Genomic DNA, 56,489 nt, shown 5'->3' on the forward strand with positions numbered 1-56,489 from the left:
GCCCCGGAGCCCAGAACACGGTCTATTCGATAACGACCGACTGATGAAGGGATGGACACCCCCGTATCATGCCCAACAACGGGGCGTGTGTGTGAGGGCGAGGCGGCATGGCGTTCAACGAAGAGACCGAGGAACTAGCGGTCAAGGCATCCCAAGGAGACCAGACCGCCCTGAACGGGCTGCTCCGGAAGATCGAGCCTGACGTGCTGCGGCATGCCTCGAGGTTCCTGCCCTGCCGGCAGGACGCCGAGGAGGCCTGCCAGGACGCGCTGCTCCAGGTGGCCCGCAACATCCACCGGTTCGAGGGACGGTCCCGGTTCAGCACCTGGCTGCACGTGGTCGTGGCCAACTCGTCCCGGTCGACCTACCGGTCGCTCAAGCGCCGCTCGGTCGAGCAGGCGGGGGAGCTGCCCCAGCAGCGCCCCGACCCGCGCCGGACCAGCGTGATCGCCGGATCCCGGGTGGACATCCTGGACGCGATGGAGGATCTCGAGGCGCGTAAGCCGGATCTCATCCAGGCGCTCGTGCTCAGGGACGTCTCGCAGCTGGAGTACTCCGAGATCGCGGATCAGCTCGGCCTGCCGCTGGGCACGGTCAAGTCCCGGATCCACGAGGCGCGCAAGCAGGTCCGGCAGACCCTCGGCGAGTCCTACTCCTGACCCCTTCCGGGGAATCCCCGGATTTTCCGGACTGCGGCAGCGGCCGGCGCACGCGCCGGTCAGGACTCGGTCATGGATCGGCAAGCCTGCGGGTAGTTCCAGGGCGCCGCACGGCCCTACCGCTGACCATCGTCGGCATGGCTGCAAACAGTGACCGTCCGATCTTCGTGGTGGGATGCCCGCGTTCGGGCACGACGATGCTGCAGCTCATGCTGCACTCCCACCCGAGGATCGCGATCCCCCCGGAGACCCGCTTCGTGGTGACCGCGTACCAGCGACGGCGTGAGTTCGGCGATCTGGAGCGCCCGGCCAACCGGCGGGCGCTTGCCCGGTGGATCGTCGGCCGCCCGCAGACGAAGTTCCTCGACCTCGGCCTCGATCCGGAGTCGATCACCGAGGAGATCATGGCGGGGCCCCCGTCGCTCGGCTCGGCGCTCGGCACCGTCTTCCAGGCGTACGCCCGCCGGTTCGGCAAGCAGCGCTGGGGGGACAAGCGCCCCACCTACATCCAGCATCTGTCCGGCCTGCTGCGGCTGTTCCCGGACGCCCAGGTGGTGCACCTGATCCGGGACGGCAGGGACTGCGTCGCCTCGCTCAAGGAGGTGTCCTGGTACAAACGCGACGTCTTCCACGCCGCCGCGACCTGGTCACAGGCGATCGACCTGGGGCGCCGGGCGGAGGCGCGGCTCGGCCCGGACTCCTACTACCAGCTTCAGTACGAGCACCTGGTGGACGACCCCGAGGGCGAGCTGCGCGGGCTGTGCGCGTTCCTGGAAGAGGACTACGACCCCCGGATGACCCAGCCCCACCGGCTCGCCGGCACCGTCGTACCGGCCCAGAAGCGGTGGCACCACAACACCAGGACCGTCGTCAACTCCGGCCGGGTCGGCTCGTGGAGCGCCCGGCTGGAGCCCTGGGAGATCTCGCTCACCGAGTCCGTGATGGGCGGGCGGCTCCGCGAACACGGCTATCAGCTGACCGGTGCCGCGCGCCCGCCGGCCGCGCATCTGGCCACGTACGCCCGCGTCGCGGCCGACCGCCGCCTGGTGGCGGCCAAACGGGCGCTGCGCGACCGGTGGGACCGGCTGCACGAGCCCAACCCGGTCGCGCTAGTCCAGCGCGGCGAGCTGGTCCGCGAACCACTGCTGCGGCGGTAGCGCGGTGGCGGTCCGCGCGAGCCGCTCGCAGCGGGCCGCCCGCTCGTCCGGCGGCATCAGCAGTGCCTGGTGCAGCGTCTCGGCGGTCTGCGACACGTCGAACGGGTTGACCATCAGCGCGTCCTCGTCCAGTTCCGCGGCGGCACCCGCCTCGCGGGACAGGACCAGGGCGCACCCGCGCTCCGACAGCACCGGCCCCTCCTTCGCGACCAGGTTCATACCGTCCCGGATGGGGTTGACCAGCAGGACGTCGGCCATTCCGTAGGCGGCCAGCGAGCGGGGATAGTCGTCGTTGACCTGCAGGAGCAGCGGCTGCCAGCCCGGCGTGGAGAACTCGTCGTTGATCTCGGCGGCGATGCGGCGGACCGCGGCGGTGTACTCGCGGTACTCCGGGAGGTCGTGGCGGGACGGGTAGGCGAACGCGAGGTGCACCACACGCCCGTGCCATTCCGGATGCTTGACCAGCAGCTCCCAGTAGGCGGCCAGACCGCGCACGATGTTCTTGGACAGCTCGGTCCGGTCGATCCGCACGATGAGCTGCCGGTCGCCGACCTGCTCGCGCAGCGCCCGGGCACGGTCGGCCACGTCCGGCTCCGCGGCCCTGGCCCGCAGTTCCGCGCCGTCGACGCCCAGGCCGTGCACCGCGACCCGGGTCACCCTGCCCTGGTAGGTCACCGTGCCCGCGAGCCGGTCGACCTTGGCGGGCAGGAAGGCCTCGCAGCAGTCCAGGAACGCCTGTGCCCAGCGCTCGGCGAGGAAGCCCGCGTGGTCGGCGCCGAGGATGCCCTCGAGCACCTGCACCCCCATGTCGTCGGGCAGCAGCCGGTAGTACTCCGGTGGCGCCCACGGCGTGTGCGAGAAGTGCGTGATCTTCAGGTCCGGCCGCCGCTCCCGGAGCATCCGCGGGGCCAGCGACAGGTGGTAGTCCTGGATCGCCACCTTGGCCTCCGGCGCCGCGTCCCGGCCGAGCGTGTCCGCGAAGGCCGCGTTGTAGGCCTCGTACGACTGCCAGTCGCGGCGCGAGCGGGCATCGAAGAGCGGCGCGTTGGGCGTGTCGTAGAGCAGGTGGTGGACGAACCACAGGGTCGAGTTGGCGACCGCGTTGTAGGCGCGCTGGAAGGTCGCCGACGGGATGTCCAGCATCCGGACAGAGGCCCCGCCGGTGTCGTGGCCGGCCAGGTCCAGCCGGCCGTCGGGCGCCTGCCGTACGGCCGTCCGGTCCGCCTCCGAGAGCGCCGCGCACACCCATACGACGTCGGTTTCACCGGCCACCGACGCCAGTCCGGACACCAGCCCGCCGCCGCCGCGGCGCATCGTCAGCGCACCGTCGTCGGACAGTGAGAAAGACACCGGACCGCGGTTGGACGCGACAAGAACCTGCGTGTCACTCATGCCCGGAAGTGTGACATGACCGCTCACGGCCACTCTTGTACGGGTGGGCAGTAAGTCGTGCCGGCGATTTCAAACCTGGCTGAGCGGCCTTGTTCATAGATCACCGGTTCAGTCGGCCCAGCCGGGGTAACCGGCTCCGCATGAGCAGAGCGGAAGAGACAACCAAGACGGTCGTGATCGCGGGTATCGCGAATCTGCTCATCGCGATCATCAAGTTGGTCGCAGGGCTGATCGCCGGGTCGAGCGCGATGCTCGCCGAGGCCGCGCACTCGGTGGCCGACACCCTCAACCAGGGATTCCTGTTCACATCGCTGCGGCGCAGTGAGAAGCCCGCCGACCGGCGCCATCCGTTCGGCTACGGCAACGAGCGGTTCTTCTGGTCGTTGCTGGCGGCCTTCGGGATCTTCGTGGCCGGAGCCGGGTTCTCGGTGTTCGAGGGCATCCTGGCGATCGTCGGCGGCAGCGGCCACGGCGACATCCGGCTGGCGTACGCCGTGCTCGCCGTCTCCTTCCTCCTGGACGGGAGCGCCTGGCTGCGGGCCTTCGGCCAGGCCCGCCGGGAGACCCGCGAGAACGGACGGCAACTGATCGACCATGTCCGGCGCAGCCCGGACATCACCTTCAAGGCGGCGCTCTTCGAGGACACCGCGGCGATGATCGGTCTGGCGCTGGCCGCCGCGGGCCTCACGCTCAAAGAGATCACCGGGTCGTCGGTGTGGGACGGGGTGGCCTCGATCCTGATCGGCGTGCTGCTCATCGTGGTCGCCTATGTGCTGGGCCGGGACAGCAAGGCCCTGCTGATCGGCCGGGCGGTCGACCCCGACGCCCAGGCGGAGATCCGCCAGGAGATCCTGTCCGCGGAAGGCGTCGACCGTATCGAGGAACTGCTCACCATGCACCTGGGCCCCGACCAGATCCTGGTGGCGGCGAAGGTCAACTTCTCCGACGACATCAGCGCCGACCAGGCCGAGGACATCGCCGGTGAGATCGACTCCAGGCTGTGCGAGCGGCTCCCCATCATCCGCCACGTCTTCCTCGACCCCACCCAGCAGGAGACCCCGTCGGACACCCCACAGCCGGCCGGTTGACCGTCTCAAGGGCTGGGACCGGTCCATCAGGCGAGCGGTCAGATGATGTAAAGTCACTCACGCGGTTCAATACATCTTGATATCGCGCACCCGAGGGGCAGCCCTCACACAACTTCATATTGCTCATCCAGAGGGGTGGAGGGATCGGCCCTGCGAAGCCCCGGCAACCATCTCGGTTCTGCGTTTGTTGAGCGCGCCTCCGGCAGCGGCCGGGGCCCGGCGAGACCGACCGAGACAGGTGCCAAATCCGACCTGTGACCAAGGTGGCACAGGGCAGATGAGGAGAGAAGGCCTCGCGAACATGGCAATCACGCCTGCCACTACATCCCTCGGTCCGGCGACGGCTCTCACCTGCCGCGAGTGCGGCGAGTCGTACGATCTCGGCCCGCGCTACGCCTGTGAGCAGTGTTTCGGCCCGCTGGAGATCTCGTACGACTTCGGCGGCATCACCCGTGCGGACATCGAAGCCGGCCCCGGCAACATCTGGCGCTACAAGGGCCTGCTGCCCGTGCCGGGCAACGTGGCGGAGACGCCCAACATGGAGCCCGGCTGGACCCGGCTGGTCCGGGCCGACCAGCTCGCCTCCGAGCTGGGGATCCGCACCCTGTGGGTGAAGGACGACAGCGGAAACCCGACCCACTCGTTCAAGGACCGCGTGGTCGCGGTGGCGCTGGCCGCCGCGCGCGAGCTCGGTTTCAAGGTCCTGGCCTGTCCTTCGACCGGCAACCTGGCCAACGCCGTCGCGGCGGCGGCGGCCCGGGCCGGCATCCGGTCCGCGGTCTTCGTGCCCTCCAACCTCGAGACCCAGAAGATCATCACCACGGCGGTCTACGGCGGCCTGTTCGTGACCGTGGACGGCAACTACGACGACGTCAACCGGCTGGCCAGCGAGATCGCCGGTGAGCGGGACGACTGGGCCTTCGTCAACGTCAACGTGCGGCCCTACTACGCGGAGGGCTCCAAGACCCTCGGTTACGAGATCGCCGAGCAGCTCGGCTGGCGGTTGCCCGACCAGATCGTCATCCCGGTGGCGTCCGGCTCCCAGCTCACCAAGATCGACAAAGCGTTCCAGGAGTTCATCAAGCTCGGCCTGGTCGAGGACAAGCCGTACAAGATCTTCGGAGCCCAGGCCGAGGGCTGCAACCCGGTCGCCGCCGCCTTCAAGGGCGGTCACGACGTCGTACGGCCGGTCAAACCCGACACGATCGCCAAGTCGCTCGCGATCGGCAACCCGGCCGACGGGCCGTACGTGCTGGACGCCGTACGCCGGACCGGTGGCGCGGTCGAGGACGTCACCGACGCCGAGGTCGTCGAGGGCATCCAGTTGCTCGCGCGGACCGAGGGCATCTTCGGGGAGACCGCGGGCGGCGTGACCGTCGCGACGCTGCGCAAGCTGGTCCGGAGCGGCCTGCTCGACCCCGAGGCGGAGACCGTCATCATCAACTCCGGTGACGGGCTGAAGACCCTGGACGCGGTGGCCCCGGTGGCCCGGCCGTCCGCCAACATCGCTGCTTCGTACGAAGCGTTCCGAAAGGCAGGCCTGGCGTGAGTGTCTCAGTGCGGATCCCCACCATCCTGCGGACCTTCACCGGGGGTGAGTCCGAGGTCAAGGCCGAGGGCGCCACGCTGCGTGAGGTCGTCGCCGCCCTCGACGCCGATCACCCCGGGATCGCGGGCCGCATTCTCGACGACAATGGCAAGATCCGGCGGTTCGTGAACGTCTACGTGGGCGATGAGGATGTGCGCTTCGCCGACGGACTGGACACCGCGACCCCCGAAGGCGTACAGATCTCGATCATTCCCGCGGTCGCCGGCGGCTGACCGGCCGCAACGAGCGGAAACGCCCCGAACCTTGCCGGGTTCGGGGCGTTTCTGTGTACTTTGGCCCATCCAATGCGCCTAGTGAGACCAATAAGGGGGTTTTGGTGCAATAAAGGGTATTGCCTGTCGCATGGGAATCGCGGAGGACGTGGTGGAGGCCGTGCGGGGCCATCCGGCGGTGCGCGATGTGCACCTGACCGGATCCCGTGCGCGAGGTGACGAGACCGAACTGTCGGACTGGGACTATCAAGTCATCGCGGATGATTTCGGGTGGATCGCCCGAGATCTGGCGAATCTGATGGCGCAGTTCGATCCACTTGCCGCGCAGTGGGACCGGCTGCGCGATCACGAGTGCTATCTGCTCCTACTCGACGGCCCCGTCAAGATCGATCTGATCTTCGCGGACGTGCCGCGCAGCTGGTATCCCCCGTGGCGGGTGGGGCCGGACACCCTGCGGGGCGTCGACGCGCACTTCTGGGACTGGATGCTCTGGCTGGCGGGCAAGCGGAGGCGCGGGAAGCACGACCTGGTGCGAGTGGAACTGCACAAGATGTACGAGCATCTGCTCGCCCCGATGGGGGTCGCGGTGGTTCCGGTGACGCTCGGGGAAGCGGTCGAACGCTACCGCAAGGCCAGGCTGCACCTGGAGAAACGTTATGGACAGCACCTTCCGCGACGGCTGGAGGAAGCGGTCGCCCCCATCGTGACGGCACCATTCGGTGACCATTACCGGCCGTTTGATCGCGCGCAATGAGGGGTGTTGTCTGGCTGGTCCAGGTGGGTATGGTCTACCCCGATCGTCGCAGGTACGCCCGTGATCGATCACCGGTGACCGCGGTGGAAGAGCGGCTCCGGGCACAGATACCGCGGCCTCATGGCCGGGGTTCCAGCACGGCAGGATTGGTGAAAAATGGCTCAGGGGACCGTCAAATGGTTCAACGCTGACAAGGGCTACGGCTTCGTCGAGGTTGACGGCGGTAGAGACGTATTCGTGCACTACTCGGCCATCCAGGGTGATGGCTACCGCAGCCTCGACCAGGGACAGCGTGTCGAGTTCGAGATCACGCAGAGTGATCGCGGTCCGCAGGCGGACGGCGTGCGACCGCTCTGACCCCGGCCTTCGTGGCCCGCGGTTCGGTGTGGCGTGCCGGATTTGCCACACTTTGTAGATGGTGAACAACCAGTGGCGACGGCTGGTCCAGCTTCGGGTACTCGACAAGCGTCAGATCCTCGCTTCCGATGTGACCCGGGACCCCACTCTGGTGGACGGTTTCCCGCATCCGTACATCTTTCTCGCGGTGGGCCGTCGGCTGCGCCTGCAGCAGTTGTTCGCGGCCGTCGAGACCCTGGAGTCCAGGGGCTGGACGGCGGTGAGCTGGCATCTGGTCGCGGAGACGCGTGGTGTCGTCATGCGCCACCGTCCCCCGGTACCACCGGAGCCGGCACGCCCACCCACCGCACCGCACGCCGACGAAGCCGACCCGTCCGACATCACCGACGCCCAACCCAACGAGGATCAGCCCACCGACGACAACGCCACCGGCGCCCAGCCCACCGGCGACGACGCCGGCGCCCAGCCCACCGGCGGCCAGGACGCGACTGGCGCCGACACCCGCCCATCTCCGTGATCATGCAATCAACCGACGGTTGATTGCATGATCACGGAGATGAAGGAGTGTGCCGGGTCCCCTGGGGTCTCGGTGGTGCGGAGACCCCAGGGGATGCCGGGGAAGGTCAGTAGTAGAGCGGGTCGAAACGGATGGGGAAGGCGTTGCGGGCCGTGGCGAAGTCCTGGAAGTACATGATGTTCTGACTCACGCCGTGGCCGCTGATGGTCCCCTTGGCGACCACGCCCTCTCCCTGGAGGGTGAAGACCGGACCGCCGCTGTCACCCGGCTGGACCGCGCGCGACCCGTCCACCTGATGGGCCTCGATGAGGTCGTCGTAGCACTCCCACCGCTGGTAGGGGTCGAGGTCGCAGTACCAGGCGGTGAAGTCCTTCTGCAGCAACCCGCATCGCACGCCGGTGTAGGAACCCGACGAGCAGAACTGCTCGTTCGGGTACACCCAGTCCCACGCCACGACCGGCTTCTTGTAGTAACTGTCGACGGGGCCGTCCCAGATGTAGCCCTGGGCGTTCGAGGAGATCAGCATCAGGTCGTAGCCGACGTTCTCGTACTGCACCTGGCCCACCACGTCGTTGCTGACGCCGTCGACGAACCAGTTCCCGGGGGCGCCGCAGTGGCCGGCGGTCAGTATGTACTTGTAGCCGTCGTAGCCCAGAACGCCGAAGCCCCCGGTACAGCCGATGTAGCCCAGGTTGTAGTTGCGGATGCGGCCGCCGCCGTTCCACTGCTCGTGGTCGTCCAGGCGTCCGGTCCGCGTGATGTGGTCGGCCTGCTCGAACTGATGGGCCACCGCGAGCTTCGGCATGATGTTCGCGGCGCCGAGGAAGCTGCGCCGGCTCTCGTCGACGCCCACGCGCAGGCCGCTGCCGTCGTAGGGGATCCGTACCGAGCGGACGCCGGCCGATCGGTTGGCCTTGGCGGCCCTGCGCACCTGCTCGGCGGCCGCGTCCAGTTCCTTGAACGAGTACTCGGCCGCCACGACCTTCACCGGGACGGTCTTGCGCGCCTCGGTGACCGCCGCCTGGATCGGCGCGGGCAGCGCGCCCTTCCAGTACAGCTCCACCTCGCCCTTGCCGAAGGCGACGCTCATGTAACCGGCGGGATCTGTGTTCTCGACCGCCTGACGGATGATGTGGGCGCCCTTGCGCAGCGGTTGCTGCGCGGCGCTGACACCCTTGTCGAGCTGGTCGGACGTGACCGGCTGCGGCTCGGCCGCCGCCGGTGCGCTCAGCAGTGCGGGCAGCAGCAGGGCGGCGCCCAGGGCTGCGAGGATCGGGCGGGATCTGCTGGACTGGGACATCGTGCCTCCGGAGGGGGAAACCGGTGAACACTTGCGCCCGCGAGATTCCGTCAGGGGAATAGCCCAGGTATGTCCGTTCGATGACGAGAGTCGCAACAACCGCTGTCGTTCTCATGATCACGCAGCGCGGATCCGCGCCTGTACCGCGTGTGGCCATGGCGACCGGCTTCGGCGGCGAGGATGCGCAGCTTCAGAGTCGCGCGGCGACCTACCGCGAGCGGTGGTGGACCGGCGCCTGCCGGTCGATCTCGCGCCCCAGAACCATGACCATGTCATTGAAGCCATCGGTGCCGTGCTTCTGCGTGAGGGTGGGGAAGAGACCCTTGCGGCCGGCTTCCCGGAGCATCCAGGTCAGGTCGGTGTGGGAGGCCTGACGTCCGGTGGACAGCTCGTCATAGGTAGAGGACGCGACTCGCAGCAGGTCAGGATGGGCAGCCGACTCTGTGAGAATCATGCGCGTCGCGTCTTTGAGATCCATGCCTCGATTCTAGGTCGGCGTAGGCCGTGGAGTGGGATCTCGGATCGGGTCAGCTCGTCTCATAGTGTGCCTCTCGGTTGTCGCCCAGTTGGTACCCTCCGGCGCCCTGTTGCTCCAGCTCACGCCACGACTACTTCGGTGTGAGTGCCGGAAGCGCGGAAGGTCCGCCCGGGCGACCCGGGCGGACCTTCTTTCATGGGCGCGAGACGCTTCCAGCCGGTCCATCGAAGGATCTACGGAGACTCGTCTGGGGATTGGATGCCCGCTTTGTTTAGCTGTGGTGGTGGTGGTGCTGGTGATGGTGTTGGTGGCCGTTCGAGTCGATGTCGATGTCGCTGTCGCTGGCGCTGCCGCTGTTGCTGTTGGAATGTGAGGAAGAGTTCGGGCCTATACCCGCCGAGGGACACACGGTGCGAGTCACCCTTACTGTTGGCTGCGCTGTCACCGTGCGAGTCACCGTGTGAGTCACCGTCGCCGCAGCACTCGTTGGAGGGAAGGCCTGGCATGTGGGCGCGGTGATGATGTTGGACAGGAGAGTGACAGCCCCGCCACGTGCCAGCGCTCGACCCACGATCGTTGCGCCCGTGTTCACCGAGATCGAGGTGAGGGCGAGGATATTTCCCTGGAAGCTGGTGGTCGTTCCCAGACTTGCCGAGCTGCCGACCTGCCAGAAGACGTTGCACGCCTGCGCGCCCCCGGCGAGGAGTACCGAGCTACCGGCCGCGGTGTTGAGGGTCGCGGCCATCTTGAAGATGAAGACCGCGTTCGGGTCACCATGCGCGTCGAGGGTCAGCGGGCCGGTGATCTGGAAGGTGCCATCTGCGGAGTCGTAGACCCCTGGCCCCCTAGTGGTTCCGCCGAGCTCCGTGGCCACGGTGAGGGCGGGACCCCGCGCAGCCGCATCGTTGTACGCGGTGGTCAGATCGGCTTGGGCTTGCCCGGCAGGGCTGGCAGCACCTGTAAACACACTCCCGATCACTGTGGCGCCCCCGGGACCGAATCCGGTCACCGCGCTGCCCGGGCTTACCCCCACATTCCCCGTGATGACGCTCGGTCCACTGTTGGTAACGGTCGTCGCTGCCAAGACCGCGAAGTTGGCGGCACTACCGAGATTTATCGGGAGCTGTGCCCTATGTGCTTTGGACTGTGTGACAGCGAAGACGGTCACGCAGGAGATGAGCGCAAGACCCATCGCGAGACCTACCGCGAGAACGGAATATCCAGCCGATCTGCGGAAGCCTTTGCTAATATTAGCTGGCATTTGTCGGATCTTTCATCTATAGGAGATTCTGCCTATTTGACTGACATCTTTCAGATTCGATACGGCCACATACGACCACGTAGGGCAACAACGCCTCATCGAGCAAGCCACCGGCCGATCGCATACCCTGCGAACGCGTCGGCGCTTGGCGAATCCGCCGACCTCCCCGCCCGACCGGCACATCATAGGAAGTTATCAGTAATTCCAGATGCGTATCCCTGCCCATCATTAATAGATATTCCAACGAGTATTAATGACTGATCAAATTAAACTCGATGCTTGTCCCGTCACATTTGGCAGGTTCGGTCAACAGGCACCTAAAAGAAGACCTTTCCGTGGACTACTCAGAGAACGGCATGCACGTGTCACGCCATACGGCTGCGGCAGCGTGGTTGGCTGAAGGTATGGGCATCAGGACGCTGGCCGGCTGGCTCGGCCGTGAAGATCGGGCGCTTCCTACGCCGCACATGCGAGTTGGACGGTTCCGGACTTGTGTGGTGTCCCGCGCGAGTCGGGCACCGGCCAGCGGCAGCATCGGACGTTCCGGCCCGGCCGCCGTCTTGTGGTCTTTCGGAGTCGCTGCGGTCCCGATCCTCGTCCGGGCCAGCCGACCGGCTGCTTGCCTGTCCTGGCGCGGAACGTCCGTGGGAGCGCCGGGCAGGCACCGAGTCGGCGGCCCGTGCGGCCCGGTTCTCGGGCTGCCTTGCAGGAAGACGCCTTCGCGTGTCTGTACCTTGCGGGTATCCGCCCGTCAGAGGCGGTCGCACTGACACAGGCGGACTGCGCGCTTCCGGCAAACGGCTGGGGAAAGCTCCTCCTCGCCGAGTCGAGTCCCGCGGCCGGCCGTCAGTGGCCGGACGACGGGCAGTATCACGAGGTGCGTGGTCTGAAGCATCGCGCGAAGGGAGTGACGCGCCCCATCCCGGCCGCCCCCGAGCTGCTCGCCATGCTCCGGGCGCACATCGCGGAGTTCGGCGTGGCCGAGGACGGCCGGCTGTTCCGTAACCAGCGCGGGGCAACCGGCTCGCTCCGGTGACCTACGAAGCCGTCTGGAAGCGGCGCGGGCACAGTGTTGACGGTGACGAGGAGATCATGAACCGGCGCATAGCTGCAGCGCTGAGAACTCCCCATGCCCCTGCCACGGAACGCGCGGAACGGATCGGCCGACCTGCGTCCCAACCCCAGACGGTTGTTCCGTGGCTGTTCCGTGAATACCGGCGTACGGCGGCGCACCGTCGATCACGGCTGCGTACGTCGCAGCCCTCCTCGGACGGAGTTGACGCAGCTCAGACCGGATCAGGCCAGGTTGATGGGGTAACCCCTGCCAGGGATGTACGGCGCTTGCACTCGGCAGGGTGGAGTGACAAAGAGGAGTAGTCAGGGCGCGCTGACCTGCATACGGACGGTCCCGGGCACTGTTGCCGGGGCCGTCCGTTCCGTGCCTGTGCCGTGAGGTCGGGCAGTACCGCGTCACGGATGGCCGGTTGCCTGCGGAGGTCCGTCGTGGCGGGTAGATTTAGCGGCATGACCGCTGAGCCTCTAGAGCCTGCCGGGTCACGAGATCCAGGGGAAGATCCGGCCGCGATCTTCGATGCGCTGCCCCCGTCGCGCCGTGTTCAGTTCCGGGACGAGTACGACCGGGCACTCGACGCCGCGCACGATCTTGCTCGCTTCAAGCAGGTTCAGGCCCTGCTGCGGCAGTGGCGCCTTCGTGCGATGGCCTATAGCAGGCCGGGCTACGAGGAGGCGGTTCAGGACGCCCTTCATGGGCGCACGGATGGTTCCCCAGGCTACATCCCACCGGAGTGGGAAGGTCGTTTGTGACCTACAAGTTCGACGGCTTCCGCGGGCGGGCGCTGTACGAGCTGAACGGGCTGCCCGATGAGGTGCGGGACGGGCCGTTTCTCGAACGTGTCCTCCAACTCCTGGAAGCACCCTGGGGTGCCGTCCGAGAACGCCCTGACGCGTCGTCGGCGTTGCGGCACGCATTCTTCGGCGACCAGGGCCAGGGCATCATGACGCTCATCGTCGACGACCAGGCCGAGACCCTTCAGATCATCGACATTCTCTGGGCAGGCTGACGGACCTCTGCGGAATGCCTCGCGTTGCTCCCTGTCGTGGCGCTGGAGAGTGGCCAGAGGAGCGCGAAAAGCCGGGGCTGAGGTACGAAGTCCTGGCTTGTCGATCGCCCCAACCCGTGAGATGAGTACCCGGCTGGCGATCGTCGCGGCCTGTGCTGGGTGATGGGCGGCGGCGCTGACCCGGTGATCGGCCGTCAGGTCCGCACGATCGGGGGCCGGCGCTGACCCGGCCGTCCGGGCACGGCGCGTAGGGACCGGCGCCCACGCCGCACGCCCGTAGCGGCGGGACCGGACGGCCGAGGCGGCGGGCGCGAAGCGCCGCCGCCCTTGATCTACAACGGCCTAATTCGGCAATGCACTGGGGCCATTAGGCGGCTGACGTCACTGTCGGATCAGACGGGTCGTGAATCCGGCCTGGATCAATCGCTTATAGGCGGCCTCGACGTAGGCGGGCATCTCTTGGGAGATGGCGAATCCCTGATCGGGGTAGATCATGATGCGCTGGGTGTCTCCAACGAGCATGTTGATCACGCGGTCTGCATCGCCAATGTCGGCTACGTACTCGTCCAGCGGAAGCGGTCGGGAGGCACAGATGATCTCGATCTCGGGCCATAGCTTCTTGGCGGTGGCGTAGGCGCGGCGCTGCTGGTAGGGCCGGGAGATCAGAACGGCCGAGCTGATGCCGATGCCGTGGTCGGCGAGGAGTTTGCGGGTGAATTCGATGTTCTGTCCGGTGTTGGTGGCATTGGGCTCGATCAGGATCGCTTCGGCGGGTACGCCGAGCCTGATTGCGTGTTCGGCGTAGTGGACGGCTTCGCCTCGGGGGAAGCGGTTAATGGTGGTCGGGGCGTTGGCGCCGGTGAACACGATTCGTGGGAACCAGCCTTGCTGGTAAAGCTCGGCGGTGTAAGTGGCTACTCCGAGGTCGTGGCTGCCGAGTCCGATGCCGACGTCGGCGGCCCGGATCGTGTGGTGCATGTCGTGGTAGTCCCAGAGGATCTCGACGTCGGGTCGGACGGCGGCGGGCAGCTCGGCGCGTGCGGGCATGGACGGCCTTCCTCGCTCAGTCGGGGATCTTGAAGGTGTAGGACCAGGAGAACCGGGAGGCGGCGTGGATGCCTCGGGCGAACTCCACGATGCGGCCGTCTCGGGTGTAGGTGCGGCGCTGCAGGACCATGACGGGCTCTCCGGCCGGCAGCTGAAGCTGCTCGATCTCCTCCGGGGTGGGCATCCGGGAGTGGAAAGTCTCGGTCATGGTGTCGGGCTCCAGCCCTTGCATCGTGAGTACCGCGAATCCGCCACCTCGGGTAGCCGGCCCTGGGGTGGGGTCGACGATCGGTGTGCCTTCGACGTCTTCGGGGCGGTAGTAGCTGGCGAGTGTGTGGGTGGGCACGTCGCCGTCTTTGACCAGGCGAGCGCGCTCGTAGACCGGTGCGCCTTCGGGGATGCCGTACGCCTCGGCTATCTCTGTGTCGGCTGGGATCTTGCGGACGGTCTGCGTCTGGTCGGTGGGCTTCCACTCGCGGCCGGATGCTTCGCGGTCGGCGGCGAACGCGACCAGGCCGAACTTCCATTTGCTCTTGGCGTAGCGCTCGATGCCGAGACGCTTCATCGGCGGGCGCTGGCGGACAACGGTTCCGCGACGGCGCACCGGAGTGACCAGTCCCTCGGCTTCGAGCAGACGTACGGCTTGGCGGACGGTCTTGATGTTGACATCGTGCTCGGCAGCGATCTCGTTCTGTTTGGGCAGGGTGCTGCCTGGTGGGTACTCGCCCCGTTGGATGCCGTCCCGAAGAACGTCGGCCAGTTCCCGGTAGCCGATGCGCATGTCGCCTCCTGCCGCACGTCCGGTTAACGGTAGCGGTACCCGCTCTCGCACCGGGTCGCCTTAATAGAACCAGCTCTATTGACACTCCACAGCATAGGCGGTTCTATAGAGCTACCTCTAATCGGTGCTGTTGTAGAGGTTGCGAGTGACGACGATGCCCATGGCAGGGGAGTAAGGGTGCCCGACTCCGAGAACGAGAATCCGTGTCCGTCATGCGGTGGGCGGGGCCGGAAGTTCGTGCTTCCCCGTCGAGCCCTGCTCGTGGTGCCGGTCGGCGATGCCGCCGAGCAGGAGAGGTGTGGGAGGACTGCCGTTGTGCGTGGGCACTGGGCGGACCGCGGCCTAACGAATCGGGACCGCTGGGGCGGGGTGCCCAGGTGACGGCTGCCTCAAGGCTCGCGTGGCGCCTGCCTTGACCGTGATGGTCCGTGGGCTTGCTGAAGGTGCTTTGACCGAAGAGCGATCATTTTCTGCGCCGAGGATGGTTGATGGTGACAGCGACGATGGCCGATTACTAGCTGGAGCGGACGATGCTCGCCTCGCGGGCTGTGGTGGGGGTGGCGCGGGATCTGGTGGAGCAGACGGCCCGTGAATGGGGGCTGCCGCATCTGTCGGAGGATCTGCGGTTGGTCACTGACGAGCTGGTGACGAATGCGGTGGCGGTCAGTCCGTGGGATGGGCGGGTCAAGGTCCGGATCGGGCGTTACAGCGGTGGCGGTGTGATGGTCTCGGTGTGGGACCAGTCGCCCAAGCAACCCGAGTCTCAGCGGGTCGAGTTGACCTTGGAGATGCTCGACGCCCTGCCTGAGGATCACGAGTTCGGGGGGTGGGGCCTGTCGATCGTGGAGCGGCTGTCGGAGTCCTGTGGTGTGACGTGGGTGGAGCCGTTCGGTAAGTGGGTGTGGGCGCGGTTCCGGTGAACGGCGGCGGCGCTTCGTGGCTGGAAGGGTGCGGGTTGGCTACCGCCGGCGGCGGCCGTATGGCGTGCGCTGGGTAGGCGAGAACCCGCCGGAGAAATCCGAGTACTTCACCACCCGGGCGCTTGCGGACCGCTTCCGGTCGGATCTCATGCAGGCGGCTCGGCGCGGTGAAGCGTTCGACACGGTGACCGGGCTGCCGGAGTCCATGCTCAAGAAGGAACAGGGCGGGACCTGTACGAACACGCACGGGCCTACGTGGCGGTCACGTGGCCGGGAAGTCCGGGCAAGACGCGAGCAACCGTCGCTGATTGTCTGGCCGTGGTCACTGCGGCTCTGGTCTCCGACACCGGAGGCGCGCCTGATCCGCGTGTGCTCCGGCGGGCGTTGTCCGCATGGGCCTTCAACATGATTCGCACTGACCCCCCGGATGAGATCAGGGCGGTGCTGGCCTGGATAGAGAGGGCTTCGCTCTCCATGGGGGAAGTGGGGGAGTCCGAGGCTCTTCGCAAGGCGCTGGACGCCATAGGGCGGCGTCTGGACGGTAATACGGCCAAGGCCAACATGCCTGCCTCTACGTCGCCGGCCTGCGCACTTCGGAGGCGGTCGGGTTGCGGCTCGACATGTGCGTACTGCCCCTGTCGGGGTGGGGCAAGATCCTGCTTTCCGGGTCAAGTACCGCCTCGGGAAAGCACTGGACGGATGACGGCAAGCTCCACCAGGACCGGGCGCTCAAGCATCGTGCGGCCGGCGTCATCCGGAAGATTCCCATCCCCCCGGAGTTGGTCGCCATCCTGCGAGCGCACATCGGGGCCTTCGGGGTCGCGGCTGATGGTCGCTTGTTCAGCAGCGCGCGGGGGAACAAGCTCGCCCCTGCTTCGTACGAAAGTGTGTGGAAGCGGGTACGGACTCGTACCCTTCCGGTTCATCTGCTCGGCTCGCCGCTGGCCGGGACACCATACGACCTCCGGCACGCCTGCCTGTCCCTCTGGCTCAACAGCGGCACTCCGGCCACCGACGTGGCGGAACGAGCCGGGCACTCCGTCGCCATGCTGCTGAGCACGTACGCGCACTGCATCGAGGGCCAGGAGGAAGAGGCCAACAGGCGGATCCAAGCCGCTCTGGAACCCGCCTCGAACCAAGATCGCGGTACACGCGGTACAGCCCCGGCCAACCGGCACCGACACGGGCGGCTTGTACCGCGCCTGTACCGCGACCACCGACAGACGGCGGGTCGTGGTGGGTCACAACCGCACATGCCTCAGCCCTCCTCGGACGGAGTTGACGCAGCTCAGACCGGATCAGGCCAGGTTGATGGGGTAACCCCTGCCAGGGATGTACGGCGCTTGCACTCGGCAGGGTAGAGTGCTAAAAAATGGTTGGCACTCTACTGTGGAGAGTGACAGCTTCACAGTCTGGATCGGGGCGATGAGGCCTCGCCTCCGGCGGCGGAATGGAACCGTCGGGGAGGCCGTCCGTCGCGGGCGTCGACTCGGTCCTTCATGGCCACCCTGTTCCGGGAGGACTGGAGCTTATGGCTGCAAAGATGATCGCATTCAACGAAGAGGCCCGTCGTGGTCTCGAGCGTGGAATGAACCAGCTTGCGGACGCCGTCAAGGTGACGCTTGGCCCCAAGGGCCGCAACGTCGTGCTGGAGAAGAAGTGGGGCGCACCCACGATCACCAACGACGGTGTATCGATCGCGAAGGAGATCGAGCTCGAGGACCCGTGGGAGAAGATCGGGGCTGAGCTGGTCAAGGAGGTCGCGAAGAAGACCGACGATGTCGCCGGTGACGGCACGACGACCGCGACGGTGCTGGCGCAGGCGCTGGTGCGCGAGGGTCTGCGTAACGTCGCGGCGGGTGCGAACCCGATGTCGCTGAAGAAGGGCATCGAGGCCGCGGTCGAGCGCGTCAGCGAGGAGCTGTCGAAGCTCGCCAAGGACGTGGAGACCAAGGAGCAGATCGCTTCGACGGCCTCCATCTCCGCGGGCGACCCGCAGATCGGCGCGATGATCGCCGAGGCGATGGACAAGGTCGGCAAGGAAGGTGTCATCACCGTCGAGGAGAGCAACACCTTCGGGCTCGAGCTCGAGCTCACCGAGGGTATGCGCTTCGACAAGGGCTACATCTCGCCGTACTTCGTCACCGACCCGGAGCGGATGGAGGCGGCCATCGATGACCCCTACATCCTGATCGTCGCCGGCAAGGTCTCCTCCAACAAGGACCTTCTTCCGGTCCTGGAGCAGGTCATGCAGGCCGGCAAGCAGCTGCTGATCATCGCTGAGGACGTCGAGGGCGAGGCCCTGGCCACCCTGGTCGTCAACAAGATCCGTGGCATCTTCAAGTCGGCGGCCGTCAAGGCCCCCGGCTTCGGTGACCGCCGCAAGGCCATGCTCGGCGACATCGCCACCCTCACCGGTGGCCAGGTCATCACCGAGGAGGTCGGTCTCAAGCTGGACAGCGTCACGCTGGACATGCTGGGCCGGGCCCGCAAGGTCGTCATCTCCAAGGACGAGACCACCATCGTCGAGGGTGCGGGCGACCCCAACGAGATCGCGGGGCGGGTCAACCAGATCCGTAACGAGATCGAGAACACCGACTCGGACTACGACCGCGAGAAGCTGCAGGAGCGGCTGGCCAAGCTGGCCGGCGGTGTGGCGGTCATCAAGGCCGGTGCGGCGACCGAGGTCGAGCTCAAGGAGCGCAAGCACCGCATCGAGGACGCCGTTCGCAACGCGAAGGCGGCCGTCGAGGAGGGCATCGTCCCCGGTGGTGGCGTGGCGCTGATCCAGGCGTCGGTCGGAGCGTTCGCGAAGATCGAGCTGAACGGCGACGAGGCCACCGGTGCCGCCATCGTCAAGAAGGCGCTGGAGGAGCCGCTGAAGCAGATCGCGATCAACGCCGGTCTCGAAGGCGGCGTCGTGGTGGAGAAGGTCCGCGGGCTTCCCGCCGGTGAGGGCCTCAACGCCGCGACCGGCGAGTACGTCAACATGTTCGAGGCGGGCATCCTGGACCCGGCCAAGGTCACCCGGTCGGCGCTGCAGAACGCGGCCTCGATCGCGGCGCTGTTCCTGACCACCGAAGCGGTCATCGCCGAGAAGCCGGAGAAGAACCCGGCCCCGGCCATGCCCGGTGGCGACGGCGGCATGGACTTCTAAGTCCAGTTCGCACGACCCCGTTCGGCACGAGGGGCGGTCCCCGGTTGGGGCCGCCCCTCGTGCCGTACGGCGGATCGCCGGAGAACACCGGGAGGCGCATGGCCGTCCGGCCATGCCCATCTCGATGACTTCGCACCTGGGATCGGCCGGGCGAGTACTGTACAGAAAGTAATCAACGCCATACTCCCGGCCATGTGGAGCAGAAGGCCCGGGAGCCTTTCCTCGCCGCCTCTGGGACCGGCGGGATCACCCGATCGGGATCCACGTCGGTGGGCACGGGCGTCGCCCCGTGATCCACAGCTAGGAAGCGTCATGGCGTTACAGCTCTCCTCGCAAGTCCAGAAGGACCACGTCGTCATCCAGGTCGGCGGGGAGATCGACGTCGCCACGGCTCCGGAGCTCGGCGACTTCCTCAGGATCGTCACGACCCAGGACCATCCGCATCTGGTGCTCGACTTCACCGAGGTGACCCTGCTCTGCGCCGCCGGGCTCACCGCTCTGCTGATCGCCCAGCGGGAGGCCCGCCGGTTGGAGGGCTCCCTGCTGGTGGTGGCCGCACACGGCATCGTGGCCAAGGTGTTCCGCGTCACCGGGCTGGAGGACTGCTTCACCCTCTGCCCGGCGGTGACCGAGGCCCTCACGCTGCCGCTGCCGGCACCGGCAGTGGAGCCGTAGCCCGCGACCGGGTGCCCGTTCAGGCCAGCGCGGCCGGGAGGGCGCCGGTGTGCAGGACGGTGAGCGAGGTGACCGCCCGGGTGAGCACCACGTACAGCCGGGCCTGCCCGCGAGGCTCCGCCGCCACGATCGCCGCGGGCTCGGCGACCACCACATGGTCGTACTCCAGGCCCTTGGCCAGCGCGGCCGGGATCACCAGCAGCCGGTCCGCCCCATCGGACTCCGGGCCGAGCACCCCGTGGTCGAGTCCGGCGTGCGCCAGCGCCTGGGCGAACGCGGGGACGGCCGCGTCGGCGACGATGAGCCCGATCGACCCTGGCCGTTCCAGCGCCTCCCGGCAGGCCTGCACCGCGGCCTCCTCGATCCGGTGTACGGCGCGTACGTGCAGAGCGCCCGAGCCGGTACGGAGTGAACGCGGCGCACCGAGGCCCGGGGCGATCGACGGCAGCAGCCGGGCCGCGTAGTCCAGCACCTCACGGGGGACCCGGAAACCCAGCGTGAGCTCGGTGACCGCGCCCTCCTGGCCGAGATGCCGGAGCACCTCCTCCCAGGAGCGCGCCGACCATGGCGTGGTGCCCTGGGCGAGATCCCCGAGCACGGTCGCCGACCCGGTGGAACAGCGGCGTCCCAGCGCCCGCAACTGCATCGCGGACAGGTCCTGTGCCTCGTCCACCACCAGGTGCCCGAGCGAAGGAGTCCGGTCCACCAGGTCCGTCAGCTCGTCCAGCAGCGCCAGGTCGGCCGCGCTCCACTTCGCCGACCGGTGCGATCGGCCCGGCGTGCGCCGTGACAGCAGCGCCTGCTCCTCGCCGGACAGCACGCCCTTCGCGGCGTCCGCGAGATACCCGCCGTCGGTGAGCAGCCGGAACAGCACCTGTGCCGGAGTGACCTTCGGCCAGATCTGGTCCACGAGCCGCTTGACCGGTGCCGACCGCGCGACCGCGTCCTGCACCCGGTCGTCAGGAGCCTCCCCGCGCTGCTCCATCCGGACCAGCACCAGGTGGGCGAGCCGCTGGGCGAACGCCGCGCGTCCCGAGCCGTACCGGGTGGTGCCGCGCAGCGAGGCCGCCACCTCCCGCACCTCGTGATCGGGGACGCGGTACCGGCTCGCGCCCTTGACGAACAGCAGCCCCTCCTCGGGTTTGCGCACCTGCAGCCACAGCGCCTTGCGCAGCACCGCCGCCATCCGCGCGTCGCCCTTGAGCGTGGCCACCTCCGCGTCGTCGTCGGCGGTGGGCGAGCCGAGCAGATCGGCGACCGTGGCCTGGGAGACCCGGACCTCGCCGAGCGCGGGCAGCACCGAGGAGATGTACGACAGGAAGGCCCGGTTGGGGCCGACGATCAGCACGCCCGACCGGCTCAGCCGCTCGCGGTGGGTGAACAGCAGGTAGGCGGCGCGGTGCAGGCCCACCGCGGTCTTGCCGGTGCCGGGGGCGCCCTGGACGCAGACGGTCCGCCGCAGGTCCGCGCGGACCAGCTCGTCCTGGTCGGGCTGGATGGTGGCGACGATGTCGCGCATCGGGCCGGTGCGCGGCCGCTCGATCTCCTCGGTCAGGATCCGCGACGGGCCGAGCTCCCGGCCGTCCATCGGCTCGTCCTCGAACGCCGTCAGCTCGCCGCCGTGGTAACCGAACCGCCGCCGCAGGGCCAGGCCCATCGGGTCCTTGGGGCCGGCCTGGTAGAACGCCCGGGACACCGGGGCCCGCCAGTCGATCACCAGTGGCAGGCCCTCGTCGTCGTGGACGTGCCGGCGTCCCACGTACAGGGTCCCGGGCAGGTCCCGCGGCTGGTCGTCATGGTCGAGCCGCCCGAAGAACAGCGGCGTGTCAGGGTGGTCGGCCAGCGCGATGACCCGCTGGCCGAGCTGGAACGAGAGGACCTGCTGGGACACCCAGTCGGCGGCCATGTTGTCGGACTGGGCCTCCGCCCGCTCCCGCATCCGGCGGAGCGCGGCACGGGCTTCGGCGAGGTAGGCGCGTTCGGCGGTCAGGATGTCGGCGGTCGGGGTCAGGGTGTCGGCGTCGGCGTTCCTGTCAGGCTCGGCGGGCACGCGAAAGCACTCCGTGGCTGGAGGTGGATGAGGGCGAAACTACGAGCTTACTACGGCCCGTGATTTCAGCACCGATGATTACCCGGAGTTCCTGCGCGGCCTACTCGGCGGCGGAGCAGAAACCGTGCTGGACGGCGAGGTCGAGGGCCAGCTGGGAGGCGGGCGCGAGCAGGTCACGCCGGCCCGGGCCGACCAGCACGTACTCATCGACCTCGGCCTGGGGCGACAGCCGGCCGGTGTAGGCGGCGGTGAAGCAGGCCATCCGCACCTGGACCCCCTCGCCCTGGTCGTGCGCGGGGGCCCGCACCACCCCGAGGCGGCGGAAGGAGGCGCGCTCGAGGTCGACGCCGAGCTCCTCCCGCACCTCGCGGGACAGGGCCGCCCAGTCCTGCTCACCCGGCTCGCGCTTGCCGCCGGGCAGGTAGAGCAGGTCGCGGCCGCGGGCGCGTACCGTCAGCATGCGGCCGTCGATGGCGTGCACCCACGCCACCACGTCGAGCATCAGATCTCGTTCCCGGTGAGCACGTCGTCGGCGTCCACGATCCGGTAGGCGTAGCCCTGCTCGGCGAGGAACCGCTGCCGGTGGGCGGCGTAGTCCTGGTCGATGGTGTCGCGGGCCACCACGGCGTAGAACCGGGCGCCCTTGCCGGAGGCCTTGGGCCGCAGCACCCGGCCGAGACGCTGGGCCTCCTCCTGCCGGGAGCCGAACGCGCCGGACACCTGGATCGCCACGGAGGCCTCGGGCAGGTCGATGGAGAAGTTGGCCACCTTGGACACGACCAGCACGGAGATCTCACCGGTGCGGAAGGCCTGGAACAGCCGTTCCCGCTCCTTGATCCGTGTCTCGCCCTTGATCACCGGAGCGTCGAGACGCTCACCCAGCTCGTCGAGCTGGTCGATGTACTGCCCGATGACCAGGGTCTGCTCGCCCTTGTGCCGTTCCACCAGGGACTCGATGATCCCGGTCTTGGTCTCGGTCGTGGCGCAGAAGCGGTAACGCTCCTCCGGCTCCGCGGTCGCGTAGGCCAGCCGCTCGGAGTCGGTCAGCGTGACCCGCACCTCGACGCAGTCGGCCGGGGCGATCCAGCCCTGCGTCTCCATGTCCTTCCACGGGGCGTCGTAGCGCTTCGGCCCGATCAGGGAGAAGACGTCGCCCTCGCGGCCGTCCTCACGCACGAGCGTGGCGGTCAGGCCCAGCCGGCGGCGTGCCTGCAGGTCGGCGGTCATCCGGAAGATCGGCGCGGGCAGCAGGTGCACCTCGTCGTAGAGGACCAGGCCCCAGTCGCGAGCGTCGAACACCTCCAGGTGCGAGTAGACGCCCTTCCTGCGGGTCGTCATGATCTGGTACGTCGCGATGGTGACCGGCCGGATCTCCTTCTTGGAGCCGCTGTACTCGCCGATCTCGTCCTCGGTCAGTGACGTCCGCTTGAGGAGTTCCTGCTTCCACTGGTGCGCCGAGACGGTGTTGGTCACCAGGATCAGCGTGGTCGCCCCGGCCTGCGCCATCGCGGCGGCCCCGACGATGGTCTTGCCGGCGCCGCAGGGCAGCACCACGACCCCCGAGCCGCCGTGCCGGAAGGCGTCGGCGGCCTCCCGCTGGTAGGACCGCAGCTCCCAGCCGTCCTCCTCCAGGGAGATCGGGTGCGCCTCCCCGTCGACGTACCCGGCCAGGTCCTCGGCGGGCCAGCCCAGCTTGAGCAGGGACTGCTTGAGGCTGCCGCGCTCGCTCGCGTGCACCACCACGGTGTCGTCGGCGACCCGGGCGCCGAGCAGCGGGGCGATCTTGCGGGCGCGCAGCACCTCCTCGAGCACCGCCCGGTCGGTGGAGACCAGGATCAGGCCGTGCACGGGGTGCTTCTCCAGCCGCAGCCGGCCGTACCGCGCCATGGTGTCGGCCACGTCGACCAGCAGGGCGTGCGGCACCGGATACCGGGCGTACTTGATCAGCGCGTCGATGACCTGCTCGGCGTCGTGCCCGGCGGCCCGGGCGTTCCACAGCGCCAGCGGCGTCACCCGGTAGGTGTGGACGTGCTCCGGAGCCCGCTCGAGCTCGGCGAACGGCGCTATCTCCCGGCGGCAGTCGGCGGCGAGATCATGATCGACCTCGAGGAGCAAGGTCTTGTCGGACTGGACGATGAGCGGGCCGTCGGCCACAGGTTGCCCTTCAGGGTCGGAAGGTGGACACCCAGTGTGCAACAGCGGGGAGCGGCCCGCGTGTTCCCCGCCGACATCGCCCCCGATCGGCGGCCGGAACCATGGCGAGATCAGTAATAGGTCGGATTGGACTGGCCCAGCACGTAGAAGACGGCCAGCAGCCCGATCGACAGCACGATGGACAGCACGAAGCAGACCCAGCTCCACAGCGCGAGCTGCCGCGCCGACTCGGGGTTGCTCGGGGAGCGGTTCAGCGCCATGCCGCCCAGGACCACTCCCGGAATGGAGGCGACCGCCCCGAGGCAGCAGAAGAAGACCCCGAACAGCGCCAGGATGTTGCAGATCAGCGCACCGATCGCCGATCCGTTGGCCGCGCCGCCCGGCGGCACCCCGGGCGGCCCGTAGCCGTGGACGGGCCCGTACCCGGCCTGCTGCCAGCCGGCCTGCGGGTCGTAGGGGTCCTGCCAGCCGGCCGGCCTCCCGTGCGGATCCTGCGGCCACCCGGCCGGCTGGGCGTAGGGATCCTGCCAGCCGGGTTGCTGTTGCCCGCCGTACGGGTCGTACGGGTCGTATCCCCCCGGAAGGGGTGGTCCTCCGTACCCGCTCACTACCAACCTCCTGGATGTCGCGTCTCCGGGACCGGGGCCGCCCGAACGGCTCAGTAGTCCGTCCCGGACCGGGCGTACAGCGCCACATAGACGATCACGGCGACCACCACGATCACGATGTTGATGACGAAGATGACCCAGCTCCACAGGGTGAGGCTGCGTGCCGACTCCGGATCGCTGTTGACCCGGCCCATGGCGATCGCCGACATCACGACCCCCGGGATCGCCAGCAGGCCGCAGCAGGTCATGGACAGCACGATGTTGGCGATCAGGGCGCCGAGAGCGGAACCGTTGCTCGCGCCGGTCGAGGGCACCCCCGGCGGTCCGTAACCGTAGGGGTCCTGCCAGCCCTGCGGCGGCTGCGGGGGCCCGTACGGGTCGTGGGAGCCGTACGGGTCGTAGGGATCCCGCCAGCCCGAGGGTGGTCCGCCGTAGCCGCTCACGCGTGCGCTCCCCATGGTCGGTCGTGGCGGTGCCCCATGCCGACGGCACCGATGGTTGGACTGAGCGGGAGGTGGTCCGGTTCCCCTCAGTAGGTGGACGTCGAAGAGGTGTTGAGGACGTAGACGAAGTACACGATTCCCAGAGCTATGCCGATCACCGGGGCGATGCCGGCACAGATCCAGGCCCAGAGCGTGAGCTTGCGGGCCGACTCCGGATCGGTGTTGGACCGGCTCATGGCCATCGCGGCCAGCACGATCCCGGGCACCGCGAAGATCCCGCCGCACAGGACGACCTCGACGATGCTGACCACGAGGGCGCCGGTGGCCGACCCGCCGCCGGTGCGCTGCGGCACTCCCGGCGGTCCGTACCCGTATCCGTACGGGTCCTGCCACCCGCCCGGCGCCTGGGGCGGCTGCTGCTGTCCGTACGGGCCGTAGGGGTCCTGCCACCCGGACGGAGGCGGCCCTCCATATCCGCTCACCGTGGCCCCTTCCCGTCGGCTGTCATGACTTAAGGCTATTCCTGCGGATGGCGGGTAGATAGTCACGCCACGGCCGATCGTGCCACCGGAATCTCCGGGAGCACGATCGGCCGTGATGAGCCGGGGCCCTGCCGATCTCTAGAACGGCCAGGTGCCCGCGTTCCGGTCCTCGATCAGGGGGATCATCGAGAACGCGGCGTCGGACAGCCCGGCGAACGTGTGCCGGGTCCCCGAGCCGGACGGGCCGTGGCCCCGCCGGTAACCCACCAGGTTCCAGGTGTAGACCGGGACACGGTCCGGCACCGCGCGGGTCGGCTCCGCGCCCTGGCGACCGGCCCAGGCCTGCTCGTCGGTCACGATCACCACCCGGTCGTGGCCGCGGTAGTGCGCCCGCACCGCCGCCGCCGTGTCGGTGCCCCCGAGACCGCCGAACCGCTCGACCACCGTGAGCACCGACTCGCCCTCGCGCACCCGCACCGGGGCACTGCGCGTACCGAACTCGACCAGGTCCGCCCGGGCCGCGCGCAGCGCAACCGCCACGCCGAACACCGCCGCCGCGTCCGCGTAGGTCAGCTCGGAGCGGGCCGACAGCCGGCCGAACATCGAGCCGGACCGGTCGACGAGCACGAGCGTACGGCCGCCCAGCGCCGGCACGTTGACCAGCGAGGCGTCCAGCGCCCGCTGCAGCGCCCACGACCACCGCAGCGACGGCGCCGCGCGGTAGGCCGACAGGAACCGCATCGGCAGCACCCGCGAGCGGGCGACCTGCTCCGGGTCGGCCAGCCGGCGCGCGACCGTCTCGGCGACCTCGTCGCCGACGCCCGCCCGGTCGAAGTTGCGCAGGTTGCGCAGCAGCGCCAGGTAGCCCATCGACGGGATCACCGACTCCCAGAACCGCGCCGTCAGCGGCCCCTGCAGCCAGCCGGCCAGGGACTCCCAGGTCATCCCGGCGTCCGCCAGGATCCGGTGGGCGTCCGGCCGGTCGAGCAGCGCCCGCCGCTCGGCCACCGGCAGGGCCAGCAGCCGGGCCCGTGCCCGCAGCGTGCCCAGGGCCTCCGGGATGTCCTCGTCCCGGCAGTGCCGGCGGTCGATGGCATGCCGGAACAGCTCGCCCTGGTGCGGCGAGACCGGGGCCGGATGGGTCAGTTCCAGCACGTCGGCGAACCGGTAGTCCCCGGTGTCGTACTTGACCAGCGAGCGCTCGTTGTAGAGGCGGCGGACCGCGTCCGCGACCCCGCGCTTGACCGGCTTGGGAATGGCCCGGCCGTACCGCCCGGTCCAGTACGCCAGCAGTTCGCCCGGCTCGTCCGCCCGCAGCAGGGCGGCGCCGATCAGCTGCCGGTTGTGGCCGGCCCGCTCGGCGCAGAGACGGGACATGACGCCCTCGGCCGCCGCGACCACCGCGGCCGAGCGCATGCCCGCGGAGGTCCGCAGCCAGCCGACCATGCGGGTGAGCCAGTCGACGTCGCGCAGGGCGACCTCGCCGACGAGGGTACGGAAGCGCGCGTCCCGCTCGCCGGCGCCCTCGTAGAAGGTGTTCTCGCCCACCATGTTGGCGACGGCGAGCAGGAACAGCTCGCTCTTGAGATCACGCGCGTATCCCGGTGCGCCCTCGTGGGTGAGGCCGGTGGGAAGGGACTCGGTCTGGATCATGCTGACCGCTCCCGCGGTCCGCGAACGGTTGAACTTTGCCATGGAGATGTCTCCTCTCCCGAGGTCATGGCGGCCGAAGTGAAACGGCTCCGAAAAGCCGTCGGGGAATCGAACCCAGAAATCACCAGAAGTAACTCCGGCCTGCGCACCGGGAGGTTGAAGTCGTGTGGAGGAGCGCCCGAGATCAAAGCGGTGACGGTCACATAGGTGTCCTGGGCCGCTGGACGACACTTCGCTTGCGCGAGCGGCGGGATTCGAACCCGCGTCACCCCTTTTCCAAAGGGAAGTATCCGTTACCTGCGCACCGGGCGCGACGTGCGTGTCTCCCGAGGACCGAAGTCGGCGGCGGGCTTTACCCAACTGCTCTGCCTGGCTGAGCTACCGGCCGTGGCCGGGCGGGATTCGAACCCGCGACCCGTTGATCCTAGAAGTATCCGCTGCCTGCGCACCGGGAGACATGTCTTGGGGGCGGCTATCCGCCGCCGTATTTCTCGACGCCGCCGGAATGGCCGGACATGGCGTTTCTCATGGGGCTCGATGGTCGCCGTCTTCGTGAGAGCCGCATCACGTCCTCCTTTCACCGGCTTCGGTCTGACGCCTCATACGATGCCGTACGGGTCACGCCGGAACAACTGAATTACCGCGTGGGGAAAAGTCAATTCGCGGCGGGCGGATCGACCTGGGCGACCCCGGTGATGCGGTGCAGGGCGAACCGCTGGATCGAGTCGCGGGTCGCGTCGTAGGCGGTCAGGAAACCACCCTCGACCCGCACCGGCTCCACGATCCGCGACGACGCCTGACCCTGCTGGTCGAGGTAGCCGATCCACAGCCGGCCGCCCCGGGACACCGCGCCGCGCAACTCCTCCACGGTCGCCATCGAGGGGGAGCGGGGCGGCTCCCCGGCGGGCGTCTCGGGCCGCCGCCGCGCCCGCTGGGCACTGTGCCGTGCGGCCTCGTCGCCCGCGCGCAGCGCGCGCACCGCAGCGGCGATCACCGCCGCGTCCGGCGCCGCCGGGGCCGTCATCGGGTGCGGGTGGGCCGAGGACTCGGCGCGCAACGCGTCCGGCCGGGTCACCACGACCCCGCCCTCAGGTGACTCGGCCACCGGGGCGAAGCCCATCATGCGCAGCGCCTCCAGCAGGTCGCCGCGGGGCAGCCGGGAGATCAGCACCGTGGGAGCCAGCCGGAACAACCGCAGGCCGGCGGCCCGCCGGTCCGCGACGATCTCCTCCAGCGTGGCCGGGTCGTCGCAGCGCACGTAGGACGACGCGGTGCCCACCCGGAGGTGACCGTGCCGGCGGGCCACGTCCTCGATGAGGTAGCTCAGCGGCTGCGGCACCGGGGTGGTGGAGTGCCGGGTCAGCAGATCGATCAGCTCGGCGGCCGGACGGCCCACGTCGAGCGCCCGGCGCACGGACTCCGGGGTGAAGCGATAGACGGTGGCGCCGCCGGTGGACTCCACGTCGGCCATCAGCGACAGCTCCCGCGCCAGCGAGGTCACCAGCGGGCCCGGCGCGACCGCGGTCAGGTCGGCCTGCAGCAGCACGTGATCGACGGGTTCGGGCAGCAGCGGGACCAGCCGCGCGGCGGCGTCCCCGCCCTGGAGCAGCACCCGCGCGTGCGAGGCCAGCGCGCCCAGCCCGGTCAGGCCGAGCAGCTCGGCCTCGTGGAGGGTCCAGCCGACCAGCCGGTCCCGCAGCCGGGCGCCGCGCCGGGGCTCCTGCCAGGCGAGATACTCCCGTACGGCGTCCGGGGCGGGGCTCGCCGACGTGGTGGTCAGCGCGGTCAGCGTGGCCCTGCGCACCTCGCTCGCGCTGCCGCGGACCGACTCGTCGGCCAGCGCGTTGATCAGCCGGTCCCGCTCGTCGCGCTCGCCGGCCAGCCCCGGCACCCGGTCGGTCGCCAGCCAGGCGGTCGCCAGCTCGACCCAGCGGTCGGCGGTATCGTGCAGCCGCCACAGGTCGTAGGCCTTCGTCGGCAGCCACTCGCCGTCGACGCCGCCGGTGCGGGCCAGCAACCCGGCCGCGTAGGCCAGCTCGATCAGGAGCGCGGCCGTCCGCTCGTCGGTGTCGAGCAGGCCCGCGGTCGCGCGCAGCTCGCGCACGGCCAGCCCGCCGCTGCGCAGCACCGGCGGCGGGTCGATCCCCCAGAGCTCCAGCAGGTCCTCGACGAGCCGTACGGCGGTGAACGCCTGGCCACCGGCGGTCCGGTCCACCAGGACGGCGGGCCGCGCGGGACCGTCCAGCACCGGTGGCGTGGCGGTGAGGTCGCGGAAGAGCCGACCGTCCCGCAGGTGGAGGGCGACCTCACGGGGGAGCGTGACCGTACGGTCGTCGGTCGCGGCCAGCAGCCCGCGGGCGAGCAGCCGCTCGATCGGGGTCTCCGCGCTGTCGACCCGGACCGGCCGCCGGGCACCGTCGATCCGGCCCACCGGAGGCCCCCAGGCCAGCATCTCCAGGGCCGCGCGGGCCTCGGGCCCCGCCGCCTCGATGAGCGGGCCCGGGTCGGCGAGCCGATCGGCGAGCAGGGTCACCAGCCGCTCGGGGTCGGAGAAGCCGTTCGGCGGCGGGACGTCCAGGTCCCGCAGGATCTCGGTCAGCCGCTCGGCCGGATGCCCCGCGAACACCTCGGCGGCGGGCGGTCCCAGCCCGGCCGGATGCGGGAAGAGCTGGCGCACTCCGGGCGCCGTGCGCAGGGTCCGGTCGGTGCCCCAGACCAGCCCCCGGGAGCGGAGCAGCTCCACGGTGGCCCGGATCTCCCCGAGCCCCAGCGCCCGCCTGAGCGCGCCGTAGGCCACCGGCTGGGGCAGCACGAGGAGGGCCTCCAGCACGGCCAGGCTGAGGCGGTCGAGCCGGTCCAGCGCCCTGGACACGGCGGCCGGCGTGGTCGCCCGCGAGGCGAGTGCGCCGAGCTCCGCCGGCACCGGATTGATCAGCTCCGGTCGCGCCGACAGCAGGCCGCGCAGCTCCTCGTCGCTGCGCCCCCGCAACCAGTCGGCGAACGTGTCCATCCGTACTACTTAACCAGGGATCTCAGGGTGTTCTCGGCGACGCCCGCCCCGCCCCGGGTCAGGCCGGCGTCCGTTCGCTGCTGATCAGGCCGAGACCCAGCCGGGCCCAGGCGGTCACGAAGCGCTTCTCGTCGATGCGGGTGGGCGGCTCGTAGAGCGACTCGTTGGCCAGCCAGTAGTTGACCACGGCCCCGCCGAGGATGGCGGCGATGGCCGGCCAGTCCTCGTCCGCGCCGGCGAACTCGGGCTGCGCCGACAGCCAGGAGCCGATGCCGTCGTAGAGCGGGTTGACGATGCCGTCGCGCATCTCGGCCACGAGGTTGGGGAACTGGTCCAGATCGCGGAAGAGCACCCGGATGAGATCGGCCTCCTCGCGCATCTTCACCAGGCCGGCCTGGCAGGTCATCCGCAGGCGGATCTCCAGCGGCCGTTCCTCGAAGGCGGAGGCATGCTCCAGCACGGTGACGACCTGCTCCTTGGTCCGCGCGATGTGCTCGCGGACCCCGGCCCCGAGGACCTCCTCCTTGGACCGGAAATGCCGGTACAGCCCGCCGGCGCCGGGGGACAGGCCCGCCGCGGCCTCGATCTCGGCCACGGACGTCGCGGCGTAACCGCGTTCCGCGAACAGGCGCAGCGCCTCGGCCACGATCCGCTCGCGTGTAGATCTCACCATGTTGAGTCTTCCTCCCCCACGACACTAGGGCATATGGTGCCCTGGCGTCCGCCACCGCTGCCCGCGACGCGTGGTTTCGAGGCCCGTCCCCGCCGTTCCGGGGCGGTCCGGGCACGTCATCTCCCTGACTCGTGCGGCTGAGCACTAGAGTTCGGTGAACCCATCTTCGTCCCTGCCCAGCCGATCGAAGGGGCCGCTGTGGCCTTCCTCCCAGAAGACTTCGTTGTGCCCACGCTCGTGGCCGGGCTCAGATTCCGTATCCGCCCGATCACCGTGCACGACGTGGTCCGGGTGTTCGACGCGGTGACGAGCAGCCGCGAACGACTGTGGCGGCAGTTCGGCGAGGTGCGCGGCTGGCCCGCCGAGGACCTCACCCTCGAGGACTGCCTCATCGACGTGGCGTGGCAGCAGAAGCAGGCCACGCTGCGCAGATCGTTCGTGTTCGCGGTGATGACGACCGACGAGGCACGGCTGCTCGGCTGCATCTACCTCGGTCCGCCGGCCGTCGTGCAGGGCCCGGAGGCCGAGGTGGGCTTCTGGGTGCGCGCCAGCGAGATCGACTCCGGGCTGGAGAAGGAGATCGACGAGTTCGTCCGGGAGTGGGTGGAGACCGCCTGGCCCTTCAAGGAGGTCCGGCTCCCCGGCGGCGAGCCCTGCTGGGCCGAATGGGGGTTCCTGCCCGCCCTGCCGGGATGAGCGCCCCCGGCTGACCGGACGGTGGGCATTTGCCCGGCGGTGCCGGGGCTGCCCGTACGCTGTGCCGGTGCGACAGACGGATCGGTTCACGGTGGGTTTCGACCTCGACATGACGCTGGCCGACACCCGGAAGGGCATCGCGGCGGTCTACGACGCGCTCGCCGCCGAGACCGGCGTCCTCATCGACAGCGCCTTGATCGCCACCCGGCTCGGCCCGCCGCTCGAGGTGGAGCTGGCCAACTGGTACCCCGCCGAGCACGTGCCGGCCATGATCGTCCGTTTCCGTGAGCTGTACGCCGACATCGCGATCCCCGCGACGGTCGTCATGGCCGGCGCCCTCGCGGCGCTGGAGGCGGTCCGGGACGCCGGCGGCCGGAGCATGGTCGTGACCGCCAAGAACCAGCTGCACGCGGAGGGGACCGTGCGTTTTCTCGAACTGCCGGTGGACCGGATCGACGGCGGCCTGTGGGCCTCGGCCAAGGGCGCGGCACTGGTCGAGCAGGGCGCCCGCGTCTACGTCGGTGACCATTTCGGGGACGTCGACGCAGCCCGGGCCGCCGGTGCGCTGAGCGTCGCCGTGGCGACCGGCCCCTATGACGCCGCCGCCCTCTCCGCGTACGGCGCCGACGTGGTCCTGCCGGACCTGCTCGCGTTTCCCGGCTGGCTCACCGGGCACCTTGCGGTGACCTGATATTCGCGGACCGGCGCCCGGCCGGCCCCCAGAAACTGTGTTCACCGTTTCACGATCGAGCCACTAGCATTTGAAGTGAATTCACCGAGAGCCAGACGAGGTCCAGCTGTGCCCACCGGCAAGGTCAAGTGGTACGACGTCGACAAGGGATTCGGCTTCCTCACCCGCGATGACGGCGGTGAGGTGTTCGTGCATTCCACCGCGCTGCCCAGCGGTGTGACGTCCCTCAAGCAGGGGCAGCGGGTCGAGTTCGGCGTGGTCGAGGGACGTCGTGGTCAGCAGGCGCTGTCGGTTCAGCCCCTGGAGACCCCGCCCTCGGTGGTGAAGGCCGTGGCCAAGGCCAAGCGCAAGAAGCCCGACGAAATGGTCTTGATCATCGAGGATCTCATCACCATGCTCGACGGGGTCTCCAACACCTACCGGCGGGACCGGCACCCGGAGCCGCGCGACGCCAAGAAGATCGCCACCGTGCTCCGGGCCGTCGCCGACGACTTGGCCGCCCCCTCGGCGTGACCCCCGCCTCCCTTCCCTCGGCTTCATGATCCCCGAGCTGTCATGCCCGGCTTCATGATCCCTGCGCCGTGATCCCCAGGCCGTGATCATGCAATCAATCGACGATTGATTGCATGATCACGGAGGGGTGGGCGGGTGTGATCGCGGCGAGGAGTGCCGCGGGGGGCGGGGCTAGGCGGGCGGGACGGCGGTGGACTCCTCACCGGCGGGCCGCCGCCGCTTGGCGGTGACGGGATCACGTTTGCGTATCCGCCGGGACCGCGACAACAGCGTCACCAGGGACAGGCCCAGTGCCCCCGCGACGACGGTGAACGCCACCCGGCCGTCCGCGATGATCGACATCCCCAGGCCCGCGAGGCCGCCGAGCACCCAGACGAGCTGGTGCAGGCTCTCGGACACCGCGAACGTGGACGACCGCACCTCCTCGCCGACCTCCTGCTGCACGACCGCGTCGAGCGACAGCTTGGCCAGCGACTGGGCGAAGGCGGCGACGAAGACCACGCCGAGCGCCGCCCACAGGCCGAACAGCACCGCGCCCGCCACGGTGACCAGGGTCGCGAAACCGAGGCTGCCGAGCACGATGAGCTGCGGTGCGCGGGCCTTCATGCCCGCGCCGAGCGCCGTGCCCACCAGGCCGCCGATCGCGGCGGCGGCGGCCAGCAGGCCCAGGGCGACGTTCGGCGACACCGGGTCGAACCGCTGCTCCCTGAGCAGGAACGCGAGATAGAGGATCAGGAAGCCGGAGAAGGCCCGCAGCGCGGCGTTGCCCTGCATCGCCTCCCACACCGCCGGGCCCATGTGCAACAGGGTCCGCCAGCGGTTCGGGCGGCGTTCTCCCGGAGGCCGGTCCTCCTCCTCGTCCGCCGGCACGGTGACCTCCGGCGTCTCGACCCGCCCGGGCAGGCGCATGCCGATGAGCGCGCCCACGAAGAAGACCAGCGTGGCGGTCCGCAGCACCCAGTCGGGCCCGACCAGCACCGCCAGCCCGGCGCCCACCGGAGCGGCGATCGCTCCCGCGATGAGCCCGGCGAACGACAGCCGGGCGTTCGCGGTGACCAGGGAGATCTTCTCGGGCAGCACCCGCGGCGTGATGGCGCTGCGCAGCACGCCGAACGCCTTCGACAGCACCAGCGTGCCGAACGCCGCGGGCAGGAACGTCACCTGGTCGCCGTGGCTGACGGCGCCCGCCATGCCCCAGCAGAGCAGCCCCCTGGCCAGGAACGTGCCGGCGACGGCGACCCGGCGGGCCGAGCGCATCCGGTCCAGGCCGGGGCCGATCAGCGGTGCGATGAGCGCGAACGGGGCCATCGTCACCAGCAGGTAGAGCGCCACCTGGCTGCGGGCCTGGTTGACGTCCAGGCCGAAGAAGATCGTCCCGGCCAGGGCAACGGCGACCAGGGTGTCCCCGGCCCCGTTGATCGCACCCGCCTCCATGAGGCTGCCCAGGCCGCTGTGCCCGGCACCCTGCGCATGGGTGGCCCGGCGGGTCACCCGCGCGACCCGCCGCCCCCCGTTACGCACAGACCGCCCCAGGGCGGTCGTCCGCGCCTTCACTCCCATGGCGTCCAGTCTCCTGTAGCGGCCGTACAACCGGGAACAGATACCGCCCCGTCAGGTCGGACGTCCCCGCCCACGCCTCCGTCAATCCGGATGATCAGTCTGATCCCCGTCTGCCGTGCAAAGTCACGCCGCCTCATGAGGGACAATGATGTATGTGAGCCCACTCCGTCAGTCGAGCGCCGCAACCGTGCGCCGGTCCCGCACTCCCGCCGTCGATGCCGCCTGCGCGGACGCGGTCGAGCTGGCCCGGGCGGCCGCTGAGGAGACCGCCCGACCGCTTCCCGTCGGCGAGCATCTCGGTCTGCAGTCCGAGGGCGATCGGGTGGTCACGCATTTCTTCGATTGTAAGGATCCGGCATATCACGGCTGGCGGTGGGCGGTCACGGTCTCCCGGGCCGCGCGGGCCAAGGTCGTGACGGTCAGCGAGTGCGTGCTGCTGCCGGGCGAGGACGCGCTCATGGCGCCCGCCTGGGTGCCCTGGATGGAGCGGCTGCGCCCCGGTGACCTCGGTCCCGGCGATCTGCTGCCCACCGCGGCCGACGACGTGCGGCTGGCCCCGGGCTTCACCCAGGTCACCGACGCGACCGACCGGCAGCTGCTGTGGGAGCTGGGGCTCGGCCGGGCCCGCGTGCTGTCGGCCGAGGGCCGTGAGGAGGCCGCGACCCGGTGGTACGACGGGACTCCCGGCCCGCACAGCCCTATCGCGGCCTCGGCGCCCGCCCCGTGCTCGACCTGCGGGTTCTTCGTGCCGCTGGCCGGGGCCCTGCGGCAGCTGTTCGGCGTCTGCGCCAACGAGTACGCGCCCGACGACGGCAAGGTCGTCGCGGTCGATCATGGCTGCGGAGCCCATTCGGAGGCCGTGGTGGTGCCGTCCGCGGTCGAGCACGCTCCGCCGCTGGTGGACGAGATGAGCTACGACTCGCTGGCACCGAACGGCTCGTCCGACGAAGAGGCCCTCGGCCACAGCTGAGCGGGTCCCGGGCGGTGGTCGTGCCGGGTGATCGGTGCGTCAGGATGGGTTGATGACTGATCCGTATGGGACCGCGGGAATCCGGGGCCGGGTGCTGGCCGCGTGGGCCGCTTCGCCGGCACGGTTCCGGGAGGACGCCAACACCGAGGAGGACCACGCCCTCGGGGGTTATCGCGACCGGGTCGTCATCGAGCTCGCCCAGAACGCCGCCGACGCGGCGGCACGGGCCGGGGTGTCCGGCCGGCTCCGGCTGATCCTGCGGGACGGCGTCCTGACCGCGGCCAACACCGGGGCCCGGCTCGACGCGGCCGGGGTTTCGGCGCTGTCGACGCTGCGCGCCTCCGCCAAGCTCGACCAGGCCTCGGCCGTCGGCCGCTTCGGCGTCGGCTTCGCGGCCGTCGTCTCGGTGAGCGACGAACCCATGATCGTCTCCGCCGCGGAGGAGCCGCTCGACGGCGACGCCGCGGGCGGGCGGGCGGCCGGCTTCCACGGGGTGGCCTGGTCTGCGGCGCGCACCCGCGAGCTGGTCGCCGGGATCCCCCTCCTGGCCGAGGAGCTCGGGCGCAGGAAAGGCGCCGTCCCCGTCCTGCGGCTCCCGTTCGCCCTCGACCCGCACGACGACGCCGGCCTGGCCATGGTCGCGCGCAAGTGCTTCGCCGAGGGGTTCGACACGGTCGTCCGGTTGCCGCTGCGCGACCCGGAGTGCGAGGCGCTGGTCCGGCACGCCCTCGACCAGGTCGGACCGGCCCTCCTGCTGGCCCTTCCCGCACTCGGCACCATCGAGGTCGAGGCCGGCGGCACCAGCCGTACCCTCACGGCGGACCGCGGTCTGCCGGGCACCGGGCGCCGCCCCGAGGAGGCCGGGCACCAGGAGACGATCGCCGCCGACGCCGCCGCACAGGCGGGGGAGGTGACGATCGGCGACACCCGGTGGCGGACCAGCGAGGCGTACGGCCCGCTACGGCCCGCCCTGCTGGCCGACCGGCCCACGGAGGAGCGGTCCCGTCCGCACTGGCGGATCTGCTGGGCGATCCCCGAGCTCGAGCCCGCCGCCGGCCAGGCCGCGTTCGGCGGCTCCGGGGGGCTTCCGGACGGGGTGCCCGCCGTGGTGCACGCGCCGACCCCCAGCGCCGAGCCGCTCGGGCTGCCCGCCCTGCTGCTCGCCTCGTTCCCGCTGGCACCGGACCGGCGCCACGTCGCGCCGGGACCGCTGACCGACTTCCTCGTCGAACGCGCCGCCGAGTCCTACGTGGCGCTGCTGCGCGACCTGCCGGCCACCCCGCGCCTGCTCGACCTGGTGCCGGGCCCGGTGGCGGCGGGCGAGCTGGACGCCCGGTTGCGCCGCGAGATCCTGCGCCTGCTCCCCGAGACGCCGCTGCTGCCGCACGGCCACCCGGCCGATCCGGGTGACGGCGCGGCCCGGGTCCGGGGGCGCGACGCGGTGGTCATGGAGGGCCCGGCCGCGCTGGTGGAGCTGCTGGCCGAGGTGCTGCCCGGCCTGCTGCCGGCGGGCTGGCCGGTCCGCCATCCGGCGCTGGCCACCCTCGGCGTACGCCGGATGGAGCTCGCCGACGTGGTGGACGCGCTGGCCGGCCTGGACCGCGAACCCACCTGGTGGCGGCGGCTGTACGACGCGCTGGCGGGGGCGGACACCGAGGCCCTCGGGGCCCTGCCGGTGCCGCTGGTGGCCGGACGCTCGGCATGGGGCCGGGACGCTCTCGGCCGCGGCGCCGCCCGGATGACCCGCGGGCCGCGGGGCCTGCTGATCGCCTCCGACGGGGTCGACCCGGCGGCGCTCACGGAGCTCGAACTGCGCTTCGTCCACCCCGATGCCGTGCACCCGCTGCTGGTCCGGCTGGGGGCGATCGAGGCGGGGCCCCGGGCGGTGCTGGTCGATCCGGCCGTACGGGCCGCGGTCGCGGGCTCGTACGACTCCGAGGACGCCGAGCCGGTCGCCGACGCGGTGCTGGGCCTGGTGGCCGCGGCCCACCTCCAGCCGGGCGAGGAGCCGTGGCTGGCCGATCTGACGCTGCCCGGCGCGGACGGCGAGCTCTACCCGGCCGGCGAGCTGCTGCTGCCCGGGTCCCCGCTGCTCGAGGTGATGGTGGACGACGCGCCGTTCGGGGTGGTCTCCGCCGAGCTGGTCGAGCGGTTCGGTGAGGACGCGCTGACCGCGGTGGGGGTGCTGCGGACCTTCGCGCTCGTGCACGAAGAGGACGTCTCGCTGTCGGACCTGGCCTTCGACCTGGACGGCGAGGAGGAGTGGGCCGAGGACGTGCTGGCCCGGCTTCCGGTGCAGGACGTTCCGCCGATGGTGGCCGAGCTGACGGCCGTGCGCGATCTCGAGCTGGTCGGCCGCTGGGACGTGGCGCTGGAGCTGCTGGCCCGGCCGCCGCTGCGCGCCGCGCTGGTCGAGCCGGTCCACGTCCTGCACCAGGGCGGCGGGCGGATCGCCGTCCCCTCCTACACGGCCTGGTGGCTGCGCGGGCAGCCGGTGGTGGCCGGATGCCGGCCCGGTGAGCTCCGGGTGCCCGGTGACCCGCTGCTGGCCGGTCTGTACGATCTCGCGCCGCTCGACCTCGACGCCGAGGTGCTGCGGGCGCTGGGGGTCCGGACCTCGGTGGCGGAGCTGCTGGCCGAGCCCGGTGGCGCCGACGAGCTGCTGGCCCGGCTGGCCGACCCGGGCCGTTCGGTGTCGCGGGCCCAGCTGCGGGGCCTGTGGACCGCGCTGACGGACCTGGACGGGCTGGAGGTGTCACCGCCGGAGCGGGTCAGGGCGGTCGTCGGCGGAGCGCTGGAGGTCGTCCCGGCCTCGGACGCCCTGTTGCTGGACAGCCCGGATCTGCTGCCGCTGCTGGCGGGGCAGCCGCTGGTGACGGTCCCCTACGAGCGCTCGGCCGAGCTCGCCGAGCTGCTGGACCTCGCCCTGGCGACCGAGGAGATCTCCGGTGCCGTCGAGTCCTCCGGCGTGACACGACCGGTTCCGCCGGTCGTCGGTGAGGTCCTGCCGGAGGCCCCCCGGACCTACGTGGCGCACGAGCCGCTGATCGTCGACGGCACCCGGGTGCCGTGGCGTCACGACAGCGTACAGGTGCACGTGAGCGTGGACGGAGGGGTGGCGGCGCTGGCCCGCGGTCTGGCGTGGGCGGCCGATCGATGGGCGGACCGCCTGGTGGTGGAGGCGGTGCTGCGCGAACCGCAGGCCCTGCCCGCGCTGCTGGCCGAAGCCGATCTCGATCCCTGACCTGATCATGGGATCGGACGCGAGGTCAGGAGGCGGGGTCGTTACGGGCGGCGGCCCGGCGCAGTGCCGCGGCGGCCCGGCCGCGGTGCAGGCGCGGGACGTACCACAGGGCGAACAGGCCGATCCCGACCCCTGCGGCGCACACCCACAGCCACCACCGGTTCTCGCGCGGCAGCCCGGCCAGCAACAGGACGACGAAGGCGATGGCCCAGGCCGCCGTGCCGATCACGCCGACGAGCGTTTCGTTGGTCTCGATCGGCGGCGGGCTCGGACGGCGAGGCCGGGGGCGGGGCATGTGATCAGGTTAGGTCATCGGGCCGGAACCGCCTGCCGCCGCCCGGACGGTGCGACGATCCTGCTGGAGATCAGTGTGGGAGTGGAGGAGGCGAAGTCGTATGCATTGCTAACGACCTGGCGGAATTTCAACCGTCGGCATATCGTTAGCAGAAGTAATGACTTCAGCTAATGACCATGAAAACTTCGCAGACCAGAAGCCACAGCGGCCTGGCCGAAGACCTGCGCATCTCGATTGCGCGGCTGTCCCGGCGGCTCCGCAGGCAAGGCAGCCACTCGCTCACGATCACGCAGTACGCCGCCCTCGCCGCGGTCACCCAGCACAACGCGATGACCCCGCGCGACCTGGCGGAGCACGAGAAGGTGCAGCCTCCCTCCATGACCAGGGTGATCGCGGCCCTGGAGGAGCGCGGCCTGCTGGAGCGCAGCGCGCACCCGACGGACGGCCGGCAGGTCGTGCTGAACGCGACGGATCAGGGCCGCGCCCTGGTGCGGGAGGAGCGCCGCCGCAAGGAGGCCTGGCTCTCCCAGCGGCTCAGGGAGCTGACTCCGGAGGAGCGGGCGATCCTGCGCCAGGCGGCCCCGATCCTGCAGAAGCTCAGCAAGGCCTGAACGCCGGGATGTTCCGGTCGTTGCGCACCCGCAACTACCGGTTGTTCGCCGCCGGCCAGATCGTCTCCAACACCGGCACGTGGATGCAGCGGGTGGCCCAGGACTGGCTGGTCCTAGAGCTCACCCACAGCAGCGGCGTGGCGCTCGGGCTCACCACCGGCCTGCAGTTCCTGCCCCTGCTGCTGTTCGGACTCTGGGGCGGGGTCGTCGCCGACCGCTACCCCAAGCGCCGCATCCTGATGCTCACCCAGGTCACCATGGGGTCGCTCGCCCTCATCCTCGGGGTGCTGGCGATCACCGGCACCGCCCAGGTCTGGCATGTCTACGTGCTGGCCTTCGCCCTGGGGCTGGCCACCGTGATCGACAACCCCACCCGGCAGACCTTCGTGATCGAGATGGTCGGCAGGACCGACCTGCCCAACGCGATCGCCCTCAACAGCGCCACCTTCAACGGTGCCCGGATCCTCGGGCCCGCCGTCGCCGGAGTGCTGATCGCCGCCATCGGCACCGGCCCGGTGTTCCTGGTCAACGCGGCCTCGTTCGCCGCCGTGCTGGCCGGCCTGGCCCTCATGCGCGACCGTGAGCTCAACCTCGCCGAGCCGGTGGCCCGGGCCAAGGGCCAGCTCCGTGAGGGGCTGCGCTACGTACGGGGCCGCCGCGACCTGGTCATGGTCCTCATCCTGGTCGGGTTCGTGGCGACCTTCGGCATGAACTTCCAGATCACCACCGCGTTGGTCGCCAAGGAGGTCTTCCACCGCGACGCGGCCTCGTTCGGGCTGGCCTCGACCATGCTCGCGGTCGGCGCCCTCACCGGGGCGCTGCTGGCGGCCCGGCGGACCCGGACCAGCCGGCGGCAGATGCTGGCCGCCGCGGTCGGGTTCGGGGTGCTGGAGATGGCCACCGGCCTGATGCCCACCTACGCCCTGTTCCTGGCGCTGCTGGTGCCCACCGGCGTGGCCCTGATGACCTTCACGACCGCCGCCAACGCGACCATGCAACTCGGCATCCCGGCCGAGATGCGGGGCCGGGTGATGGGGCTCTACATGCTGGTCTTCCTGGGCACCAACCCGTTCGGGGCGCCCATCATCGGCTGGCTCTCCGAGGTGCTGGGGCCGCGCGCCAGCATCGTGCTGGGCGGCCTGGTGGCGACGGTCACCACCCTGGGCGTCGTGCTGATCATGGTGCCCTGGCCGACGATCGCCGCCGGTCTGCGCTCGCTTCCCGGATCTTTCCGGCGGCGTCCGGAGTTTCGCCGCACCGCAGAACAGGAACGAGCGTGACAAGGGGTCGTACCGGCTGAAAGGCTCTCAGGCGTGTCTAACGGATCTGCGGCTTGAAATCGCCCATATGAGGATGTTCGTGGCGCTTCTGCCGCCTCCCACGGTCATCGACGAGCTCGAGGAGTTCCTCGCTCCGTACCGGGCCGCCTGGCCGGACCTGCGATGGGAGCGCCGCGCTCTGTTCCATGTGACCGTCGCCTTCCTGGGCGAGGTCGACGAGCAGCGGATCGAGCCGATGACGTCACGGCTGGAGCGGCTGGCCGGCCGCTGCCCGCCGCTGACGCTGTCGTTCGCCGGGGGCGGGGCGTTTCCCAGCGGCGGCGCGTACGCCCGGGTGCTGTGGACCGGCCTCTACGGCGACCGCCGCGCCCTGGCCGGGCTGGCGGCCTCGGTCGGTGCGGCGGCGCGTCAGGCCGGGCTCCCGCCGGGGGGCGCCGGGCGCGGCCAGGGCGGCGCGGCCCCGGGAGAGCACAAGCCGTTCCGGCCCCACCTCACGCTGGCCCGGTGCCGCCGGCCCACGGACGTCCGGCCGCTGGTGGAGGCGCTGTCGGCCTTCGCCGGATCGCCCTGGACCGCCGGGGCCCTCCACCTCATGCGCAGTCACCAGACCCCTCAGGTGCGGTACGAGACCTTCCGCGCCTGGCCATTCGGGCACCGGACGCGACCGGGGGACGGCGGGCCCGAGGCGGTCGGCACGGCCGACGACTCCCGGCTCCCCGGTCAGTGACACGGGACGGCACCCCGGTCCGGCGAGCCCCGGACGGCGAATAGGCTGCAAGCGTGAACCGACCGCCGCAATGGCTGCTGCCGACCGTGCTGACCGCGCTGGTCCTCATCGTGGTCGTCGGGGCCTTCTTGACGTGAACGCGCCGTACGGCGTGGCACCGCCTTCGCGAGGACGGGGCGCACGGGAGGATCGGAGGATGCTCGGTCTCTCCGCACAGGCTGTCCTGGCCGGCCTCCTCGTCCCCGCGCTGGTGATCTGGCCCCACGAGCGGGCCGGCGCCGCGGACCGGGACACGGTGGCGTTCAAGATCTCCGATCCGCGGATCCCCGAGTCCAGCGGGCTGGCCGCGAGCCGGCGGCATCCCGGGGTGGTCTACACGCACAACGACTCCGGGCACCCGCCCGCGATCTACGCGCTCGGGCCGGACGGCCGTACCAGGGCGACCTTCACGATCGCCGGAGTGTCGGCCCGCGACTGGGAGGGCATCGCGCTCGGCCGCGACGGGACGGGAGCGCCGGCGCTGTTCATCGCCGACATCGGCGACAACCTCGGCGGCGCGTGGCCCTACGTCACCGTCTACCGGGTGCCGGAGCCCGCCCGGCTCACCGATCAGACGCTGCACGCGGTCGCCTTCCGGATGAAGTACCAGGACGGTCCCCGGGACGCCGAGTCGATCCTCGTCGACCCGCGGTCCAACCGGCTCTACATCGCCAGCAAGAGCAGGCTGTTCGGGGGCAACGGCAGGCTCTACGCCGCCCCGGCGAGGCTGCGCACCAGCGGCTTCAACCTGCTGCGCGGGATCGCCGCCGTCCCGGCCACCGTCACCGACGGTGCCTTCGCGCCGGACGGCCGCACGTTCGTGCTGCGCACCTACTTCGGCGCGACGCTCTACTCGGCCCCCGGAAAGCGGCTGGCCAACGTCTCGCTCCCCGCCCAGCGGCAGGGCGAATCGATCACCTACACGGCGGACGGAAGATTCTTCCTGGCGGGTTCGGAGGGCGCCGACCAGACCGTGTGGAAGGTTCCCGTACCCGCCGAGGGGCTCCCTTCGCCCACGGCCTCGCCCCGTGCGTCGGGCGCCTCCGCCACCGGGAAGCCGCCGGACAGGCAGCCGTCCACCGGCAAGGCGATCGTCTTCGTCGTGGTGGTCGGGCTCGCGGTGGCCGGTGCGGTCATGGTCGTCCGCCGCCGGTTCAGGTGACGGATCCAGGCCAGTAACAGGGGGACGCAGATGCCGGGACGCTCGGCATGTCAGGATCAGTCGCGTGGACCATGAGCTCGTCGGCCTGCGCGCGCAGAGCAGCCGCTGGCGGCCCGTCGCCGGCGGGGCGTTCGGACTGCTGTCATTCGGTGTCGCGCTGCTGCCGATCCGCCCCGGCTGGCTGTGGCTGGCCCTGATCGTCGCCGCCAACCTCGCCCCCTGGGGGATCGGGTACCTGCGCGGCCGTCATCCGGCGCCGTACTGGCGGCTGTCCCAGGCGGGCCTGGAGCGCATCGCCCGGGACGGGACCGTGAAGGCCCGTTACGAGCGCCAGCGCATCGAGGAGTTCGCGCTGACCGCCGATGACGGCATGCTCACGATCTTTCACAAGTTCGGCCGGACCGAGGTCGGTGAGCTCACCGAGATGGGCTTTGAGCAGCTGTCGTTCTTCCTCACCGCCCGGCGGCTCGACATCCCCGTGCACGTGCTCGACGGCAACAGCTCGGTCCTCGACGACGACGACGCGCCGCCGCCCGGCATGGGGACCGAACAGCTCCTGCTCGACCAGGAGGCGGAGCTTCTCGGCGCCGGGCTGGGGCGCACCGAGACCGACCGCATACCGTTCCAGCCCGCTGAGGGCGACGGGGAGGCCGTACGGCTCGAATCGGCGCCCCCGGTGCCCAGCCGGGGCCGTACGGCCGCTCTGGGCGTCCTGATCGCGCTGCTCGGGCTGACCATGGCGGGCCGGGTGGCGCTCCAGGGGACGACCGGGTTCGCCGACCGGCTGGCCGCCGGATGCTGGGTACTGGTGGCCGCGTCCGGAGCCGTCATGGCCGGCCGGCGGCTGCTGCGCTCGGCCCCGGTGCGCTGGGACATCTCCGCGGCGGAGCTGCGGGTCGGCCCGGTGCGGCTGGCGGCTCAGGACGTGGCGGCCGTGGTCACCGGGCCGGGCGTGGTCGCCGACCCGCTGACCGGTGAGCCCCACGCGGACCCCCTGTGCGCCCTGGCGTTCGGGCACCGGCTCCAGCTGCTCGCCCGGCTCCCCGTCCGCGGCCTGGACGCCTTCCAGCTGGTCCACGCGCTGGACGAGCACGGCTACCGAGTGATCACCCTTGAGCCCCGGGCGCTGCGCCCGTCGGAGTACGGGCTGGACGGACTGCCGGAGATCTTCGCCCAGGTGCCCGGGGGCCGCCTCATCGTGGTCGACGACGGGCTCGGCTGGGCCGACGCCGCCGGTGACGTGGTGCTCAAGATGCCCGCCGACCGGATCGGCGGCGTCGAGCTGCTGACCATCGACGGGCACGCCTGGCTGCGGGTGTACGACTCCGATGGGGACGAGTTCTTCGCCGCGCCGCTGTCCGCCCTCCGGATCTCCCGGACCGACCTGCGGGAACAGGCCCGCCGGGCGGGGCTGCCGATCACCGACGCGGAGTACGACGCCTATCTCAGCGCGGCCTTCCACGGAGCGGTCTCCGGGCTGGCGACGGTGCCCGAGCCCGAGCCCATCCTGGTGGTGCCGGGGGAGGGGCCGGGCGCGCTCCTGGACGCCACCCGCCGGTCCAGGCTGTGGGCGTACGCCGTGACGGCGGGCGTGTGCGAGCTCGTGGCCCTGCTCGGCGCGTTCTGGCTCGGCGGGGAGCTCGGCGGCTTCTGGCCGACGTTCTCCTGGCTGGCGCCGCTCGGGCTGCTGCTGGGGCTCGTCGGCGCCTGGCTGTACGACCGGAACCGGTCCCAGCTGCGGATCTCGGCGCTGGAGATCGCCTCGGTCACCCGGCTGGGCAAGGTCGAATGGAGCGTGGGCCGGGCCACCGTCGGCGGAGTCGGCATCGACGACTCCGAAGAGGGACTGCCCCGGCTGGTGGTGTGGAGCCCCGCGGGCCGGGTTTTGCGCCGGGTGTCGTTCCCGCCGGACCTCGGCCAGCTACGGGAGGCGTGTGAGCGCTACGGCCTGCCGTGGGGCCCGCCCGACGCCGGTCACCCGGCCCCCCCGCCGCCCGAGCTCTGATCCCCCCACCCCGTCGACCCGCCGTGATCATGCAAATCGTTCGACGATTGATTGCATGATCACGGCAGAGGTCGGGTCACGGCCGGGGTTGGGTCGCGGTGGGCTTGGGTGGGTCAGAGACGCTCGAGTACGTAGTCGATGCAGTGGGTGAGGGCCTCGACGTCGGCCGGGTCGATCGCCGGGAACATGCCGACCCGCAGCTGGTTGCGGCCGAGCTTGCGGTACGGCTCGGTGTCGACGATCCCGTTGGCCCGCAGGACCTTGGCGATCGCGGCGGCGTCGATGTCGTCGGAGAAGTCGATCGTGCCGACGACCTGCGAACGCTGGGCCGGATCGGCCACGAACGGGGTCGCGACCGCGGACTTCTCGGCCCAGCCGTAGAGGCGGTTCGAGCTGTCCGCCGTCCGGGACGTCGTCCAGGCCAGGCCGCCCTGCTTGTTCATCCACTCGATCTGCTCGGCGAACAGCAGCAGGGTGGCGACGGCAGGGGTGTTGTAGGTCTGGTCCTTGGCGGAGTTGTCGACCACGGTCGGCAGGCTGAAGAACTCCGGGATGTACCGGTCGGTGGCGGCGATCTCCTCGATCCGGGCCAGCGCGGCGGGGGACGCCAGGGCGACCCAGAGGCCGCCGTCGGAGGCGAAGCACTTCTGCGGCGCGAAGTAGTAGACGTCGGTCTCGGCCACGTCCACCGGCAGGCCGCCGGCGCCGGAGGTGGCGTCCACCAGGACCAGCGAGTCCCCGCCCGCGCCGGTGGGCGCCGGCCTCTTGATCGGCATCGCGACGCCGGTCGAGGTCTCGTTGTGGGTGAGGGCGTAGACGTCGACGCCCTCCTCGAACACCGGGGACGGGTGGGTGCCCGGGTCACTGGAGATCACCGACGGGTCGGCCAGCCAGGGCGCGCCCTTGGTGACCTTGGCGAACTTGCTGGAGAACTCACCGAACGTCACGTGCTGTGACTTCTCGCGCACGAGCCCGAACGCGGCGATGTCCCAGAACGCGGTCGTGCCGCCGTTGCTGAGCAGGACCTGGTACCCCTCGGGCAGTGAGAAGAGGTCCGCGAGGCCATGCCGGACCCTGCCGACGAGGGACTTCACCGGCTTCTGCCGGTGCGAGGTGCCGAGGTACGCCGGCCCGGATTCGGCGAGGGCGGCGAGCTGCTCGGGACGGACCTTCGACGGGCCGCATCCGAAGCGGCCGTCGGCTGGCTTGATATCTGCGGGGATGACGATGTCGGTCACCCTCAGCAGCCTAGTTGACCTGCTCCGGTGACCGTCTCAACGCCCACATCCTGAGACGTGTGTCGTGGTGGCGGGGGCGTCATGACGGGCTGACCAGGGCGCTCACGGGGCCGGTTCGTCCTGCGGGTTCAGGCCGGCCCCGCGCCGGCGGCGCCGCAGGACATGGCCGAGCAGGGCGAGCAGGAGCAGGACGCAGACGGCCGCCACACAGGCCGGGTAGCGCCACGGCCGGTCGTCCCGGTGGGCCTCCAGTGCGAGGCGCCCGGAGTCGTAGGCCAGCAGGGACAGGGACGCGGCGGCCACCCAGCCGACGATCTTCCAGGAGACGGCGTTACGGCGATCGATCCGCTCCTGGCGCTCCCGCTCGTAGCGCAGCGCCTCCGTCTCGTGCTGCGATGCCTGGTCCCGCGGCGGCTCCACCTGGTGGTGCGGTGGCTCTGCGGTCTCGTCGGCTTCGCCCGGGTCGTGGGTCATCCGGCCATTCTGGCTGATACGAGGCCGGAGGCCGCTTTCGCCGCCTCGATTCGGGGTCCGGAGAGCTGCCATGAGCCCCGGATCACGGGTGATGGCTGTTGGTTAGGCATAAATAAGTGCTAAAAGTCCATTTTGTGAGCTTCCGATTTTATTGTTACCTTACCCGGTAATTGCGCTATTAGGAATGCACTGGGGAATGTTAGAGAGCATGGCGCCCTTCTGGGACAACAAGAGCGCCCGTTCCTGAAGGTCTTTGCGCCATTCCGACTCCCAAGGAGATCAAATGCTGAAAAAGACATGCGTCACCGCGGGCATCGTTGCCGCGACCGCAGGGACCATGCTCCTGGGCTCCAGCTCGGCGGCGAGCGCCGATGGATGGGGTGGGGGCTGCTGCCACCACGGCGGCCACAACCACAACTGGAACCACAACAAGAACAAGAACAAGAACACCAACCGGATCAGGATCCGGATCAACGTCCGGAACAACAACTTCAACCACAACGGGAACCGCCGGCACCACGACGGCTTCGGCCATGACGGCTTCGGCCACGGCGGCTTCGGCGGCTTCGACGGGTTCGACGGGTTCGACGACGGCGACGACGACGACTGAGCAGCCCGGCGACAGAGTGGCCATGTCGCCGACCCGATGAATCCGTCCGTGAAACGGCTCTGAGGCCGGCTCTGCGGGACAGAGCGGCCGAGCCGTCCGAATGCGGGGGGACGCCGGATCGTCCATTCCGCCGCACCGCCCCCATTCGGCCGACCAATGCCTGTGCCTGAAGTTCTCTCCGGGGGCCGGTGCCTCATTCAGATGAGGCGCCGGCCCCCTCGTTATATGCCTGCTAGACGCGTGTTGCGAGCTAGATGAGGTAAGTCCGAATCATCCGGTTCCGATTTTATTCATAGCTTACCTCGTAATCGCGCTATAAAGCCGACGGCAGGGAATATCAGAACCATGACGCTCTCTGCTAGACGAGACCGTCGATTCATGGAGGCTTCACGCCATTCCGACAGCAAGGAGATCGATGTGCTGAAGAAGACATGCGTCAGCGCCGGCCTGGTGGCCGCAGTCGCTGGCACCGTGCTACTGGGCTCGAGCTCGGTCGCCCAAGCCGACGGCTGGGGCGGCTGGGGCGGCGGCCACGGTAATAGCAGTTGGAGTCACAACAAGAACAAGAACAAGAACCACAACAGGATCAGGATCCGGATCAACGTCCGCAACAACAACTTCAACCGCAACGACCGGCATGACCGGGAGCGTTTCTTCCGCGAGCGTGACCGCGAGCGCGACCACGACCACGACCACCACCACCACGACTGGCCGACGTACTACCTCGGTGGATCCAGTCTCCTGGGTGGAACCGGCGGCGCCACGACGGTGCCCGGCGCCACCGTGCCTGGAGCGGTCGGCTAAGGCAATCGCCACAGCGGCGGAATCGCCGGGCCGATGACGTTGTTCGCCGAACAATTGAAGGTCACCATTGGCCGGGTGGCCGCCTGCCTGAGTATATCGGGGTGCCGGAGTATCGACTCCGGCACCCCGTTCTCATGTGCGCGAAAGCGGAGCGGTGTCGGCCCGTCGCTATTTTATCCTTAGCTTACCCGGCAATCGGCCTACCGCAATGGTGCCGGGGAATACAGAAGACATGGCGTCCTTGTGACAGCGGGGACGCCGGCTCATGAAGGCCATTCGCGCCATTCCCACAACAAGGAGATCGAAGTGCTGAAGAAGACATGCATCAACGCCGGCCTGGTGGCCGCCGTTGCCGGGGCCGTGCTGCTGGGCTCGGGTTCGGCCGCGAACGCCGGCGGCTGGGGCGGCTGGGGCGGTTGCTGTGGCGGCGACCACCACTCCAACTTCCACCACAACAAGAACAAGAACAAGAACAACAACCGGATCAACATCCGGATCCGCGTCCGCAACAACAACTTCAACGACAACGAGGAGCGCAGGCGCGAGTTCCGCCACGAGCGCGAGATCAACCGCGAACGCGACCACGACCACGACCACGACCACGACGGCCACGGACCGAAGTACATTCTCGGTGGTGGGCTCGGTGGTGGGACCGTCCTGCCCGTAGTGGGCTGAGCCAATCCTGCCGTAAGGCGGTGTCGCCGACCTGACGCCGTTCGGCGGAGATCGTAAGGTCACCATTGACTGAATAGTCGAGCCGTCTATGGAGTTCGGGGTGCCGGAGTACTGACTCTGGCGCCCCGTTCTCATGTATTCGACCGGGCGGGCCCTCGGAATCGCATCTTTATCCTCAGCTTACTCAGCGGCCGGCCTATTGGTTGGGGGTGCGGGAATAAAGCGAACATGGCGCCCTTCCGGGACAACAGAGCGTCGGTGAGTGAAGGTCTTTCGCGCCATCCGAGGAGCAAGGAGATCGAAGTGCTGAAGAAGTCATTCGTCAGCGCCGGCCTGGTGGCCGCGGCCGCCAGTGCCGTGCTGCTGGGCTCGGGCTCGGCCGCGCAGGCCGGCGGCTGGGGCTGTGGCGGTTGCTGTGGAGGCGGCCACCACCACAGTTGGAACCACCACAAGAACAAGAATAGGAACCACAACAGGATCACTATCCGGATTCATATTCGCAACAACAACTTCAATCACAACGACGCCGAGCGGGAGCGGTTCGACCGGGAGCGGGTCTTCGACCGGGAGCGGGACCGGGACGGCGGCCACGGTCGGGGCGGCGAAATGGTCCTCGTTCCCGAGGCCCTCGCCCTGCCCTCCACCGTGCCCGGGGCCGTGCCGGGAACCGTGCCGGGAACCGTGCCCGGAGTCGCGCCCGGAGTCGCGCCCGCGGCCGCGCCCACGGTGGGCTAGCGTCCCGCCGCCGAGATGGCGTCCCAGGGCGGACCACCATCGCCTGGGGCCGAACCGCCCAGTGAATGCGGGGCGCCGGAGTATCGACTCCGGCGCCCCGCATTCGCATGTCGACACGGAAATGTCCGCCTTCGATGCGCAATGACGAGAAAAACCCGCTCGTCTTGCCTGAAAACGGGCCCTCTGCAGGGATCACCACGTACTGGTGCCATTTCTCGGAGGCGGTGCGTCATCGAAGAAACGCCGACCCTTGTTCGATGTCTACGATTCCTCAGGAACGAGTCGATAAGTCCATTTCATGAATTCGCAATTTTATCTTTAGCTTACTCGGTAATCGCGCTACCGGGAAAGCACTGGGGAATGCTGGAGGCCACGACGCCCTTCCGGGACGATGGGGCGCCGGTTCGTGAAGGCCTGCGTGCCATCCGAGAACAAGGAGATCGATGTGCTGAAGAAGACATGTGTCACTGCCGGGCTGATCGCCGCGGTCGCCGGGACCGTGCTATTGGGCTCGGGCTCGGCCGCGCAGGCCGACGGCTGGGGCGGCGGCGGCTGGGGCGGCGGCTGGGGCGGACACGGTCATCACAACTGGAGCCACAACAAGAACCACAACAAGAACCACAACCGGATTCGCATCCACATCCGGGTCCGGAACAACAACTACAATTTCAATCGCAACCGCCACCACGACCACCGTGACCACCTTGACCGCAGCGACCACAGCGACCACGGCTCATGGTCCGGCGGCGGCCTCGCGGGCATCCTCGTGCCCGGCGCGACGGGCGCCACCGGAGCGACGGGCGCGACCGGTGCGGCTGGACCGGCCGTCGTCCCGGGCACGGTCGGCACCGGCACGGTCGGCACCGGTACCACGGGCACCGGCACCACGGGCACCGGCACCACCGGCACCGGCACCACCGGCACGGGGACCGGCACCACGGGCACCGGCACGACCGGCACCGGCACGGTCGGCACCGGCACGGTCGGCACCGGCACGGTCGGCACCGGCACGGTCGGCACCACGCCGACGACCGTCGTCGTCCCGGGCGGGACCGGAGGGTCCCTCGTGGGAGTCGTCGCGCCCATCACCGCGCCGGTCAACATCGGGATCTCGCACGTGCTGAGCAGCGGCTCGACGGGCGGGAGCGCGGCCACGTGCGCCACGCCCGTCAGCGCGACCTGCTCGGGGGCCGCCGGCACGGCCCCCGCGACCGGCATGTCGCTGGGCGGACCGACGAGCGTCGTCGTCCCGGCCGCCGCCGGCCAGTCCGCGCCGTCCCTGGTCGGAGTCGTCGCGCCCATCACCGCGCCGGTCAACATCGGGGTCTCGCATGTGCTGAGCAGTGCGCGGACCGCCGGTGCGGCCACCTGCCCGACGCCCGTCGGCGCGACCTGCTCGGGGGCCGCCGACACGACACCGGCGTCGGACATGACCCTGGGCGGACCGACGAGCGTCGTCGTCCCGGCCGCGGGCGAGTCCGCGCCGTCCCTGATCGGGGTCGTCGCTCCCGTCACGGCGCCGGTCAACGTCGGGATCTCGCACGTGCTGAGCAGCGGCTCGACGGGCGGCAGTGCGGCCACGTGCCCGACCGCCGTCAGCGCGACCTGCGCGGGGGCCGCCGACACGACACCGGCGTCCGACATGACCCTGGGCGGACCGACGAGCGTCATCGTCGCGGCCGCCGGCGAGTCCGCGCCGTCCCTGATCGGCATCACCGCGCCCGTCACGGCGCCGGTCAACGTCGGGATCTCGCACGTGCTGAGCAGCGGCTCGACGGGCGGCAGCGCGGCCACGTGCCCGACCGCGGTCAGCGCGACCTGCTCGGGGGCCGCCGGCACCACGTCGGCGAGCGGCATGACCCTGGGCGGGCCGACCAGCGTCGTCGTGCCGGGCACCGCTGTCACCGGCACCGGCGCACCCCTGATCGGGGTCGTCGCGCCCATCACGGCGCCCGTCAACGTGGGCGTCTCTCACGTGCTGAGCCACTGAGCGGCTGAGCCACTGAGCCGCTGAGTCGATACCGAGCGGCCGAGTCAACATCAGCGGGGCACCGGAGCGTCGGCTCCGGTGCCCCGCGTTCGTGTTCCCCGGAGTTCAGCCGAGGATCGCCTCGGCGCCGGCGACGTCGGTGATCGGGCGGGTGCCCGGGCCGGTGTAGCGGGCGCTCGGGCGGACCAGCCGGCCGGTGCGCTTCTGCTCGAGGATGTGCGCCGCCCACCCGGCCGTACGGCCGCACGTGAACATGGCCGGCATCATCGCGGTCGGGACCTCGGCGAAGTCCAGGATGACGGCGGCCCAGAACTCGACGTTCGTCTCGATGGGGCGGTCCGGGCGCCGCTCGCGCAGCTCCGCGAGGGCGGCGTCCTCCAGGGCCTTGGCGGCCTCGTAGCGGGTCGCCCCGAGCTCCTTGGCGGTACGGCGGAGCACCCGGGCACGGGGGTCCTCGGCACGGTAGACGCGGTGGCCGAAGCCCATCAGCCGGTCGCCGCCGTCGAGGATGTCGGTCACGACCTTGCGCGCGTCACCGAGCTGCTCGACGCGCTCGATCATGGGCAGCACCCGGGCCGGGGCGCCGCCGTGCAGCGGGCCGGACATGGCACCGATCGCGCCGGACATCGCGGCGGCGACGTCCGCGCCGGTGGAGGCGATCACCCGGGCGGTGAAGGTGGAGGCGTTGAGCCCGTGCTCGGCGGCCGAGACCCAGTAGGCGTCGATGGCCTTGACGTGCTGGGGGTCGGGCTCGCCGCGCCAGCGGACCATGAACCGCTCGGTGATGGAGTGGCTGTCGTCGATCCGGCTCTGCGGGACCGCCGGCTGGGAGATGCCACGGGCGCTCTGCGCCACGAACGACAGCGCCTGCACGGATGAGAGGGCCAGCTGGGCGCGGGCCTCCTCGTCGGTGATGTCCAGGAGCGGGCGCATACCGTAGACGGTGGCGATCGTCGGCAGAGCGGCCTGCACATCGACGCGGACGTCACCCGAGCGGACCGGGAGGAGGTGCGGCTCGGCGGGGGCCAGCCCGGGGGTGAAACTGTCGTCGACCAGGAGGCCCCACACGTCGCCGAAGGAGACGCGGCCGACGAGGTCCTCGATGTCCACGCCGCGGTAACGAAGGGCGCCGCCCTCCTTGTCGGGCTCCGCGATCTCGGTCTCGAAGGCTACGACTCCCTCGAGGCCGGGTTTGAAGTCGGACATGTCGTCCTGCCTTTCGTCCCCATGAGTTGATAAGGCGGTGCTGAGCTATTGAACCCTGTTCCTGTTACCGGTCAGTACCCAGGTCCCAGTGACTCGGGTAAAGCCCAGGTGGAAGGCTGTCTGCCTGTGGAAGATCAGACGCCCGATCTGGCTAGTCTTCGCAAAGCTTACGAAAGCGACGGACTGGACGAATCGGCGGTATCCCCCCAACCGCACACTCAGTTCGCCCACTGGTTCGCGACGGCCGTCGCCGCGGGCCTCCCGGAGGCCAACGCGATGGTGCTCGCGACCGCCTCCGCGGAGGGGGTGCCCAGCGCCCGGACGGTCCTGCTGAAGGGTCATGACGAGAGCGGCTTCGTCTTCTTCACCAACCACCTGTCGCACAAGGGGCGGGACCTGCTGGAGAACCCGCGGGCCTGCCTGGTGTTCCCCTGGCATCCCCTCCACCGGCAGGTGATCGTCACGGGCGACGTGGAGCGGCTGTCCCGGTCCGAGTCCGAGGCCTACTTCCACTCCAGGCCGTACGGCTCGCAGCTGGGGGCGTGGGCCAGCAGGCAGTCCTCGGTGATCGTCTCCAGGGCCGCGCTCGAGGAGCGCTACGCGGAGCTCGCCGCGCGGTGGCCGGACCCGGCCATAGCGCCGGGCGGTGCGGGCGTCCGGGTGCCGCTGCCGGACTTCTGGGGCGGCTACCGGGTCGTGCCCTGGGAGATCGAGTTCTGGCAGGGCCGCGCGAACCGCCTGCACGATCGCCTCCGTTACCGCCGTACGGAGCATGGATGGGAGTTGGAGAGACTCTCTCCGTGAGTATCAACCCCAGCAAAACCTCCCGGGAACCGGAAGAGCCTGATATTTCGGGGACCGTTGCGGTTCCGGCGACGGTTCGGCGGGCTCGCTGGCGGCGGGTCGTGCTCGACGTCGAGCCGCTCCGGCACGGGCCGTACCGGCGGTTGTGGCTGGGGCAGGGGGTCTCCTTCGTCGGCTTCCAGGTGACCTCGGTCGCGGTGCCCGTGCAGGTCTACGACCTCACCCACTCCTCCTTCTGGGTCGGTGTCCTCGGCCTGGTCAACCTGCTGCCGCTGATCGTCTTCGGGCTGTGGGGCGGGGCGGTGGCCGACCACATGGACCGCCGCCTGCTGCTGCTGATCGCGTCCTGCGTGACATGGCTGGCCACGCTCATGCTCCTGTTCCAGGCGCTGCTGGGGCTGAACAGCCTGTGGTTGATCATGGGGATCGTGGCGGTGCAGGCCACCGGTTTCGCGATCTCCTCGCCGACCCGGGGCGCGATCATCCCGCGCCTGCTGGAGCGGGAGCTCGTACCGCCCGCCAACACGCTGAACTTCACCGTGGCCCAGGTGGGCACGCTCATCGGGCCGTTGCTCGCCGGGCTGATCCTGGCGCGGTGGTCCTTCGCGGTGGCCTACGGCCTGGACGCGGTCCTGTTCTCCGTCGGGCTCTACGCCGCGATCCGGCTGCCCGCCATCCCTCCCCTCGGCGACCAGCGGACCGGGGCGCCCGGCCTGCGCTCGGTGATCGAGGGCCTGCGGTACCTCTGGACCCAGCCGGTGCTGCTGATGTCGTTCGTCGTGGACATCATCGCGATGGGGGTGGCCATGCCCCGGGCGCTCTTTCCCGAGCTGTCGGTCACGCGGTTCGGCGGCCAGGGCGCGGTCGGCTGGCTGTTCGCCTCGATCGGGATCGGCGCGGTGGCCGGCGGGTTGCTGTCCGGCTGGATCGGCCGGGTGCACCGGCAGGGGGTCGCCCTGGTCGTCTCGATCGTGGCCTGGGGCCTCGCGGTGGCCGCCGCCGGGCTGGCCCACGCCCTGTGGCTCGCGGTGCTGCTGCTCGCGGTGGGCGGGGCCGCCGACCTCGTCTCGGCGGTGTTCCGGCAGTCGATGCTGCAGACCTACGCCCCGGACGAGATGCGCGGCCGCCTGCAGGGGGTCTTCATCGTGGTCGTGGCGGGCGGGCCGCGCCTGGGCGACCTGCGGGCGGGAGGCACCGCGGCGGTCTTCGGGGCCACGGCGTCCTGGGTGGGCGGCGGGCTCGCCTGCGCCGTCCTCGTCGTCCTGGTGAGCCTGGCCGTCCCCGCGCTGCTGCGTTACGACACGCGTACGGTCCGTATGGAATAACGGTCTGCCCCGAGGCGCTTAAAGGGCACACGGGAGGCACGGCCGCCGCCGCCCGCGAACGTCCCGCCACAACGGTGGAGCGAGGACCATGAACACACCGGAGACGCGGCCCATTAGCAAGTAGCATCAAAGGTGACAGCTGGAGGGACCCCTTTGACCGCACACGGCCTGATCGACACCACGGAGATGTACCTCCGTACGATCTTCGAGCTCGAGGAGGAGGGCATCGTCCCGCTCCGCGCGCGCATCGCCGAGCGGCTCTCGCAGAGCGGGCCCACGGTGAGCCAGACCGTGGCCCGGATGGAGCGCGACAGCCTGCTGCGGGTCGAGGGCGACCGGCATCTCGAACTGACCGACTCCGGCCGCGATCTGGCGACCCGGGTCATGCGCAAGCACCGCCTGGCCGAATGCCTGCTCGTCAACGTGATCGGGCTGCCCTGGGAGGACGTGCACATCGAGGCCTGCCGGTGGGAGCACGTGATGTCCGAAGAGGTGGAACGCCGCCTGGTCGCGCTGCTGGACAACCCGCAGAACTGCCCGCACGGCAACCCCATCCCCGGGCTGGACGAGCTCGGCGGGCACACCGACGCGGACGAGTCCGGGGAGTCGCTGACCCCCATGACGTCCCTCGCCTCGGTGGCCGGCACGCACGTCGTCGTTCGACGGATCAGCGAACAGTTGCAGAGCGACAGCGATCTCATGCTTAGACTCAAGCAGGTTGGGATACAACCGGGACGTGAGGTAACTCTTGCGGCCAGCGACGATGGCGTGCGAGTGACATGTGACGACGAGGCCGACAGTCCAGCGACGGAGCTCCCCCGACGGCTCGCCGAGCACGTTTTCGTGGCGAAGCGCTGACAGAACGACCGGAGTGCTTCCCGTAGTGTCTACGGTCTGTACCGAAGATCTCCTTAGCGTGATGCGGTTCTCACGTATCCCGGAGGCCTGTTCGTCGTTCAATAAGCGACGGAGGTGAGTAGATGAAGCGCGGGGACGAACCGGCCTTCGAAGCTCAGCTGCCGCCTGAGACCGTCCTGAACCAGATGGAGATGGCGGTCATCGTGTGCGACCGCTTCAGCAACATCATCTCCCACAACGACTTCGCGCAGAAACTCTTCGGATTCGTCGGGGAGGAGTACGTCGGCCAGTCCGTGCTGTCCCTCGGCATCGCCGAGGAGGACCACGAGCAGGCCACAGAGCTGGCCAGGCACGTGCTCAAGGGCGGTGTCTGGGAAGGCACGTTCTGCAACATCCGGTCCGACGGCAGCACCATCTACACCCGCGCCCAGGCCGTGCCGCTGCGCCACCCCTCCGGAGCCATCGACGGCATCGTGATCTTCGCTCGCGAGGCGCTCCGCAGCAACCAGCGCGACCAGGACCGCTACGGCCTGCTGGAGCGCATCGGAGGGCGGCTCGCGGCCTCACTGGAGCTGGCCCAGACCCTGCGGCAGGTCGCCGACACGCTGGTCCCGCAGTTCGCCGACCACTGCTTCATCGACCTGTTCAGCGGCGAGAAGCTGATCCGCCGGGTCTCGCGGCACGCCGCCGACTGGACGCCTCCTCCGGGCACCTGGGCCGAGGTCGGCGAGCCGGTCTCCTACCCGCCCGACCACTTCTGCTCCCGTGCGATGGGCCGCCGCGACGCGGTGCTCATCGAGGATCTCGTGCAGCACCGGTTCTCGGCGCCCACCGAGTCGATCCTGCGGCCCGACGACGACATGGGCATGACCTCGGTGGTGGCGGCGCCGCTGCTGGCCCGCGGGGAACTGCTGGGCGTGATGAGCCTGGCGCTGTCCAACCTCAGCAGGCGGCCCGACCCGCACTACGACGGTTTCGACCGCGACCTGCTGGGCGCCATCGCCAGCCGGGTCGCCCTCGCCATCGACAACGCCATCCTGTTCGAGGAGGAGCGCCAGACCGCGCTGGCCTTCCAGAAGAACCTGCTGCCCGGCGACCGGCCGCCCCGGCTGGACGGGCTGCAGATCGCCTGGCGGTACGAGCCCGCCAAGCCGCTGGAGTCCCACGGCCACGGCATCCAGACCCAGGTCGGCGGCGACTGGTACGACGTGATCCCGCTGTCGGCCGGCCGGGTCGGCATCGTGATCGGCGATGTCGAGGGCCGGGGTGCCCGGGCGGCCGCCATCATGGGCCAGCTACGGGCCGCGATGCGGGCGTTCGCCCAGGACGACAAGCCACCCGCCGAGATCCTCCGCAAGATGGACGAGTGGGTCCGCACGATGACCCGGCCGGAGCGGCCTCGGTTCAGCGACGAGACCATCCGGCCGCCCCTGGTCTCGTGCACCTACTTCGTCTACGA

General features: G+C 70.0%; 54 protein-coding genes, 1 pseudogene and 1 riboswitch (2 of these 56 cut by a window edge). Of the genes and pseudogenes, 34 read left to right on the forward strand and 21 right to left on the reverse strand.

Going from position 1 to position 56,489, the window contains the following annotated elements; all coding sequences use genetic code 11:
• Positions 1-59: the 5' portion of a serine/threonine-protein kinase gene (locus ACRYCC_RS09245; RefSeq protein ID WP_433810312.1), read on the reverse strand. 2,338 nt of this gene lie to the left of the window's left edge; the window shows 59 of its 2,397 coding nt (coding positions 1-59); the start codon lies at positions 57-59; its stop codon lies beyond the left edge, outside the window.
• Positions 60-107: 48 nt separating this feature from the next.
• Between ACRYCC_RS09245 and ACRYCC_RS09250 the strand changes: the two genes are divergently transcribed.
• Together ACRYCC_RS09250 and ACRYCC_RS09255 are read left to right on the forward strand one after the other, a co-directional pair.
• Positions 108-659, forward strand: coding sequence for an RNA polymerase sigma factor (locus tag ACRYCC_RS09250; protein WP_433810314.1), 552 nt, complete (start codon positions 108-110; stop codon positions 657-659).
• A 137-nt stretch (positions 660-796) separates the two neighbouring features.
• Positions 797-1,816 (forward strand): sulfotransferase family protein, encoded by a 1,020-nt coding sequence (locus ACRYCC_RS09255; protein WP_433810316.1) that lies wholly within the window; start codon positions 797-799, stop codon positions 1,814-1,816.
• Here the strand turns inward: ACRYCC_RS09255 and ACRYCC_RS09260 are convergent.
• On the reverse strand, positions 1,769-3,208 hold the full coding sequence (locus ACRYCC_RS09260) for an alpha,alpha-trehalose-phosphate synthase (UDP-forming) (RefSeq protein WP_433810318.1): 1,440 nt from the start codon (positions 3,206-3,208) through the stop codon (positions 1,769-1,771). The genes ACRYCC_RS09255 and ACRYCC_RS09260 overlap by 48 nt on opposite strands.
• Positions 3,209-3,348: 140 nt before the next feature.
• On the opposite strand from ACRYCC_RS09260, the gene ACRYCC_RS09265 reads away from it, so the two are divergent.
• The 6 genes from ACRYCC_RS09265 (at position 3,349) to ACRYCC_RS09290 (ending at position 7,745) form a co-directional block, all read left to right on the forward strand.
• Positions 3,349-4,296, forward strand: coding sequence for a cation diffusion facilitator family transporter (locus ACRYCC_RS09265; RefSeq protein WP_433810320.1), 948 nt, complete (start codon positions 3,349-3,351; stop codon positions 4,294-4,296).
• Positions 4,297-4,416: 120 nt separating this feature from the next.
• Positions 4,417-4,580, forward strand: a riboswitch (SAM riboswitch).
• Positions 4,581-4,597: 17 nt separating this feature from the next.
• Entirely contained in the window at positions 4,598-5,845 is a 1,248-nt protein-coding gene (gene thrC, locus ACRYCC_RS09270; protein ID WP_433810322.1) for a threonine synthase, read from the forward strand.
• Positions 5,842-6,117, forward strand: a complete 276-nt coding sequence (locus tag ACRYCC_RS09275; RefSeq protein ID WP_433810324.1) for a MoaD/ThiS family protein — start codon at positions 5,842-5,844, stop codon at positions 6,115-6,117. Before thrC ends, ACRYCC_RS09275 begins: the two co-directional genes overlap by 4 nt.
• Positions 6,118-6,247: 130 nt before the next feature.
• Positions 6,248-6,871, forward strand: coding sequence for a nucleotidyltransferase domain-containing protein (locus ACRYCC_RS09280; protein ID WP_433810326.1), 624 nt, complete (start codon positions 6,248-6,250; stop codon positions 6,869-6,871).
• Positions 6,872-7,027: 156 nt separating this feature from the next.
• Positions 7,028-7,228, forward strand: a complete 201-nt coding sequence (locus tag ACRYCC_RS09285; protein ID WP_433810327.1) for a cold-shock protein — start codon at positions 7,028-7,030, stop codon at positions 7,226-7,228.
• Between the two features lie 58 nt (positions 7,229-7,286).
• The gene (locus ACRYCC_RS09290; protein ID WP_433810329.1) at positions 7,287-7,745 is read left to right on the forward strand and encodes a hypothetical protein; all 459 of its coding nucleotides are present in this window, start codon (positions 7,287-7,289) and stop codon (positions 7,743-7,745) included.
• A 106-nt stretch (positions 7,746-7,851) separates the two neighbouring features.
• Here ACRYCC_RS09290 and ACRYCC_RS09295 read toward each other — a convergent pair whose 3' ends face one another.
• The 3 genes from ACRYCC_RS09295 to ACRYCC_RS09305 form a co-directional block, all read right to left on the reverse strand.
• Positions 7,852-9,045 carry a S1 family peptidase gene (locus tag ACRYCC_RS09295; protein WP_433810331.1) on the reverse strand — a complete coding sequence of 398 codons (1,194 nt, stop codon included), beginning with the start codon at positions 9,043-9,045 and terminating at the stop codon, positions 7,852-7,854.
• A 208-nt stretch (positions 9,046-9,253) separates the two neighbouring features.
• Complete coding sequence (locus ACRYCC_RS09300) at positions 9,254-9,523, reverse strand: hypothetical protein (RefSeq protein ID WP_433810333.1); 270 nt, start codon at positions 9,521-9,523, stop codon at positions 9,254-9,256.
• Positions 9,524-9,794: 271 nt separating this feature from the next.
• Complete coding sequence (locus ACRYCC_RS09305) at positions 9,795-10,607, reverse strand: ice-binding family protein (RefSeq protein WP_433810334.1); 813 nt, start codon at positions 10,605-10,607, stop codon at positions 9,795-9,797.
• Positions 10,608-11,661: 1,054 nt separating this feature from the next.
• Between ACRYCC_RS09305 and ACRYCC_RS09310 the strand changes: the two genes are divergently transcribed.
• The 3 genes from ACRYCC_RS09310 to ACRYCC_RS09320 all read left to right on the forward strand — a co-directional run bounded on the left by ACRYCC_RS09310 (position 11,662) and on the right by ACRYCC_RS09320 (position 12,865).
• Entirely contained in the window at positions 11,662-11,820 is a 159-nt protein-coding gene (locus tag ACRYCC_RS09310; RefSeq protein ID WP_433810336.1) for a hypothetical protein, read from the forward strand.
• Positions 11,821-12,308: 488 nt separating this feature from the next.
• Positions 12,309-12,608 carry a DUF6247 family protein gene (locus ACRYCC_RS09315; RefSeq protein WP_433810338.1) on the forward strand — a complete coding sequence of 100 codons (300 nt, stop codon included), beginning with the start codon at positions 12,309-12,311 and terminating at the stop codon, positions 12,606-12,608.
• Positions 12,605-12,865, forward strand: a complete 261-nt coding sequence (locus ACRYCC_RS09320) for a hypothetical protein (protein WP_433810340.1) — start codon at positions 12,605-12,607, stop codon at positions 12,863-12,865. Before ACRYCC_RS09315 ends, ACRYCC_RS09320 begins: the two co-directional genes overlap by 4 nt.
• A 381-nt stretch (positions 12,866-13,246) precedes the next feature.
• Here the strand turns inward: ACRYCC_RS09320 and ACRYCC_RS09325 are convergent, their stop codons facing one another.
• Together ACRYCC_RS09325 and ACRYCC_RS09330 are read right to left on the reverse strand one after the other, a co-directional pair.
• Entirely contained in the window at positions 13,247-13,912 is a 666-nt protein-coding gene (locus ACRYCC_RS09325) for a YdcF family protein (RefSeq protein WP_433810342.1), read from the reverse strand.
• 16 nt (positions 13,913-13,928) lie between these two features.
• Positions 13,929-14,693: a GntR family transcriptional regulator gene (locus ACRYCC_RS09330; RefSeq protein WP_433810344.1), complete on the reverse strand. Its 765-nt coding sequence runs from the start codon at positions 14,691-14,693 to the stop codon at positions 13,929-13,931.
• A gap of 530 nt (positions 14,694-15,223) precedes the next feature.
• Here ACRYCC_RS09330 and ACRYCC_RS09335 point away from each other — a divergent pair.
• From ACRYCC_RS09335 to ACRYCC_RS09350, 4 genes and pseudogenes are all read left to right on the forward strand, one after another.
• Positions 15,224-15,613, forward strand: coding sequence for an ATP-binding protein (locus ACRYCC_RS09335; protein WP_433810346.1), 390 nt, complete (start codon positions 15,224-15,226; stop codon positions 15,611-15,613).
• 581 nt (positions 15,614-16,194) lie between these two features.
• Positions 16,195-16,974 (forward strand): annotated as a pseudogene (locus ACRYCC_RS09340) (tyrosine-type recombinase/integrase); the annotation flags it as partial.
• 170 nt (positions 16,975-17,144) lie between these two features.
• The gene (groL, locus tag ACRYCC_RS09345) at positions 17,145-18,770 is read left to right on the forward strand and encodes a chaperonin GroEL (protein ID WP_433810348.1); all 1,626 of its coding nucleotides are present in this window, start codon (positions 17,145-17,147) and stop codon (positions 18,768-18,770) included.
• Positions 18,771-19,082: 312 nt separating this feature from the next.
• Positions 19,083-19,445: an STAS domain-containing protein gene (locus ACRYCC_RS09350; protein ID WP_433810350.1), complete on the forward strand. Its 363-nt coding sequence runs from the start codon at positions 19,083-19,085 to the stop codon at positions 19,443-19,445.
• A 19-nt stretch (positions 19,446-19,464) separates the two neighbouring features.
• Here ACRYCC_RS09350 and ACRYCC_RS09355 read toward each other — a convergent pair whose 3' ends face one another.
• From ACRYCC_RS09355 to ACRYCC_RS09395, 9 genes are all read right to left on the reverse strand, one after another.
• The gene (locus ACRYCC_RS09355; protein ID WP_433810352.1) at positions 19,465-21,495 is read right to left on the reverse strand and encodes a HelD family protein; all 2,031 of its coding nucleotides are present in this window, start codon (positions 21,493-21,495) and stop codon (positions 19,465-19,467) included.
• A gap of 100 nt (positions 21,496-21,595) precedes the next feature.
• Positions 21,596-21,997 (reverse strand): NUDIX hydrolase, encoded by a 402-nt coding sequence (locus tag ACRYCC_RS09360; protein ID WP_433810354.1) that lies wholly within the window; start codon positions 21,995-21,997, stop codon positions 21,596-21,598.
• Complete coding sequence (locus tag ACRYCC_RS09365) at positions 21,997-23,649, reverse strand: DNA repair helicase XPB (protein WP_433810356.1); 1,653 nt, start codon at positions 23,647-23,649, stop codon at positions 21,997-21,999. The genes ACRYCC_RS09360 and ACRYCC_RS09365 overlap by 1 nt, the downstream gene beginning before the upstream one ends.
• Before the next feature lie 110 nt (positions 23,650-23,759).
• Positions 23,760-24,257, reverse strand: coding sequence for a DUF4190 domain-containing protein (locus ACRYCC_RS09370; RefSeq protein WP_433810358.1), 498 nt, complete (start codon positions 24,255-24,257; stop codon positions 23,760-23,762).
• Positions 24,258-24,307: 50 nt separating this feature from the next.
• Positions 24,308-24,700 (reverse strand): hypothetical protein, encoded by a 393-nt coding sequence (locus tag ACRYCC_RS09375; RefSeq protein WP_433810359.1) that lies wholly within the window; start codon positions 24,698-24,700, stop codon positions 24,308-24,310.
• A gap of 86 nt (positions 24,701-24,786) precedes the next feature.
• Positions 24,787-25,182 (reverse strand): hypothetical protein, encoded by a 396-nt coding sequence (locus tag ACRYCC_RS09380; protein ID WP_433810361.1) that lies wholly within the window; start codon positions 25,180-25,182, stop codon positions 24,787-24,789.
• Positions 25,183-25,320: 138 nt separating this feature from the next.
• A complete protein-coding gene (locus ACRYCC_RS09385) occupies positions 25,321-26,877 on the reverse strand; it encodes a TROVE domain-containing protein (protein WP_433810363.1) in 1,557 nt (518 codons plus the stop codon).
• Positions 26,878-27,490: 613 nt separating this feature from the next.
• On the reverse strand, positions 27,491-29,845 hold the full coding sequence (locus tag ACRYCC_RS09390; RefSeq protein ID WP_433810365.1) for a helicase-associated domain-containing protein: 2,355 nt from the start codon (positions 29,843-29,845) through the stop codon (positions 27,491-27,493).
• A gap of 58 nt (positions 29,846-29,903) precedes the next feature.
• Positions 29,904-30,518, reverse strand: a complete 615-nt coding sequence (locus ACRYCC_RS09395) for a TetR/AcrR family transcriptional regulator (RefSeq protein WP_433810367.1) — start codon at positions 30,516-30,518, stop codon at positions 29,904-29,906.
• Between the two features lie 225 nt (positions 30,519-30,743).
• On the opposite strand from ACRYCC_RS09395, the gene ACRYCC_RS09400 reads away from it, so the two are divergent.
• From ACRYCC_RS09400 to ACRYCC_RS09410, 3 genes are all read left to right on the forward strand, one after another.
• Positions 30,744-31,214, forward strand: a complete 471-nt coding sequence (locus ACRYCC_RS09400; protein WP_433810369.1) for a GNAT family N-acetyltransferase — start codon at positions 30,744-30,746, stop codon at positions 31,212-31,214.
• A gap of 67 nt (positions 31,215-31,281) precedes the next feature.
• Positions 31,282-31,905 (forward strand): HAD family hydrolase, encoded by a 624-nt coding sequence (locus tag ACRYCC_RS09405; RefSeq protein ID WP_433810371.1) that lies wholly within the window; start codon positions 31,282-31,284, stop codon positions 31,903-31,905.
• Positions 31,906-32,013: 108 nt separating this feature from the next.
• The gene (locus ACRYCC_RS09410; RefSeq protein ID WP_433810372.1) at positions 32,014-32,418 is read left to right on the forward strand and encodes a cold-shock protein; all 405 of its coding nucleotides are present in this window, start codon (positions 32,014-32,016) and stop codon (positions 32,416-32,418) included.
• A gap of 171 nt (positions 32,419-32,589) precedes the next feature.
• On the opposite strand, the gene ACRYCC_RS09415 is transcribed toward ACRYCC_RS09410, so the two are convergent.
• Entirely contained in the window at positions 32,590-33,978 is a 1,389-nt protein-coding gene (locus tag ACRYCC_RS09415; protein WP_433810374.1) for an MFS transporter, read from the reverse strand.
• Positions 33,979-34,132: 154 nt separating this feature from the next.
• Between ACRYCC_RS09415 and ACRYCC_RS09420 the strand changes: the two genes are divergently transcribed.
• Positions 34,133-34,948: a DUF3027 domain-containing protein gene (locus ACRYCC_RS09420; RefSeq protein ID WP_433810375.1), complete on the forward strand. Its 816-nt coding sequence runs from the start codon at positions 34,133-34,135 to the stop codon at positions 34,946-34,948.
• A 52-nt stretch (positions 34,949-35,000) separates the two neighbouring features.
• Positions 35,001-38,192 carry a sacsin N-terminal ATP-binding-like domain-containing protein gene (locus ACRYCC_RS09425; protein WP_433810376.1) on the forward strand — a complete coding sequence of 1,064 codons (3,192 nt, stop codon included), beginning with the start codon at positions 35,001-35,003 and terminating at the stop codon, positions 38,190-38,192.
• Between the two features lie 25 nt (positions 38,193-38,217).
• On the opposite strand, the gene ACRYCC_RS09430 is transcribed toward ACRYCC_RS09425, so the two are convergent.
• Positions 38,218-38,487 carry a DUF2530 domain-containing protein gene (locus ACRYCC_RS09430; RefSeq protein ID WP_433810378.1) on the reverse strand — a complete coding sequence of 90 codons (270 nt, stop codon included), beginning with the start codon at positions 38,485-38,487 and terminating at the stop codon, positions 38,218-38,220.
• Positions 38,488-38,657: 170 nt separating this feature from the next.
• Between ACRYCC_RS09430 and ACRYCC_RS09435 the strand changes: the two genes are divergently transcribed.
• From ACRYCC_RS09435 to ACRYCC_RS09455, 5 genes are all read left to right on the forward strand, one after another.
• Positions 38,658-39,098: a MarR family winged helix-turn-helix transcriptional regulator gene (locus tag ACRYCC_RS09435; protein ID WP_433810379.1), complete on the forward strand. Its 441-nt coding sequence runs from the start codon at positions 38,658-38,660 to the stop codon at positions 39,096-39,098.
• Positions 39,099-39,106: 8 nt separating this feature from the next.
• Positions 39,107-40,378 carry an MFS transporter gene (locus ACRYCC_RS09440; protein WP_433810381.1) on the forward strand — a complete coding sequence of 424 codons (1,272 nt, stop codon included), beginning with the start codon at positions 39,107-39,109 and terminating at the stop codon, positions 40,376-40,378.
• Positions 40,379-40,451: 73 nt separating this feature from the next.
• Complete coding sequence (thpR, locus tag ACRYCC_RS09445) at positions 40,452-41,105, forward strand: RNA 2',3'-cyclic phosphodiesterase (protein WP_433810383.1); 654 nt, start codon at positions 40,452-40,454, stop codon at positions 41,103-41,105.
• Positions 41,106-41,301: 196 nt separating this feature from the next.
• On the forward strand, positions 41,302-42,306 hold the full coding sequence (locus ACRYCC_RS09450; protein ID WP_433810385.1) for a hypothetical protein: 1,005 nt from the start codon (positions 41,302-41,304) through the stop codon (positions 42,304-42,306).
• 64 nt (positions 42,307-42,370) lie between these two features.
• Positions 42,371-44,311, forward strand: coding sequence for a hypothetical protein (locus ACRYCC_RS09455; protein WP_433810387.1), 1,941 nt, complete (start codon positions 42,371-42,373; stop codon positions 44,309-44,311).
• A gap of 113 nt (positions 44,312-44,424) precedes the next feature.
• On the opposite strand, the gene serC is transcribed toward ACRYCC_RS09455, so the two are convergent.
• Positions 44,425-45,549, reverse strand: a complete 1,125-nt coding sequence (gene serC / locus ACRYCC_RS09460) for a phosphoserine transaminase (RefSeq protein ID WP_433810389.1) — start codon at positions 45,547-45,549, stop codon at positions 44,425-44,427.
• A gap of 102 nt (positions 45,550-45,651) precedes the next feature.
• Positions 45,652-46,023: a hypothetical protein gene (locus ACRYCC_RS09465; protein WP_433810391.1), complete on the reverse strand. Its 372-nt coding sequence runs from the start codon at positions 46,021-46,023 to the stop codon at positions 45,652-45,654.
• A 283-nt stretch (positions 46,024-46,306) separates the two neighbouring features.
• Between ACRYCC_RS09465 and ACRYCC_RS09470 the strand changes: the two genes are divergently transcribed.
• The 5 genes from ACRYCC_RS09470 to ACRYCC_RS09490 all read left to right on the forward strand — a co-directional run bounded on the left by ACRYCC_RS09470 (position 46,307) and on the right by ACRYCC_RS09490 (position 50,837).
• Entirely contained in the window at positions 46,307-46,633 is a 327-nt protein-coding gene (locus ACRYCC_RS09470) for a hypothetical protein (RefSeq protein ID WP_433810393.1), read from the forward strand.
• Positions 46,634-47,050: 417 nt separating this feature from the next.
• The gene (locus ACRYCC_RS09475) at positions 47,051-47,437 is read left to right on the forward strand and encodes a hypothetical protein (RefSeq protein ID WP_433810394.1); all 387 of its coding nucleotides are present in this window, start codon (positions 47,051-47,053) and stop codon (positions 47,435-47,437) included.
• Between the two features lie 306 nt (positions 47,438-47,743).
• Positions 47,744-48,112, forward strand: a complete 369-nt coding sequence (locus ACRYCC_RS09480; protein WP_433810396.1) for a hypothetical protein — start codon at positions 47,744-47,746, stop codon at positions 48,110-48,112.
• A 303-nt stretch (positions 48,113-48,415) separates the two neighbouring features.
• Complete coding sequence (locus ACRYCC_RS09485; RefSeq protein ID WP_433810398.1) at positions 48,416-48,847, forward strand: hypothetical protein; 432 nt, start codon at positions 48,416-48,418, stop codon at positions 48,845-48,847.
• 445 nt (positions 48,848-49,292) lie between these two features.
• On the forward strand, positions 49,293-50,837 hold the full coding sequence (locus ACRYCC_RS09490) for a hypothetical protein (RefSeq protein WP_433810399.1): 1,545 nt from the start codon (positions 49,293-49,295) through the stop codon (positions 50,835-50,837).
• A 105-nt stretch (positions 50,838-50,942) separates the two neighbouring features.
• Here the strand turns inward: ACRYCC_RS09490 and ACRYCC_RS09495 are convergent, their stop codons facing one another.
• Entirely contained in the window at positions 50,943-52,043 is a 1,101-nt protein-coding gene (locus tag ACRYCC_RS09495; protein ID WP_433810400.1) for a citrate synthase 2, read from the reverse strand.
• Between the two features lie 126 nt (positions 52,044-52,169).
• On the opposite strand from ACRYCC_RS09495, the gene pdxH reads away from it, so the two are divergent.
• The 4 genes from pdxH to ACRYCC_RS09515 all read left to right on the forward strand — a co-directional run.
• The gene (gene pdxH / locus ACRYCC_RS09500) at positions 52,170-52,847 is read left to right on the forward strand and encodes a pyridoxamine 5'-phosphate oxidase (protein WP_433810402.1); all 678 of its coding nucleotides are present in this window, start codon (positions 52,170-52,172) and stop codon (positions 52,845-52,847) included.
• Between the two features lie 101 nt (positions 52,848-52,948).
• Positions 52,949-54,172 (forward strand): MFS transporter, encoded by a 1,224-nt coding sequence (locus ACRYCC_RS09505; RefSeq protein ID WP_433810404.1) that lies wholly within the window; start codon positions 52,949-52,951, stop codon positions 54,170-54,172.
• Between the two features lie 153 nt (positions 54,173-54,325).
• Entirely contained in the window at positions 54,326-55,030 is a 705-nt protein-coding gene (locus ACRYCC_RS09510) for an iron-dependent transcriptional repressor DtxR (RefSeq protein WP_433810406.1), read from the forward strand.
• Positions 55,031-55,152: 122 nt separating this feature from the next.
• On the forward strand, positions 55,153-56,489 hold the 5' portion of the coding sequence (locus ACRYCC_RS09515) for an ATP-binding SpoIIE family protein phosphatase (protein ID WP_433810408.1). 895 nt of this gene lie beyond the right edge of the window; the window shows 1,337 of its 2,232 coding nt (coding positions 1-1,337); the start codon lies at positions 55,153-55,155; the stop codon falls past the right edge of the window.

The organism is Actinomadura scrupuli, assembly GCF_050971785.1.
GTDB classification, from domain to species: Bacteria; Actinomycetota; Actinomycetes; order Streptosporangiales; family Streptosporangiaceae; genus Actinomadura_E; species Actinomadura_E scrupuli.

Excerpts from the sequence above, each read along its gene's own strand:
- ACRYCC_RS09360 (WP_433810354.1), bottom strand. The coding sequence starts at position 21,997 with ATGCTCGACGTGGTGGCGTGGGTGCACGCCATCGACGGCCGCATGCTG.
- ACRYCC_RS09300 (WP_433810333.1), bottom strand. The coding sequence starts at position 9,523 with ATGGATCTCAAAGACGCGACGCGCATGATTCTCACAGAGTCGGCTGCC.
- ACRYCC_RS09495 (WP_433810400.1), bottom strand. The coding sequence starts at position 52,043 with ATGTCCGACTTCAAACCCGGCCTCGAGGGAGTCGTAGCCTTCGAGACC.
- ACRYCC_RS09330 (WP_433810344.1), bottom strand. The coding sequence starts at position 14,693 with ATGCGCATCGGCTACCGGGAACTGGCCGACGTTCTTCGGGACGGCATC.
- ACRYCC_RS09265 (WP_433810320.1), top strand. The coding sequence starts at position 3,349 with ATGAGCAGAGCGGAAGAGACAACCAAGACGGTCGTGATCGCGGGTATC.
- thpR (WP_433810383.1), top strand. The coding sequence starts at position 40,452 with ATGTTCGTGGCGCTTCTGCCGCCTCCCACGGTCATCGACGAGCTCGAG.
- ACRYCC_RS09430 (WP_433810378.1), bottom strand. The coding sequence starts at position 38,487 with ATGCCCCGCCCCCGGCCTCGCCGTCCGAGCCCGCCGCCGATCGAGACC.
- ACRYCC_RS09335 (WP_433810346.1), top strand. The coding sequence starts at position 15,224 with ATGCTCGCCTCGCGGGCTGTGGTGGGGGTGGCGCGGGATCTGGTGGAG.
- ACRYCC_RS09280 (WP_433810326.1), top strand. The coding sequence starts at position 6,248 with ATGGGAATCGCGGAGGACGTGGTGGAGGCCGTGCGGGGCCATCCGGCG.
- ACRYCC_RS09290 (WP_433810329.1), top strand. The coding sequence starts at position 7,287 with ATGGTGAACAACCAGTGGCGACGGCTGGTCCAGCTTCGGGTACTCGAC.
- thrC (WP_433810322.1), top strand. The coding sequence starts at position 4,598 with ATGGCAATCACGCCTGCCACTACATCCCTCGGTCCGGCGACGGCTCTC.
- ACRYCC_RS09470 (WP_433810393.1), top strand. The coding sequence starts at position 46,307 with ATGCTGAAAAAGACATGCGTCACCGCGGGCATCGTTGCCGCGACCGCA.
- ACRYCC_RS09415 (WP_433810374.1), bottom strand. The coding sequence starts at position 33,978 with ATGGGAGTGAAGGCGCGGACGACCGCCCTGGGGCGGTCTGTGCGTAAC.
- ACRYCC_RS09385 (WP_433810363.1), bottom strand. The coding sequence starts at position 26,877 with ATGGCAAAGTTCAACCGTTCGCGGACCGCGGGAGCGGTCAGCATGATC.
- groL (WP_433810348.1), top strand. The coding sequence starts at position 17,145 with ATGGCTGCAAAGATGATCGCATTCAACGAAGAGGCCCGTCGTGGTCTC.
- ACRYCC_RS09435 (WP_433810379.1), top strand. The coding sequence starts at position 38,658 with ATGACCATGAAAACTTCGCAGACCAGAAGCCACAGCGGCCTGGCCGAA.
- ACRYCC_RS09315 (WP_433810338.1), top strand. The coding sequence starts at position 12,309 with ATGACCGCTGAGCCTCTAGAGCCTGCCGGGTCACGAGATCCAGGGGAA.
- ACRYCC_RS09395 (WP_433810367.1), bottom strand. The coding sequence starts at position 30,518 with ATGGTGAGATCTACACGCGAGCGGATCGTGGCCGAGGCGCTGCGCCTG.
- ACRYCC_RS09390 (WP_433810365.1), bottom strand. The coding sequence starts at position 29,845 with ATGGACACGTTCGCCGACTGGTTGCGGGGGCGCAGCGACGAGGAGCTG.
- ACRYCC_RS09425 (WP_433810376.1), top strand. The coding sequence starts at position 35,001 with ATGACTGATCCGTATGGGACCGCGGGAATCCGGGGCCGGGTGCTGGCC.
- ACRYCC_RS09350 (WP_433810350.1), top strand. The coding sequence starts at position 19,083 with ATGGCGTTACAGCTCTCCTCGCAAGTCCAGAAGGACCACGTCGTCATC.
- ACRYCC_RS09440 (WP_433810381.1), top strand. The coding sequence starts at position 39,107 with ATGTTCCGGTCGTTGCGCACCCGCAACTACCGGTTGTTCGCCGCCGGC.
- ACRYCC_RS09325 (WP_433810342.1), bottom strand. The coding sequence starts at position 13,912 with ATGCCCGCACGCGCCGAGCTGCCCGCCGCCGTCCGACCCGACGTCGAG.
- ACRYCC_RS09255 (WP_433810316.1), top strand. The coding sequence starts at position 797 with ATGGCTGCAAACAGTGACCGTCCGATCTTCGTGGTGGGATGCCCGCGT.
- ACRYCC_RS09295 (WP_433810331.1), bottom strand. The coding sequence starts at position 9,045 with ATGTCCCAGTCCAGCAGATCCCGCCCGATCCTCGCAGCCCTGGGCGCC.
- ACRYCC_RS09450 (WP_433810385.1), top strand. The coding sequence starts at position 41,302 with ATGCTCGGTCTCTCCGCACAGGCTGTCCTGGCCGGCCTCCTCGTCCCC.
- ACRYCC_RS09285 (WP_433810327.1), top strand. The coding sequence starts at position 7,028 with ATGGCTCAGGGGACCGTCAAATGGTTCAACGCTGACAAGGGCTACGGC.
- ACRYCC_RS09260 (WP_433810318.1), bottom strand. The coding sequence starts at position 3,208 with ATGAGTGACACGCAGGTTCTTGTCGCGTCCAACCGCGGTCCGGTGTCT.
- ACRYCC_RS09250 (WP_433810314.1), top strand. The coding sequence starts at position 108 with ATGGCGTTCAACGAAGAGACCGAGGAACTAGCGGTCAAGGCATCCCAA.
- ACRYCC_RS09465 (WP_433810391.1), bottom strand. The coding sequence starts at position 46,023 with ATGACCCACGACCCGGGCGAAGCCGACGAGACCGCAGAGCCACCGCAC.